Source organism: Microbacterium sp. KR10-403, from assembly GCF_040196215.1.
GTDB lineage: Bacteria > Actinomycetota > Actinomycetes > Actinomycetales > Microbacteriaceae > Microbacterium.
This window is the reverse complement of the sequence record NZ_JBEGDC010000007.1, coordinates 169,328-226,144: the sequence shown is the minus strand read 5'-3', so window position 1 is coordinate 226,144 and position 56,817 is coordinate 169,328. Positions and strand designations below refer to the sequence as shown.

53 protein-coding genes (2 of these 53 only partly in view) are annotated in these 56,817 nt (G+C 70.1%); 20 read left to right on the top strand and 33 right to left on the bottom strand.

Annotated features, from left to right (window positions below):
* Window positions 1–366 carry the beginning of an aminomethyl transferase family protein gene (locus tag ABMQ42_RS16845; RefSeq protein ID WP_349724159.1) on the bottom strand. Its footprint begins 993 nt before the window's first position, so only the first 366 of its 1,359 coding nucleotides appear in the window; it begins with the start codon at window positions 364–366; its stop codon lies off the left edge, out of view.
* A 172-nt stretch (window positions 367–538) separates the two neighbouring features.
* On the opposite strand from ABMQ42_RS16845, the gene ABMQ42_RS16840 reads away from it, so the two are divergent.
* Entirely contained in the window at window positions 539–991 is a 453-nt protein-coding gene (locus tag ABMQ42_RS16840; RefSeq protein ID WP_349724158.1) for a MarR family winged helix-turn-helix transcriptional regulator, read from the top strand.
* Window positions 992–993: 2 nt separating this feature from the next.
* On the opposite strand, the gene ABMQ42_RS16835 is transcribed toward ABMQ42_RS16840, so the two are convergent.
* The 4 genes from ABMQ42_RS16835 to ABMQ42_RS16820 all read right to left on the bottom strand — a co-directional run bounded on the left by ABMQ42_RS16835 (window position 994) and on the right by ABMQ42_RS16820 (window position 5,445).
* Window positions 994–2,337: an aminomethyl transferase family protein gene (locus ABMQ42_RS16835; RefSeq protein WP_349724157.1), complete on the bottom strand. Its 1,344-nt coding sequence runs from the start codon at window positions 2,335–2,337 to the stop codon at window positions 994–996.
* A 36-nt stretch (window positions 2,338–2,373) separates the two neighbouring features.
* Complete coding sequence (locus tag ABMQ42_RS16830) at window positions 2,374–3,219, bottom strand: methylenetetrahydrofolate reductase (protein WP_349724156.1); 846 nt, start codon at window positions 3,217–3,219, stop codon at window positions 2,374–2,376.
* A 19-nt stretch (window positions 3,220–3,238) separates the two neighbouring features.
* Window positions 3,239–4,132: a formyltetrahydrofolate deformylase gene (purU, locus tag ABMQ42_RS16825; RefSeq protein WP_349724155.1), complete on the bottom strand. Its 894-nt coding sequence runs from the start codon at window positions 4,130–4,132 to the stop codon at window positions 3,239–3,241.
* A 137-nt stretch (window positions 4,133–4,269) separates the two neighbouring features.
* The gene (locus tag ABMQ42_RS16820; RefSeq protein ID WP_349724154.1) at window positions 4,270–5,445 is read right to left on the bottom strand and encodes a sugar ABC transporter substrate-binding protein; all 1,176 of its coding nucleotides are present in this window, start codon (window positions 5,443–5,445) and stop codon (window positions 4,270–4,272) included.
* Window positions 5,446–5,718: 273 nt separating this feature from the next.
* Between ABMQ42_RS16820 and ABMQ42_RS16815 the strand changes: the two genes are divergently transcribed.
* Window positions 5,719–6,099 (top strand): YciI family protein, encoded by a 381-nt coding sequence (locus tag ABMQ42_RS16815; protein WP_349724153.1) that lies wholly within the window; start codon window positions 5,719–5,721, stop codon window positions 6,097–6,099.
* A gap of 11 nt (window positions 6,100–6,110) precedes the next feature.
* On the opposite strand, the gene ABMQ42_RS16810 is transcribed toward ABMQ42_RS16815, so the two are convergent.
* The 10 genes from ABMQ42_RS16810 to ABMQ42_RS16765 form a co-directional block, all read right to left on the bottom strand.
* On the bottom strand, window positions 6,111–6,413 hold the full coding sequence (locus ABMQ42_RS16810; RefSeq protein WP_349724152.1) for a hypothetical protein: 303 nt from the start codon (window positions 6,411–6,413) through the stop codon (window positions 6,111–6,113).
* The gene (locus ABMQ42_RS16805; protein ID WP_349724151.1) at window positions 6,397–8,334 is read right to left on the bottom strand and encodes a C1 family peptidase; all 1,938 of its coding nucleotides are present in this window, start codon (window positions 8,332–8,334) and stop codon (window positions 6,397–6,399) included. Before ABMQ42_RS16805 ends, ABMQ42_RS16810 begins: the two co-directional genes overlap by 17 nt.
* 114 nt (window positions 8,335–8,448) lie before the next feature.
* Window positions 8,449–9,465, bottom strand: a complete 1,017-nt coding sequence (locus ABMQ42_RS16800) for a zinc-dependent alcohol dehydrogenase (protein WP_349724150.1) — start codon at window positions 9,463–9,465, stop codon at window positions 8,449–8,451.
* 72 nt (window positions 9,466–9,537) lie between these two features.
* Window positions 9,538–10,710 (bottom strand): ABC transporter permease, encoded by a 1,173-nt coding sequence (locus ABMQ42_RS16795; RefSeq protein WP_349724149.1) that lies wholly within the window; start codon window positions 10,708–10,710, stop codon window positions 9,538–9,540.
* Window positions 10,707–11,408 carry an ABC transporter ATP-binding protein gene (locus ABMQ42_RS16790; RefSeq protein ID WP_349724148.1) on the bottom strand — a complete coding sequence of 234 codons (702 nt, stop codon included), beginning with the start codon at window positions 11,406–11,408 and terminating at the stop codon, window positions 10,707–10,709. Before ABMQ42_RS16790 ends, ABMQ42_RS16795 begins: the two co-directional genes overlap by 4 nt.
* Window positions 11,408–12,463, bottom strand: a complete 1,056-nt coding sequence (locus tag ABMQ42_RS16785; protein WP_349724147.1) for an efflux RND transporter periplasmic adaptor subunit — start codon at window positions 12,461–12,463, stop codon at window positions 11,408–11,410. The genes ABMQ42_RS16790 and ABMQ42_RS16785 overlap by 1 nt, the downstream gene beginning before the upstream one ends.
* Before the next feature lie 127 nt (window positions 12,464–12,590).
* Complete coding sequence (locus ABMQ42_RS16780; RefSeq protein ID WP_349724146.1) at window positions 12,591–13,268, bottom strand: response regulator; 678 nt, start codon at window positions 13,266–13,268, stop codon at window positions 12,591–12,593.
* The gene (locus ABMQ42_RS16775) at window positions 13,265–14,422 is read right to left on the bottom strand and encodes a sensor histidine kinase (RefSeq protein ID WP_349724145.1); all 1,158 of its coding nucleotides are present in this window, start codon (window positions 14,420–14,422) and stop codon (window positions 13,265–13,267) included. The genes ABMQ42_RS16780 and ABMQ42_RS16775 overlap by 4 nt, the downstream gene beginning before the upstream one ends.
* 104 nt (window positions 14,423–14,526) lie before the next feature.
* On the bottom strand, window positions 14,527–15,924 hold the full coding sequence (locus ABMQ42_RS16770; RefSeq protein ID WP_349724232.1) for an MFS transporter: 1,398 nt from the start codon (window positions 15,922–15,924) through the stop codon (window positions 14,527–14,529).
* Window positions 15,925–16,034: 110 nt separating this feature from the next.
* Window positions 16,035–16,379: a DUF7882 family protein gene (locus ABMQ42_RS16765; RefSeq protein WP_349724144.1), complete on the bottom strand. Its 345-nt coding sequence runs from the start codon at window positions 16,377–16,379 to the stop codon at window positions 16,035–16,037.
* Between the two features lie 133 nt (window positions 16,380–16,512).
* Between ABMQ42_RS16765 and ABMQ42_RS16760 the strand changes: the two genes are divergently transcribed.
* Complete coding sequence (locus ABMQ42_RS16760) at window positions 16,513–16,872, top strand: DUF7882 family protein (protein ID WP_349724143.1); 360 nt, start codon at window positions 16,513–16,515, stop codon at window positions 16,870–16,872.
* A gap of 32 nt (window positions 16,873–16,904) precedes the next feature.
* On the opposite strand, the gene ABMQ42_RS16755 is transcribed toward ABMQ42_RS16760, so the two are convergent.
* The 6 genes from ABMQ42_RS16755 to ABMQ42_RS16730 all read right to left on the bottom strand — a co-directional run bounded on the left by ABMQ42_RS16755 (window position 16,905) and on the right by ABMQ42_RS16730 (window position 22,161).
* Window positions 16,905–17,393, bottom strand: coding sequence for a DUF892 family protein (locus tag ABMQ42_RS16755; protein WP_349724142.1), 489 nt, complete (start codon window positions 17,391–17,393; stop codon window positions 16,905–16,907).
* 151 nt (window positions 17,394–17,544) lie between these two features.
* Complete coding sequence (locus ABMQ42_RS16750) at window positions 17,545–18,306, bottom strand: SDR family NAD(P)-dependent oxidoreductase (protein WP_349724141.1); 762 nt, start codon at window positions 18,304–18,306, stop codon at window positions 17,545–17,547.
* A gap of 10 nt (window positions 18,307–18,316) precedes the next feature.
* Complete coding sequence (locus tag ABMQ42_RS16745; protein WP_349724140.1) at window positions 18,317–19,321, bottom strand: DUF2804 domain-containing protein; 1,005 nt, start codon at window positions 19,319–19,321, stop codon at window positions 18,317–18,319.
* Window positions 19,318–20,574, bottom strand: a complete 1,257-nt coding sequence (locus ABMQ42_RS16740; RefSeq protein WP_349724139.1) for an MFS transporter — start codon at window positions 20,572–20,574, stop codon at window positions 19,318–19,320. The genes ABMQ42_RS16745 and ABMQ42_RS16740 overlap by 4 nt, the downstream gene beginning before the upstream one ends.
* Before the next feature lie 106 nt (window positions 20,575–20,680).
* Complete coding sequence (locus ABMQ42_RS16735) at window positions 20,681–21,346, bottom strand: histidine phosphatase family protein (RefSeq protein WP_349724138.1); 666 nt, start codon at window positions 21,344–21,346, stop codon at window positions 20,681–20,683.
* 14 nt (window positions 21,347–21,360) lie between these two features.
* Window positions 21,361–22,161 carry a siderophore-interacting protein gene (locus tag ABMQ42_RS16730; RefSeq protein WP_349724137.1) on the bottom strand — a complete coding sequence of 267 codons (801 nt, stop codon included), beginning with the start codon at window positions 22,159–22,161 and terminating at the stop codon, window positions 21,361–21,363.
* A gap of 72 nt (window positions 22,162–22,233) precedes the next feature.
* On the opposite strand from ABMQ42_RS16730, the gene ABMQ42_RS16725 reads away from it, so the two are divergent.
* The 9 genes from ABMQ42_RS16725 to ABMQ42_RS16685 all read left to right on the top strand — a co-directional run bounded on the left by ABMQ42_RS16725 (window position 22,234) and on the right by ABMQ42_RS16685 (window position 33,259).
* Window positions 22,234–22,653 (top strand): SIP domain-containing protein, encoded by a 420-nt coding sequence (locus ABMQ42_RS16725; RefSeq protein WP_349724136.1) that lies wholly within the window; start codon window positions 22,234–22,236, stop codon window positions 22,651–22,653.
* A 157-nt stretch (window positions 22,654–22,810) separates the two neighbouring features.
* Window positions 22,811–24,250: an MFS transporter gene (locus ABMQ42_RS16720; RefSeq protein ID WP_349724135.1), complete on the top strand. Its 1,440-nt coding sequence runs from the start codon at window positions 22,811–22,813 to the stop codon at window positions 24,248–24,250.
* A gap of 385 nt (window positions 24,251–24,635) precedes the next feature.
* Complete coding sequence (locus ABMQ42_RS16715; protein ID WP_349724134.1) at window positions 24,636–25,622, top strand: ABC transporter substrate-binding protein; 987 nt, start codon at window positions 24,636–24,638, stop codon at window positions 25,620–25,622.
* A 63-nt stretch (window positions 25,623–25,685) separates the two neighbouring features.
* A complete protein-coding gene (locus ABMQ42_RS16710) occupies window positions 25,686–27,218 on the top strand; it encodes a sugar ABC transporter ATP-binding protein (RefSeq protein WP_349724133.1) in 1,533 nt (510 codons plus the stop codon).
* Window positions 27,215–28,291 carry an ABC transporter permease gene (locus ABMQ42_RS16705; protein ID WP_349724132.1) on the top strand — a complete coding sequence of 359 codons (1,077 nt, stop codon included), beginning with the start codon at window positions 27,215–27,217 and terminating at the stop codon, window positions 28,289–28,291. Before ABMQ42_RS16710 ends, ABMQ42_RS16705 begins: the two co-directional genes overlap by 4 nt.
* Window positions 28,288–29,298 (top strand): ABC transporter permease subunit, encoded by a 1,011-nt coding sequence (locus tag ABMQ42_RS16700; RefSeq protein ID WP_349724131.1) that lies wholly within the window; start codon window positions 28,288–28,290, stop codon window positions 29,296–29,298. Before ABMQ42_RS16705 ends, ABMQ42_RS16700 begins: the two co-directional genes overlap by 4 nt.
* A gap of 35 nt (window positions 29,299–29,333) precedes the next feature.
* Window positions 29,334–30,863, top strand: coding sequence for a sugar ABC transporter ATP-binding protein (locus tag ABMQ42_RS16695; RefSeq protein ID WP_349724130.1), 1,530 nt, complete (start codon window positions 29,334–29,336; stop codon window positions 30,861–30,863).
* Entirely contained in the window at window positions 30,856–31,875 is a 1,020-nt protein-coding gene (locus tag ABMQ42_RS16690; RefSeq protein WP_349724129.1) for a LacI family DNA-binding transcriptional regulator, read from the top strand. The genes ABMQ42_RS16695 and ABMQ42_RS16690 overlap by 8 nt, the downstream gene beginning before the upstream one ends.
* A gap of 154 nt (window positions 31,876–32,029) precedes the next feature.
* On the top strand, window positions 32,030–33,259 hold the full coding sequence (locus ABMQ42_RS16685; protein ID WP_349724128.1) for a pyridoxal phosphate-dependent decarboxylase family protein: 1,230 nt from the start codon (window positions 32,030–32,032) through the stop codon (window positions 33,257–33,259).
* Window positions 33,260–33,314: 55 nt separating this feature from the next.
* On the opposite strand, the gene ABMQ42_RS16680 is transcribed toward ABMQ42_RS16685, so the two are convergent.
* Window positions 33,315–34,100 carry an aspartyl protease family protein gene (locus tag ABMQ42_RS16680; protein WP_349724127.1) on the bottom strand — a complete coding sequence of 262 codons (786 nt, stop codon included), beginning with the start codon at window positions 34,098–34,100 and terminating at the stop codon, window positions 33,315–33,317.
* A gap of 100 nt (window positions 34,101–34,200) precedes the next feature.
* Between ABMQ42_RS16680 and ABMQ42_RS16675 the strand changes: the two genes are divergently transcribed.
* Window positions 34,201–35,208 (top strand): LacI family DNA-binding transcriptional regulator, encoded by a 1,008-nt coding sequence (locus ABMQ42_RS16675; protein WP_349724126.1) that lies wholly within the window; start codon window positions 34,201–34,203, stop codon window positions 35,206–35,208.
* 39 nt (window positions 35,209–35,247) lie between these two features.
* Here the strand turns inward: ABMQ42_RS16675 and ABMQ42_RS16670 are convergent, their stop codons facing one another.
* From ABMQ42_RS16670 to ABMQ42_RS16660, 3 genes are read right to left on the bottom strand one after another with little or no spacing between them, the layout of a single operon-like run.
* Window positions 35,248–36,150: a carbohydrate ABC transporter permease gene (locus ABMQ42_RS16670; protein WP_349724125.1), complete on the bottom strand. Its 903-nt coding sequence runs from the start codon at window positions 36,148–36,150 to the stop codon at window positions 35,248–35,250.
* Window position 36,151: 1 nt separating this feature from the next.
* Entirely contained in the window at window positions 36,152–37,093 is a 942-nt protein-coding gene (locus ABMQ42_RS16665; protein WP_349724124.1) for a carbohydrate ABC transporter permease, read from the bottom strand.
* A 23-nt stretch (window positions 37,094–37,116) separates the two neighbouring features.
* Window positions 37,117–38,406, bottom strand: a complete 1,290-nt coding sequence (locus ABMQ42_RS16660; RefSeq protein ID WP_349724123.1) for an extracellular solute-binding protein — start codon at window positions 38,404–38,406, stop codon at window positions 37,117–37,119.
* Between the two features lie 227 nt (window positions 38,407–38,633).
* Between ABMQ42_RS16660 and arfA the strand changes: the two genes are divergently transcribed.
* Entirely contained in the window at window positions 38,634–40,175 is a 1,542-nt protein-coding gene (arfA, locus tag ABMQ42_RS16655) for an arabinosylfuranosidase ArfA (protein ID WP_349724122.1), read from the top strand.
* Window positions 40,176–40,206: 31 nt separating this feature from the next.
* Window positions 40,207–41,448 carry an FAD-binding protein gene (locus ABMQ42_RS16650; RefSeq protein ID WP_349724121.1) on the top strand — a complete coding sequence of 414 codons (1,242 nt, stop codon included), beginning with the start codon at window positions 40,207–40,209 and terminating at the stop codon, window positions 41,446–41,448.
* Between the two features lie 88 nt (window positions 41,449–41,536).
* On the opposite strand, the gene ABMQ42_RS16645 is transcribed toward ABMQ42_RS16650, so the two are convergent.
* The 8 genes from ABMQ42_RS16645 to ABMQ42_RS16610 form a co-directional block, all read right to left on the bottom strand.
* Complete coding sequence (locus tag ABMQ42_RS16645; RefSeq protein ID WP_349724120.1) at window positions 41,537–42,925, bottom strand: FAD-binding oxidoreductase; 1,389 nt, start codon at window positions 42,923–42,925, stop codon at window positions 41,537–41,539.
* Window positions 42,926–42,953: 28 nt separating this feature from the next.
* Entirely contained in the window at window positions 42,954–44,345 is a 1,392-nt protein-coding gene (locus ABMQ42_RS16640; protein ID WP_349724119.1) for an MFS transporter, read from the bottom strand.
* Window positions 44,346–44,500: 155 nt separating this feature from the next.
* Window positions 44,501–46,015, bottom strand: a complete 1,515-nt coding sequence (locus ABMQ42_RS16635; RefSeq protein WP_349724118.1) for a PucR family transcriptional regulator — start codon at window positions 46,013–46,015, stop codon at window positions 44,501–44,503.
* Between the two features lie 82 nt (window positions 46,016–46,097).
* Window positions 46,098–46,964: an NAD-dependent epimerase/dehydratase family protein gene (locus ABMQ42_RS16630; protein ID WP_502884751.1), complete on the bottom strand. Its 867-nt coding sequence runs from the start codon at window positions 46,962–46,964 to the stop codon at window positions 46,098–46,100.
* Window positions 46,965–46,979: 15 nt separating this feature from the next.
* Window positions 46,980–48,857, bottom strand: coding sequence for a glycoside hydrolase family 127 protein (locus tag ABMQ42_RS16625; protein ID WP_502884750.1), 1,878 nt, complete (start codon window positions 48,855–48,857; stop codon window positions 46,980–46,982).
* 2 nt (window positions 48,858–48,859) lie between these two features.
* Window positions 48,860–49,753, bottom strand: a complete 894-nt coding sequence (locus tag ABMQ42_RS16620) for a carbohydrate ABC transporter permease (protein WP_349724116.1) — start codon at window positions 49,751–49,753, stop codon at window positions 48,860–48,862.
* A 3-nt stretch (window positions 49,754–49,756) separates the two neighbouring features.
* Window positions 49,757–50,665: a carbohydrate ABC transporter permease gene (locus ABMQ42_RS16615; RefSeq protein WP_349724115.1), complete on the bottom strand. Its 909-nt coding sequence runs from the start codon at window positions 50,663–50,665 to the stop codon at window positions 49,757–49,759.
* 72 nt (window positions 50,666–50,737) lie between these two features.
* Entirely contained in the window at window positions 50,738–52,027 is a 1,290-nt protein-coding gene (locus tag ABMQ42_RS16610) for an ABC transporter substrate-binding protein (protein ID WP_349724114.1), read from the bottom strand.
* A 172-nt stretch (window positions 52,028–52,199) separates the two neighbouring features.
* On the opposite strand from ABMQ42_RS16610, the gene ABMQ42_RS16605 reads away from it, so the two are divergent.
* The 5 genes from ABMQ42_RS16605 to araA form a co-directional block, all read left to right on the top strand.
* Entirely contained in the window at window positions 52,200–53,222 is a 1,023-nt protein-coding gene (locus ABMQ42_RS16605; protein WP_349724113.1) for a LacI family DNA-binding transcriptional regulator, read from the top strand.
* A 132-nt stretch (window positions 53,223–53,354) separates the two neighbouring features.
* Entirely contained in the window at window positions 53,355–54,332 is a 978-nt protein-coding gene (locus tag ABMQ42_RS16600) for a LacI family DNA-binding transcriptional regulator (protein WP_349724112.1), read from the top strand.
* A 129-nt stretch (window positions 54,333–54,461) separates the two neighbouring features.
* Window positions 54,462–55,178 carry an L-ribulose-5-phosphate 4-epimerase gene (locus tag ABMQ42_RS16595; protein WP_349724111.1) on the top strand — a complete coding sequence of 239 codons (717 nt, stop codon included), beginning with the start codon at window positions 54,462–54,464 and terminating at the stop codon, window positions 55,176–55,178.
* On the top strand, window positions 55,175–56,770 hold the full coding sequence (locus tag ABMQ42_RS16590; RefSeq protein WP_349724110.1) for a xylulokinase: 1,596 nt from the start codon (window positions 55,175–55,177) through the stop codon (window positions 56,768–56,770). The genes ABMQ42_RS16595 and ABMQ42_RS16590 overlap by 4 nt, the downstream gene beginning before the upstream one ends.
* Window positions 56,767–56,817: the beginning of an L-arabinose isomerase gene (gene araA, locus ABMQ42_RS16585; protein ID WP_349724109.1), read on the top strand. It continues 1,452 nt past the right edge of the window; the window shows 51 of its 1,503 coding nt (coding positions 1–51); its start codon is at window positions 56,767–56,769; its stop codon lies off the right edge, out of view. The genes ABMQ42_RS16590 and araA overlap by 4 nt, the downstream gene beginning before the upstream one ends.

Below are 56,817 nucleotides of genomic sequence, written 5' to 3'. Positions count from 1 at the left end.
CAGTGCCGGCGGTCGGCCGACGATGCGTACGAGATCCTCGCCGAGGCAGAACAGGATGGCGTCGCCGATCATGTTGCCGTCTGGCCCCACCGCGACCAGCTGCTTGGCCTTCATCGGCCCGAAGCCGCGGAAGCTGTTCGCCCCCAGATGCTCGAGCAGGCGGAACACGTCCGGCCCCTGCACGACGAGGTCGGGCATGTGCTGCGACAGGTCCATGAGCGCTGCGCTTGAGCGCCACGACTCCTGCTCGTCGCGCCAATTGCTGAACTCGCTGGTCACGGGGAAGATGAACGAGCCGCTCCGGCCGCTGCGCAACAGCGCCAGGGGACCGCCGGCGGCTTCGATCACGTCATTGAGAGTGGGCATGTCGTCCTTTCGGGCCAGGCCGCGGCAGTGCGGGCAGGGCGCTAATATCAGTTATCTGTAACTATGACAGACTTCTGGGACTATCGCTATAGTGGATGATGTTTCCAGAAGACAGGTGACATGACAGGGGCGAAGGATGCCACAGGAAGAGCCATCGGCATGGTTGGGCGGAGTGCCATACCGCATCTGGCGGGCGAACCAGGCGCTGCATCAGCGGATCGTGAACGGGATTCAAGACCTGGGCGTGACCGTCACGCAGCTCGGCATCTGCGTGCACCTGGATGAGCTCGGGCACATGTCGGCATCCGACCTTGCGCGATTGTTCCGGCTCACACCGCAGAGCGTGACGACCGCGCTCAACCATCTCGAGAAGAAGGAATGGGTCGTCCGGGTCCCGCACCCCGTCCACAGACGTGTCATCTGGTATGAGCTGACCGACGCAGGCAGGGCCGGTGCCGACGAAGGACGCACGCGCGTGGCTGCGGTGAACGCCGAGATCGACGCGGTGCTGGACGCGCGACAGCAGGCGGCGCTGCGCGAAGCGCTGACGATCCTCACGACCACATTCGACGGCGTTGAGGTGCCCACCGGCACGATGTGGCCCGTTGCCGGAGAGCGCGCCTGACGCTACACAGTGGCTTCTGCGCGGTAGGCGGTGCGCGCGTACTCGTTGTAGGGCGAGACCTGCACCGTGGCGCGAATGCTCGGCAGGCCGAGATCGGCGTCGGGGGTGGTGCCGTACCCCGGGTGCTCACCCCAGATGACCTCGACTTCTGTGCCTGGGATGGCCGCGGCGCCGTCCACGAGAGCGAGGGACAGGATGCGGCCGACCGGCGCGATCGCGGCGGTCCAGAACGTCATGCCCACGAGAGCTCCGTCTGGCGTCTGGATCCGGTGCCGGTCGTAGGTGCGCACGTACCCGGGATCCTCGCCGAAGACAGCGGCGACGTCGGCAGCGTCGAACTCGAGCGTGACTTTCTTCCTGCTCACGAGATCGCGTGCTCCGGCCAGAGCCTCCCGGCCGATGAAGTCGTGTGCGAGTGAGATGGAACGGCCGTAGCCGAGCTCCCATGGCGACAGGTAGTAATCGGTGATGTCGTCGGAGTAGAAGCTGCCGGCCAACGGCTTCTTGCCCTCGTAGGAGAAGGCGCTGAGCCATTTCCGGTAGTCGGCCAGCCGCGGATCCGTGTAGATCGCCGGTGTCGGCGTGGGGATCCATCCGCTCTCGACGCCGTTCGTGAAGTACGCCATGCCGCCCACCTGCGCCAGTGCCGAAGGCTCACCGGCGCGCAGCAGCGCGTCTTTGACGGCGTCGTAGTCGGCGAAGTCGCCGATGAACTCGTAGCCGGCCTGCCCGGACATGCCGTGGCGCAGAGCCCGCACAGTGCGCCCGTCGAGTTCGACCACGACGGAGTGGAAGAACTTCGTCTCCGGCAGCGGGCCGCCGAACGCCCGCGCGACGATCTCCAGGGCCCGGGGTCCCTGCAGTTGGAACCGGAACAGCCTCGGGTCGCCGTCGGTGCGCACCGAAGAATCGGGGTCAGTGGAGAACGACACGTCGTACCCGCCTGTCTCGGCGTGGAACTTCACCCAGTTCTGCGCGGCGGGCACGCCGGTGAGCGTGTAGCGCTCGGGTCCCTCGCGCAGCAGGATGCCGTCGGTGATGATGTTGCCGTCGTACGCGACCGGAACGAACTGTTTGGCCTGACCGATCTCGAACCGGTCGTAGTCGTTGGCGCTGACATCGCGCAGCAACTGTGTCGCGTCCGTGCCCTCGAAGACCGTGTCGAACATGTGGAACGACAGGTCCGACAGCGCGGCGGACGAACGCCATGACTCCTGCTCGCGCTGCCAGGTCGAGTACTCGGGCGCGACGACGGGGACATCCCAGGGGGCGGCGTCCGGCTGCCACAGCAGCCGCATGGGGGAACCGGCGCGGTCGAGCGCGTCTTGGAGGGTGGGTGCGGTCATGAGGATGCTCTTTCTGAGGGAGGGGGGATGCGGTGGTCAGCGGTCGCGGAAGTCGTGGATCCACTGCGCCGTGGCGTGGAGCCCGCCGAAGGTATAGAAGTGCAGACGCACCTCGCCGTGTCGGGCGGGGTCATAGCCGTCGAAGAGGGCTGCGATCAGCCGGTCGGGTCCGGCGGTCCCGATGAGATTGGCCAGGGAGAATCCGTACTTCTTCACGATCATTGCGTTCGCACCGATCCCGAAGCGTCGGGCGAATCCCAGCAGCCGCTTCACGCCTGCGGGGCCGGGGATGCCGACCCGGATGGGGAGGTGGATGCCGGCATCCCGCACCTGCTCGATCCACCGCAGGACCGGCTCTTCGTCGAAGGTGAACTGCGTGATGATCGATCCCTCCAGCCCCTGCTCGGCCAGTGCCGCGGCCTTGGCACGCAGCGCATTCCAGAGCACGTCGCCGGAGATGTCGGGGTGTCCTTCCGGATATCCCGCGATGCTCACGTGCCGCACGCCGTACTCAGCCAGCACGCCCGTGCGGATGACGGCCTCGGAGTCGGGGTACGGGCCCGCGGGGGTCGCAGGGTCGCCGCCCACGCAGAAGACGGCGGAGGTGGCATCCACGTCCCGCAACGCCGCCAGATAGGTGTCGAGTTCGCCGCGGTCGTGCAGGCGACGGGCGGAGATATGGGGGACGGGGGAGAGCCCGGCCATGCGTACGGCTCGAGCGGCGGTCGTGCGCATGGCGAGGTCTTCGTTGCCGAGGAACGTCACGTTCACGCGGGTTCCCGACGGGAGGACCGGGACCGCGGCCTGCAGATCATCGACATCTTTGCCGGTCATCTCCAGCGAGAAGTCCGTGAGCAGATCGGTGCGGGTGGGAGTGGTCATGAGATGCCTTTCCGAGGGGTCAGAGGATGACGGTCTCTCGACCGTGGCGCATGATGCGGTCTTCGCAGTGCCAGGTGACGGCACGGGCGAGCACGGCACGTTCGACGTCGGCGCCGCGACGTTGCAGGTCGGCGGCGGTGTCCGCGTGGGTAACGCGGACGACGTCCTGCTCGATGATCGGGCCCTCGTCCAAGTCGGTCGTCACGTAGTGGGCCGTGGCGCCGATGAGTTTTACGCCGCGCTCCTTCGCCTTGCGATACGGTCCCGCGCCGATGAAAGCGGGGAGGAAGGAGTGGTGGATGTTGATCACCGGCACCCCGACGCGTTCGAGGAAGTCCGGCGAGAGGATCTGCATGTAGCGCGCGAGCACGATGAGATCGACGTTCCCGGCGAGCAGGTCGACGATGCGGTGCTCGGCGGCCGACTTGTCGGGGCCGGACGAGGGGACGTGGAAGAACGGGATGCCGAAGAATCGCACGTCTTCGGCCGTCGTCGAATGGTTGGAGACGACCATGGAGATCGTCATCGGGATTTCTCCCCGGCGCTGTCGCCAGAGCAGGTCGAGCAGGCAATGGTCGCTGGTCGACGCGAGGATCGCCACGCGCTTGACTGCGGATCGCTCGTGGAGATGCCAGGCCAGCCCGAGCCCGTCGAGTGCGGTGTGCAACGACTGCTCCACCGCCGGACGCTCGGCGGCGAGCTCGTCGAGATGGAAGACGGCGCGTTGGAAGAATCGGTCCGCGACGTGGTCGGTGTACTGGTCGAGCGAGATGATGTTGGCTCCCCTGTCGGTGAGCGCGCCCGATACCGCGTGGACCAGCCCGGGCCGATCGTCGCCTTCCACGAGCAGTACGGCGTCGTCGTGCTGTGGATCCGCCGGCTGCCTCGTCGCTCGCGGTGCAGTGATCGTCATGGACATCGTCGCCTCATCTCCTCATCCTCGAGTTTCAGATGACTGAAAGAATAGCAGACGACTTAGAAAGCGAGAAGACCGCGCATGAAGGACGGGATCGCAGGCGCAGCACCTGCGATCCCGTCCTGTGGAGTCGGTCAGTCGGCCTGCCAGAGCGTCGCGAACCGGTCCGGGAAGTCCGTCGGGCCGAACCACTCACCGGAGGCCTGTGCGTCGTCGGTCAGCGTGATGTCGCCGATGTTGTCACGGGTGAACAGTCGCTCGGGGATGGTGTACTCGGGGATCGCGTCACCCGCGACCATGCGCAGCGCGGCGTCGGCGTCGATCCACCCGTTGAAGGTCGAGGCGTCGGCGACGGCTGCGTACAGGAAGTTCTTCGCCGCCAGCTGCTTCAGGCCACCCAGAGTCGTCGCGCCGGTGAGCCCCTTGGTGTCGGTGGCGCGGCCCGCCTGCTGCGCCCCGGCCTGTGTGACCTGCAGGTACTGCTCGAACTGCGACCAGACGTATCCGGTGTCGGGATTCTTCAGCAGCGCCGAACTCGTCGACGAGGGGATCTGCGAGAAGTTCGACGCGGTGATCTCGTTGATCACCACGGTGCATCCTGGGCATTCCTGACCCAGGAGCTTCTGCCCTCCGGCAAAGTAGCGCTTCGGTGCCGGGCCGTCGACGCTCACGTTCGCGAGGACCGTGCCCTTCCCCTCGGAATCAAGGGCGACCCATGCGGCGAGAGCCGTCGCGCCGCCGTCGCCGGCTTCGACCGCGTAGCTGAGGGTGTCGGATGCAGGGTGGCCGTCGGCGGGTCCCTGGTTCGTGTTCAGTACCGAGATGCCGGCGGCCTGGGCCTTGTCGAAGGCATTCGCGGCGAGGTCGTAGTAGATCGCGTCGGAGACGATCGCGGCGGCATGCGCCGCGACGGCCTGGTTGATGCAGGCGCTGATCGTGGTGGGGGTGCCCCCGCCGTCGCATGCCTGCAGTTTCGCGCCGAGAATGGTCAGCGCGTCCTTGAGGCCCGCCTGGACGATGGCGAATTTCGGCGCCTGTGCCGTGATCGGGATGTAGAAGACGGTCTTCCCCTTCAATGCCGTCGGGTTCGATACGGCCTCAGTGGGTACGGGGTAGGAGTCTCCTGCCTTCATGAAGTCCGCGACCTGCTGTTCGAGGTCGGAGCTGGCGGCGGATGGTGACGTCGCGCCCTTCGTGGGTGACGCCGTGCTTCCTGAAGAGCAGCCGACGAGGAGGAGGGCTGAGACGGTCGCGATGCCCGCCGTCGCCCAGAGCCGCCGTCGGGTGCGGCCTGCGGATGCTGTGTTCACTGGGTTCGCTCCTTTGCGAGAAAGGGGGAGTGACGCACGCGCAGTGCTGCCGTGCCGGTCCGCATCGATGCGGAATCGTCCCCCGGATCGTGCGCGACATCCTATGCGATTGTTTCAGGTGACTGCAATAGTGCTGGCTACTCATTCGAGTGAGATCCGGGTCTAGTGTCGTATCCGAGCATCGCCGTTCGTGGACATGATGAGCGACCCCGTTCGGGTCGCCGCCGCCGGAGGGCCGCGAGCCGGCTCTCGTCCCGATGAGAGGAGACGACAATGCCGAAGTACCTGATCGCATTCAACGACGAGTGGGTGCCGCCGCAGACGCCCGAAGAGCTGCGCCGCAAGAGTGAGACGTCGAACGCGGTGCTCGAGGAGATGAAGGATGCCGGGGTCTTCCTCTTCGCGGACGGCGGCATCGACGCTTCGACCGCGGTCTGCAGCGTCGTGAACAAGGACGGCGCGCCCGTCTTCACCGACGGGCCGTTCGTCGAGACCAAGGAGCACCTCGGCGGGTTCACCGTCATCGAAGTGCCCGACGACGAGACCGCCCGCTACTGGGCCGGGCGGCTGGCCGTCTGTCTGGACTGGCCGCAGGAGATGCACCGGTTCCCATCGGGCGTCACCGAGATCGTCGACCGGCAGGCCGCCGACTGACGCTCACACGGTCAGCCCGCTGCCACGACCCGCACCGTGACCACGTGCCGCTCGCGCACCTCGCCGCCCACCCGGGTGAGAGCGAGGTCGACCACGGCGACTCCGGGTTCGAGCGCGTCGATCTGCAGCTCGCGCGGGTAGCTGCCCTGACCCGGCGACGGGTCGGGCGGCGGCACGCCGACCGTGCGGACGGCGACGGCCGCGGCATCCACTGTCACTTCCACCAGCCAGCGATAGCCCTGACTGCCCGCGCCGGTGATCGGGGCGCGGAAGTGCTCGCCGACCGCCAGCGTGATCTCAGAGGGAAGAGCCAATGACCACTCCGTCGTGCCATCCGGTGCCGTCACGCCAGAAGTGCTGCATCTTTCCATCATGCCGCCGCGCGACCACCTCGAGGTTGAAACCGAAGCTGCCCTGCACCAGCGCGAGCACGCGTTCGATGCCGGTGCCGAACGTCGCCGTCGCACGCCACACGCCGAGCGCGTCGCGCCACCAGTGCTGCATGACGCCCGATGCCAGCGTGACGATCAGTTCATAATTGCCCGAGGCGAACTCGTCTGTACGCCCGAACTGTCCCTCGATCATGACCGGTGCGGTGCGGCATCCACTCGCGAACGTCGCCGTCGCCGACCACGCCCACGTCGTCCCGTCGGCGCGGTGCCAGTGCTGCAGCGTGCCGTCGGCGCGCAGGCAGACGAGCTCGAGGTCGCCCTTCGTCGTCTGGATGAGGCTCGGCCCCGCCTCGCGCACATCGCTGCCGAACACCGGTCCCGCATGCCATCCGCCGCCGTCGCGCCACCAGTGCTGCATGCGGCCCGACGCGAGCCCTGCCACGACCTCGAAGTTCGCGCCGTAGCTGCTCTGCACGAAGCCGGGCGTGCCCAGCGCATCGGTCGGGCCGAACGTGGCCCCGTCGTTCCAGGTGCCGTGCGTCTGATCGAACCACCAGTGCCGCAGGCGCCCCGCGCTCGACGCGTAGATCATCTCGAAGTTGCGGTTGTAGGTGGTGCCAGTGGCGGTGGGCTCTGACGCGGCATCATTCGAGAATCCGGATGCCGCGGCCCACGGCAGCGCGCCGTTGCCGTTGTCGCGCCACCAGTGCGCGATGCCGCCGCCCGGCGCGTGCACGAACAGCTCGAAGTTGTCGTGGTTCGCGCCGTCGCCGCTCTCGAACATGGCGCCATTGTGACCGAACCGCTTCGCCCACGGGTCGGGGTTGGTGCCGCGCAGCCCGTACATCTCGTTGGTGTCGATGCCGATCTGGCCGTACCCGATCCAGCCGTAGCCGTGGTCGCCCCACGAATCGCCCCATGAGTTGCGGATGAGCCATGCCTTCTTGCTGTCGTCGTACCCGACGACGTCGACCACGTGCGTGCCGTTCGATCTCTGGTTGGGTGCTGCCGTGTAGACCGTGGTGATGTCGCTGTAGCCGTAGAAGTCGTCGTAGATCGTGATGGAGCTGGCGACGGTCGGTCCGACCTTCCAGATCCAGTTCTTCATGTCGTCGACGTGGCTGAGCGTCGTGTACGCGGGGATCTTCACCGTCCGTCCGCTGCGGTCGAAGGTCGTCGTGGCGGTCGTGTGCTGGGTCGACCCCGTGCCGCAGTCGGTCGGCGCAGGAACCCAGTACGCGTCATTGTGCGTGGCGGGGAACGGCCACGGGATGCACCCGGGGTCGGCCTGCCCGTTGGTCCCCACCCAGTTGAGGGTGTTGCGCGCGTCGCCGCACTGGCCGACGACGACCGTCAGCCCGCGGACGACGTCGCCCTCCGACCGCGGCGCCCACGTGCAGTGCTCGATGCGCGTCATCGCCTCGATGATGCCGGTGGGGGCGAAGATCCAGCAGTGCTCCGACGCGAACTGGTCGCGCGTGCGCGTGAACATCGGCCAGCCGTTGTACGTGCGCCAGTCGACGGCCGACGGGCGCACCGTCGGTGCCGGCGTGGCCGCGGGCGGTGTCGGCACAGGCCGGGGCGGACGCAGCTCGGCGATCTGCGCGGGTGACAGGTGCAGCGAGAGCTCGCGGGCGCTCGGCCGCTCAGCCACGAGCTTCAGCACATCGATGCGGTGCGCGGGATCCGCGTGCTTCGGCGGCGGTCCGCCGAGCAGCCGGCGCACGAGGGGTCGGTCGTCGGGGATCGCAGGGAGCACCCGCCATCCCAGGTCGTGCTCGGCGATCAGCGCGCGGACGTCACCGTAGGTCTTCAGCCGTGGGCTCGGCGTCTTCTCGGACATGAGGTACTCCCGAGGGTCGGATGCCACACACCGGGCATCGCCCACTGGGAAGAGCAGTCGGCGAGACGGCGTGATACCGGCGCGCCGACCGCTCTCATGCCGTCGCTGACCCGATCACTCGAAGGTGACGACCACCTTGTCGGCGGCACCCGGGGTCTTGGCGAGTTCGAGCGCCTCGAGTGCCCGGTCGAACGGCAGCACGTCGCTGACGATCTGCGCGTACTTGTCGGGGCTGGCGATGATCGCGTCGGTGACCTCGAAGATCTCGGTGGGGTAGCCCATCGACATGCGGATGTCGATCTCGGTCTGCAGCAGCGTGCCGAAGTCGACCTCCACCGGCTTCTTGTGCACGGCGGGGATCGTCAGCACCGCGCGGTTCTTCGCCGCCGCGAAGACCGTCTCGACGACGCTGGCCACGCCGGCCGCGTCGATGTAGACGTCGGTCGCCGCGCGCGTGCCGTGGCCGAGGGCATCGGGCACTCCGCCCTGCAGCTCGATGAGCCGCGCCACGACGTCCTCGTTGCGCGAGTCGATCACCGCGTCGGCGCCGATGGCCAGCGCCTTCTCGAGGCGACCCGGGATGATGTCGACGAGCGTCACGTGGGCGACGCCCTTCGACTTCAGACTGAGCAGGGCGCCGAGGCCGATGGGCCCTGCGCCGAAGACCACGGCCCGGTCACCCGCCTTCGCGCCCGAGCGGTTGACCGCGTGGTGCGCGACGGCCATCGGCTCGTTGAGGGCGGCCACCTGCCACGGGATGTCGTTCGGGATGACGCGCAGCTGGACGCCGGGCTCGAAGTCCTTCACGACCACGAACGGGGTGAGGGCGCCCTGAGCGCCGCCGCTGCCGAGCAGCCCGTCGGTGAAGCGCATGGTGTCGATCACCACGTGGTCGCCGACGGCGATACCGGTGACATCCGCTCCGATCTCGACCACCTCGGCGGCGGGCTCGTGGCCGAGCGGCGTCGCACCCTGGCGGGGCGGGATACCGCCCACGTGCGAGTAGAAGACGTCCGATCCGCAGATGCCGCACGCTCTGATCGCGAGCAGCACGTCGTTCGCGCCGACTGCCGGGGTCTCGACATCCACCCACTCGTTCCGGTCCGGTCCGGTCACCTGCACCGATTTCATGGTCTTCCTCTCGCGAATTACCGATCGGGAATCACGCTAACACCGCCATCGATGAGCGTGATCAGAGATCCGCTACTCGTACCGCAGCGCCTCCACCGGGGCCATCCGTGCCGCGGTCCGGGCCGGGCCCACGCCGAACACGATGCCGACGAGAGCGCTGAACACGAGCCCGACCACGACCACCCACCCGGCGATCGCGAACGTCAGGCCGCCGATCAGCGACACGACCCAGGCGATGAGGGCGCCCAGGCCGATGCCCAGGATTCCGCCGATCACCGACAGCACCACGGCCTCGACGAGGAACTGGGCGAGGATCGTGCGCCGTTTGGCGCCGATCGCCCGGCGCACCCCGATCTCGCGGGTGCGCTCGCGCACCGAGACCAGCATGATGTTCATGATCCCGATGCCGCCCACCAGCAGGCTGATCGAGGCGATGCCGCCCAGCAGCAGCTGCAGGATGCCCATCACCGAGTTCAGCGAGTCGAGGATGTCGGCCTGGTTGGTCACCGTGAAGTCGGCGTCGTCGGCGTCGGAGATGTCGTGCCGCTCAAGCAGCACGCGCGTGACGCTGTCGACGAGCCCGTCGACGTCGGCGTCGGAGGTGGTGACCACCGTGATCGACGAGACGTCGGGCGCCGGGGCGAACATCGTGCGGGCGGCCTCCTGCGTGATGTAGACGCTGCTGCCGCCGAACCCGGCGAAGCCGGTCTGCGCCTGCAGCACCCCGACGACGGTGAACGTGCGCCCTTCGAGGGTGATCGCGGCTCCGACGTCGTTCGCCGACAGGCCGAGCGAATCGGCGGCGTCGGCGTCGAGCACGACGGAGCGCGTGGCGCGCAGCGACGCTCCCTCGGGCAGGAAGCTGCCGGCGGCCAGATCGATCGACGTCGTCGCCGGGTAGTCGGCCGAGACGCCCTGGATCGTGAAGGTCGCCGACGTCGATCCGTGCGTGGCCGTGCCCTGGGTCGTCACCCCGGTGGCGACCGCGGCGACCCCGTCGATGCCCTCGAGGGCCTCGGCGTCGCCGTCGGTGAGCGTGCCGCCGGCGCTCGCCGAGATCGACACGTTGTTGCCGCCGAGCGAGTTCAACGACGACGAGATGCCGGTGCTCGCGCTCTGCACGATCGACACGAGCCCGACGAGCGCGCCCACGCCGATGACGACCCCGAGGATCGTCAGCGCCGACCGCGTCTTGTTCGCCCAGATGCGGCTCAGCGACAGGCGGATGATGCCGGCGAAGTTCATGCGGGCACCTCCGCGACGGCATCCCGCTCGTCTTCGGTGATCAGGCCGTCGTGGACGTGGATGCGGCGCTGGGCCTGGGCCGCCACGTCGAGGTCGTGCGTGATGAGCACGATCGTGCGCCCCTCCTCGTGGATCTCGTGCATGATGCGCATGACCTCGGCGCCGGACGCGCTGTCCAGGGCGCCGGTGGGCTCGTCGGCGAGGATGATGCGCGGGTCGGCGACCAGCGCCCGCGCGATCGCGACGCGCTGCTGCTGCCCGCCCGAGAGCCGGTTCGGTGTGAAGCGGGCGCGCTCGCCGAGGCCGAGCCGCTCAAGCAGCTCGAGTGCCCGCACCCGGGCCTCGGCGGGGCGCGCCCCGGCGTAGAGCAGGGGAGCGGCGACGTTGTCGACGGCCGAGGTCTGCGGCAGCAGGTTGAACTGCTGGAAGACGAAGCCGATCGTGCGCAGCCGCAGCTCGGTGAGCGCGTTGTCGCCGAGCTCGTCGACGTCGTGCCCGTCGATGACGACCGAACCGGTCGTGGGCCGGTCGAGGCAGCCGATCATGTTCATCAGCGTCGACTTGCCCGACCCGCTGGGCCCCACGATCGCGACGAACTCGCCCTCGTCGACGTCGAGATCGACGCCCCCGAGCGCGACGGTGACCTCGTCGCCGGTGAGGTATTCGCGGCGCACGCCGCGCAGGCTGAGAACCGGCATCACTGCCCCGATCCGGGGCCGGGGAAGCCGGGGGTCACCGTGGAGCTGCTGCCGGCGGCCGCGGTGCCGGTGACGACCTCGTCGCCCGCCGACAGGCCGCTCGTGATCTCGGCCGTGCTGTCGCCGATGAGCCCGACGGTGACGTCGACGGTGCGAGTCGTGCCCGCGGCATCCCTCACCGTGACGGTGTACGTGCCGTCGGAGGCCTCGTCGAGCGCCTGCACCGGCACCGCCAGCACGTTCTCGGCGCGCTCGACGTCGATGGTCATCTGCACGCTCATGCCCACGCGCAGGCCCTTGGGCTCGTCGCCGATGGTCGCGACGACGGGGAAGTCGGTGACCGACGACGACACGGCGCCGGTCGCGCCGGCGGATGCGGTGGTGGATGCCGCGGCCCCGATGCTCTGCACGGTGCCGGCGGCTTCGGCCGACAGGCCGTCGAACGAGAACGCCACCTTCTGCTTGGTCGCGACGTGGGCGATGTCGTACTCGGAGATGTCGGCGGCCACGCGCACGCCGTCGGTCGACAGTGTGAACAGCGTGCCGCTCGCGGTCGCGCCCTTGTAGGCGTCGACCGTGCGGACGACGCCGTCGCGGGGCGCGGTGATCGTCGTGCTCTCGCCGGAGGCGTCTTCGACGACGGCGAGGTGATCGCCCTTGTCGACGCTGTCGCCGACGGCGACCTCGACGCTCTTCACGGTCACGGCGGCGCCGGTCGTCGGCGTCTGCGTCTGCGATGCGGTGACACCGTCGACGCTCGCGACGCTCCAGCTGTCGTCGGCGCCGATCGCGAGCACACGGGCGTCGACGACGCTGCCGGTGCCCTGCGCCGTGCGGGTCACCGTCTGCACCTCGGCCTTCGCGGTGAGGTAACCGGCGCTCGCGTCGCGCGGGGCGAACAGGGCCGGCAGGGCGAGGGCCGCGACGACCACGACGACGAGTGCGCCGACGATCCACGGCCAGACGCGGCGGCGCTTCTTCACGGCGCGCGGCGCCGGCGGGGCCGCGGCGGGCTCGGCGGGGGTCAATGTCGAAGGGGCGGGTGACGGGTCCACGGGGGTCCTCTCTGAGAGCGTGCTTCCAGCCTCGCGAACAGGGCCGCGCCGCACATCCGGCACCGGGTTGATCTTCGCCTGCCGCGATCGCGGTATGCGCGATGCCCTCGGGGGCGGGATGTCGCGGTCAGTCCGCGGCGCCGGGGGTGACCAGCCCCGACTCGTACGCCCAGACCACGAGCTGCGCCCGGTCGTGGGCCGTGAGCTTGGCCATGATCCGGTTGACATGCGTCTTCGCTGTGGCGGGGGAGATGAACAGGAGCCCGGCGATGTCGTCGTTCGACAGGCCCCGCGCGACGAGGGTGAGGATCTCGGCCTCGCGCGGGGTGAGCGCGTCGAGCAGCAGGCGGTCGGCCGCGCTCAGCGCCACGGTGCGCGGGCCGTCGAGATACCGGGTGATCAGCGCGCGGGTCGCGTTCGGCGACAGCAGCGCCTCGCCGGCGTGCACGCAGCGGATCGCATGGGTGATCTCGTCGGGCTCGGCGCCCTTGCCGATGAACCCGCTCGCACCGGCCCGGAGGGCCGCGAGCACGTTGTCGTCCTCTTCGAACGTCGTGAGGATCAGCACCCGCGTCTGCTCCAGCGCGGGGTCGGCACAGATGCGCTGCGTCGCGGCGATGCCGTCGAGCCGCGGCATCCGGATGTCCATCAGCACGACGTCGGGGCGCAGCTCGGTAGCCTGGCGGACGGCGCCTTCGCCGTCGGCGGCCTCGCCCACGACCTCGAGGTCGTCTTCGGCGCGGAGGATCTCGCGCACCGCCCCTCGGATGAGCACCTGGTCGTCGGCCAGCAGCACGCGGATCATGCCGGATGCCGCTTCGTCGGCGTGATCGGCAGGTCGGTCTGCAGGAGGAACCGGCCGTGCTCATGTGCGGTGCGCATGGTGCCGCGCACGCTGTCGACGCGTTCGCGCATGCCGATGAGGCCGTGACCGGAGGTCGTCGGGTCGGGCGCTGCGGCGGGGTTCACGACCTCGATGCGCAGGCCGCGGTCGTGGCGTTCGATCGTGAGCTCGGCGCGCGGCGCCGACCCGTGCTTGAGGGCGTTCGTGAGGGCCTCCTGCACGACGCGGTAGGCGACGACGCCCACGGCCGGCGGCACGTCGGCGATGTCGCCGGTGCGGTGCAACGCGACCTCGAGCCCCGACGAGCGGAAGCTGTCGGCGAGCCCCTCGACGTCGGCCAGACCCACGGTGGGCGCGTCGTGCAGGCCGTCGTCGGGCATGCGCAGCGTGGCGAGCAGGTCGCCGATCTCGCCGAGCACGGTCCGCGACGCGGTGCGGATGGTGGCCAGTGCGTCGCGCGCGACCTCGGGCCGGGTATCGAGCGCCGAGGTCGCCACGCCCGCGTTGAGGCTGATCACCGAGATCTGGTGGGCCACCGTGTCGTGCAGGTCGCGGGCGATGCGCAGCCGGTCTTCGGCGACGCGGCGGGATGCCTCGGCCTCGCGCGTCTGCTCGGCACGGATCGCGCGCTGCATGATCTCCTCGATGTACGCGCGGCGGGTGCGGACGGCGTCGCCCAGCGCGTCGGCGAACCCGAGGAAGACGACGACGAGCACCACGCCCGGGCCGAGCAGGTCCTGGTGCGAGAGTGCGACGCTCACCAGCAGGATGACCGCCGTCGCCGCCGAGATCCACATCGATCGGCGCCGGTCGGTGCCCACGACCACCGTGTAGAGGGCGATCGTGACGGCGACCGGCGCTCCGGGGACGAGCGGGAAGGTGAACAGGGCGACCGCGAAGCACACCACGCAGGCGATCAGCACGGAGCGCGGAAAGCGCCGGCGCACGAACATGAAGGCGACCGGTAGGAGGGCTGCGACCCAGCCGAGTGGCGTGCGCATCCCCGCGGGTTCGCGCATCGCCGGGATCGTCGAGAGCAGCACGAGGAAGGCCGCGCCCACGTCCCACGCCCACGCGGGGATCCGCGGGCGGGGTGGAGCACTCTCCCAGGTCACGCTTACAGCATGCCCGCGCACCGGCGCGATGTCATCCGCCGCGGGGCGCAGATGGGCATACCGCGGGTGCGGTACGCCTCGGTCGCCTGCGGACGTCCCTGCGCTCAGGCGGTCTTCGAGAGCGGGTCGGCGATGTCTTCCAGCGACTTGCGCTCGGCGTCCACGCCGAGGAAGACCTCGACGAGACCGGCCGCGATCATCAGGCCCGCACCGATGAAGTAGCCGACGGCGACCGCCGAGATCCCCTCCTCGACGAGAACGCCGAACAGCAGCGGGCCGATGATGCCGCCCAGACCCGTGCCGACCGCGTAGAAGAAGGCGATGGCCATGGCGCGGGTCTCCATCGGGAAGATCTCGCTGACGGTGAGATAGGCCGAACTCGCGCCCGCCGAGGCGAAGAAGAAGACGATGACCCAGCAGACGGTCAGCCACGTGGCATCCAGCACCCGCAGATCGAAGAGGATGCCGGTGGCCACCAGCAGAACGCCGCTGCCGATGTACGTCAGCGAGATCATGAAGCGACGACCGATGGAATCGAAGAAGCGGCCCAGCAGCAGCGGCCCCAGGAAATTGCCGATCGCGATCGGCACGAGCGACCAAGGGGCGATGTCGTCGGGCACCTTGAGCAGCTTCGTCAGGACGAGCGCATAGGTGAAGAAGACGGCGTTGTAGAGGAACGCCTGCCCGATGAACAGCGACAGCCCCAGCACGAAGCGCTTCGGGTACTTCGTGACCGCGACCCGGACGATCTCGCCGAAACCCGTCGAGCGGCGCTGATGGATCTCGATGGCCTTGTCATCGGGAACAGGGTCGAGGTCCTTCCCGGTCTGGTCTTCGACGGCCTTCTCGATGTCGGCGACTTCGGCTTCGGCATCCTCATCCCGACCGTGGATGAACATCCAGCGCGGCGACTCGGGGACATTGCGCCGAACGAGAAGGATCGTCAGCCCCAGCACCGCGCCGAGCCCGAAGGCGAGCCGCCAGCCGAGTTCGGCCGGGAAGATCGCGGTGTTCAGCAGGAAGACGGTGAGCACCGCACCGAAGGCCGTGCCCAGCCAGTACGACCCGTTGATCGCCAGATCGACGACGCCCCGCCGTCGGGCGGGGATCAACTCGTCGATCGCCGAGTTGATGGCGGCGTACTCGCCGCCGATGCCCGAGCCGGTGAAGAACCGGCAGATGAAGAAATACAGGGGCGAGAACGAGAACGCCGTGGCGACGGTGGCCGCCAGATACAGCCCCAGCGTGATCATGAAGAGCTTCTTGCGGCCGAAGCGGTCGGTCAGATAGCCGAAGAAGAGGGCGCCGACGCAGGCACCCGCGACATAGATCGCCGCGGCTTGGCCGACCTGCCCACTGCTCAGGCCGAGACCGCTGGACTTCTCGGTGAGGCGCCCGGCGATGGCGCCGACGATCGTGACCTCCAGCCCGTCGAGGATCCAGACGGTGCCCAGCCCCACGACCACGAGCCAGTGCCATCGGGCCCAGGGGAGCCGGTCCATGCGTGCCGGGATGGTCGTCGAGATCGTCCGCAACTCTGTCTGCGACATGACGTCAGAGTGCTCCACCCCGGCATGCACGGGAACGGCCTTGACAAGCGGCCGCCGACCGATCAGTGGTCGTCGCGGAGGTTCTCCTTGACGTCGTTCTTCGCGTGGACCGCGTCGGGCTCGGGCACGAGATGCAGTCCGGCTGTGCTGTTCGCGACCGTGGCAAGTGCCTCGAGCCATTCCTGGGAGAGCTGCGGCGACCGGCTGCCGTGGTACTTGAAGACGAGGGATGACGCGGCGTTCACCCAGACCGTGGTGCGCCCGTCGCCGACCGAGGCGACGTCACGCCAGGTGAAGGCGAACGACTCGTTGCGCCGCAGCTTGTCGAGGACCACGACCTGCAGATGGGCGAGTGCCCTGTCCTCGATCTCGACGCTCACGGACCCTTGATAGGTGAACCGGCCCACGGTGACCCCCTCTGCTCGGCCCCACGTCTGACGATATCGGGGACTGCGCCGCCGGAGAGGCAGGCGGACCCGGGCGGACCCGGAACAGGTCTGACGAGAGCTTCTGGCCTCTGGCGCGCATAGTGTTGGCCGCATGGGCACCATGTATTACGGCGGGCCGAGCACGCCCATCCACATCGAAGACAGAGCGCTCGCGCACCTGAAGGTCGTCATCGCCACCAAGCTGAGGCGCGGTGAGAGCTTCACGCTGTCGTGGCAGCATCCCGATGACGAGCCGCGCGGTCGCTCGACGATCTGGCTGCATGCGTCGATCCCCCTGCGCTTCGTGTTCGACGATCCCGAGCCCCCCGAGCTGAGTCGGGAATGGATCCATGATCTGGCGAACTCGGCGAACACCTCGGGCGGCATCCAACTCGTCGCGGAGCATCTCCACTCCGGGCCGGCGGCCGGCGAGGCGACCACGTCGGGGGGAAGCGTCGCGGACGACGCCTGAGCGGTGAGTCGCGGGATGTCGCGGTCGCGGCGTCACGCTCTCGCGTCGGCGAGCTCCTTGGCCTTGGCGACGAGCTCTTCGGTGGTGTGCTGCTCCTGATCGAGGTTCGCCGTCAGCAGGTGCACGACCCGCGGCGCCTCCAGGGTGCGGGCTGTGGCGACGAGGCTCTGGTAGACGGAGATCTCGTGGTGCTCGGTGTCGAGCGCGACCGAGACCGCGACGTCATCGCGCAGGACCGGATCCGCCCTTCGCAGGAGCGCGTGGCCCTCTGTGACCAGCCCCTTCGTCGCGAGCGAAGGCTCGTCGGTGAGCTCGAGACTCAGAGCGCGGGCGACCTCCTCCAGATTCTCGATCTGCTGCCGGGTCTCGCCGGCGTGATGCCGGAAGATCTCCTTGACGTCCTCCGAAGACGCCGCCTGCTCCAGGTCGGCCAGCATCTGGAGCGAATCGTTCTCCATGGTCATCGCCGATCCGAGTCGGTACGCGAACAAGTCCTGCGGCTTCTCGAAGCGATCGAACATCGCTGTTCCCTTCCGTCGACCGGTCGCGCACCACAGTGTCACGGCCGCTCGGCTCGTGCCTCCCCCTTGACAAGCGGGCGTGCGCGGCGGGCTTCTCCGCTGCGGGCGCCGCCGAGCCGAGCGCGGGTGCTCCGTCCGGAAGTCGCCGTCGTCAGCTGCGCAGGTACGACGCGCCGTTCAGATCGAGGATCGCCCCCGACGCCCATTGCGCTTCGGCGGAGGTGAGGTACACGATCGCCGCGGCGACCTCGTCGGGGGTGCCGACGCGGCCGAACGGGCTCTGCGCGCGCACGGCGTCACCGCCGTCACCGTCGAGCTTCGCCTGCTGCCGCTCGGTGCCGACGAAGCCGGGCGCGACGGTGGCCACCGCGATCTTGTGCGGTGCGAGCGCGACGGCCAGCGACTGTCCGAGCGCGTGCAGCCCCGCCTTGGCTGCGCCATAGGCAGGGAAGTCGGGCTCGCCGCGGAACGCCCCGCGCGAGCCCACATTGACGATGACGCCGGGTGCATCCCGGGCGATCAACGACCGGGCGAAGAGGTAGCTGAGGTTCGCCGGCGCGATGAGGTCGACGTCGACCATCTGCCGCCATGCGCCCTGCCACGCGTCGTAGTCGACGTCGGCGATGCGATGCTCGGTCGCCGCGCTCGGAGCCACGCCCGCATTGTTGACGAGCACATCGAGGTCGCCGAGCGCGGCCTCGGCCTCGGCGACGATGCGTTCGGCCTCGGCGGGGTCGGCCAGGTCTCCGCCGACGATCACATGCCCCTCGCCCGAGAGCAGGTGGAGAGTGGATGCCGCAGCCGCGGCATCCCGCCCGTAATGAACCGCGACCCGGTCACCGCGTCTGCTCAGCGCGATCGCGGTGGCCCGGCCGATGCCGCGCGAGGCGCCGGTGACGAGTGCGTGTGCCATGAAGACCCCCTCACCACCGATTGTGGACGTCTTCGGCCCAGCCCTCCAAGCCGGTCAGGTCGATCCATTCGCCGTCGTCGGCCTGCACGCGACCCGCGAACGTACCGAAGCAGTGGTTCGTGGTCGACCGGATGACGACGAAGTTCGTGTGCGCGTAGCGGTGGAAGAAGGGCGTGAACGTCAGATCGACGCGCTCGTTCGACAGGTGCCAGGGGGCGCTCCAGTCCGACGGGTCGAACTCCCAGCGCAGCGCGGTCGGGATCTTGTGCACCCGGCCGTCGACGGTCAGTCCGGTGTGCGAGATGCCGTTGCGCAGCCCCTCGGGACCGGATCCGCCCAGGTTGATGCCCAGGCGCCGACCCGCGGCATCCCTCCCGATCGCGCAGCCCCAGTTCCAGTCGGTGCGGTACGGGCCGCGGGAGCGGGCGTGGTCGAGGGCCGCGAATCCGGTCGCGTCGTGGACGACGCCGTCGACGGTGATCGTGCCCGTGACCGGGCGGTCGACGTCCTTCACCGTGTAGTCGACGAGCCTCCTACTGTGGGGCGACGCCAGCCCCATCGCCTCGTGCCCCGGCGGGATCTCGGCGGTCAGGTCGACCTGCACCCGATCGGTGCGCGCCTGCAGACGGGTGCCGGCATCCCCGTCCTCGAAGCGCAGCCACAGGCCTCGGCCGTGCGACTCGTTCACCCCGGTGCCGTGCGTGCCGGTCATCGAGACGCCGCGGCTGAGCGGTGAGATCTCGAAGCGGTCGATCTCGGTCATCGTCGCGCGCTCGAGCACCCAGAGCTGGCGCACCGTGGCGAAGTCGAGCGCCGCGATCGTCAGCCCGATGATGTGCGTCGGGGTGATGACGGCCCAGTACTCCCACCGCTTGTTGCGGCCCCATCCGTACCAGCCGTGGCCGATGCGGTCGGTGTCGTGCAGCTGGTGGCGCGTCCAGCCGATGGATGCCGCATCCAGCCGCCCGTTCGGGTGGACGAGCCGCACCCGGGTCGTGATCTCGTGATCGCTCATCGCACCGACTTGATCGGCAGCACCGACAGGGCGCCCAGCAGCGCGAAGACGATGCCGGCGGTGAACACGGCCACATAGCTGCCGGTCATCGCGATCAGCGCCCACACCACGAGCGGGGTGAGGGCCTGCGGCAGGGTCGTGGCGACGTTGAGGATGCCGAGGTCTTTCGCCGCGGCCGTCGCGGTGTCGCCCGAGCGGGGGAGCACCTCGGTCATGAGCGCCGCGTCGACGCTCAGGTAGATGCCGTAGCCGAGGCCGAACACGCCCGCGAGCGCGAACATGCCGCCCACCGTCGGGAAGATCAGCGGGATGACCAGGGCCGCCCCCATGATGACCGACGCGATGATGACGAACAGCTTGCGGCGGTCCAGCCGGTCGCTCATCTTGCCGGTGACGAACGCGGTGACCAGCGCACCGACGAGCATCACGGCCGTCAGGGGCGTGCTCAGCGCCGTCGAGGCGGCGTCGGAGACGCCGATGTAGTCGCGCAGGATGTAGAGGAGGTACGACTGCACGCTCTGGTACGCCAGGATCAGCAGGAACCGCCCGGCGAAAGCCCACCAGAAGTCGGGGTGCCGGCGCGGGCTCACCCAGAATCCGGAGAGGAACTCCTTCCACCGGAACGGCGGCACCGCCAGCTCGCGCGACGAGAAGTCGCGGTTGAACACCACGAACAGGATCGCGGCGACGAGGATGAACGCCCCGAACACCGGGTAGCCGACGCCGATGCTGTTCGCGAAGAACCCGGCGCCGGCAACGCCCAGGCCCATGCCGATGAACGCGCCCATCGCGAGCATGCCCGACGCCGCGCCGAAGCGCTCGCGCGGCAGACGGTCGGGCACGACCGCGGACTGGGCGGTGGCCAGGGCGTTGAGGGCCAGCGAGACGAGCAGGTAGAACAGCGTGATCGTCCACAGCTGTGTGGACGCCGACAGCATCACCATGAACACGGCGGCGGTGCCGGCGCCGAGGACGAGCCACGGTGTGCGTCGGCCGAAGCGGCTGCGGGTGCGGTCGGACAGCGCGCCGATCACGGGATGGATGATGATCGCGCCGATCGACGACACCGTCGAGACGATGGCGAGGTTGCCGACCTTGTGCGCAGCGTCGAGCTGCTGGATCTGGTCGGGGATGAAGATGACGATGAACCCCGCGTAGCAGGTCATCAGGGCGCCGTTCAGGATGAACAGCCAGGTCATCAGCCGTCGGTCGGCGGTGCGGGGCAGCGTCGGGGTGCCGGCGAGCGCGCTCATCGAGCTCCTTCTGCGCGGCAGCGTCGCCGCGATCGAACCTAGCGCCGTTCGGGTTTCGGCGTCGGGGACACTCTAGCCGGTCGGGCGATGAGCCGCGCCCATGGGTTCAGGCGTCGTCGACCGGCTCGCCGGTCGGGTCCTCCTCGTGCGCGGCGATCAGCTGCGGTCCGCCGGCGGGGTCGGGCGACCACTGCACGAGCTCCCAGCCGTGCTCGTCGCCCTCCAGCTCGACGACGGCGGTGTTGTGCAGCGGGGAGTGCTGCAGCACCGCGGGGTCGAGTCCGTGCACGCGCGCGGCGGACCACACGCGGATCGCCGCGCCGTGCGAGAACACGGCGACGCTCTCTCGGGCCAGCGTGGTGGCCTGCGCGATGCCGCGGTCGAAGCGGGTGAAGAAGGCCGTGCCGTCGAGCTCGGCCCCCGGCATCCGCACCGCCGTGTCTCCGCGCGCCCACGAGAACGCGGTCGAGACGTAGGCGTGCACCGCGTCCATGTCGTTGCGCATCTCCAACTCGGCCGCCTCGATCTCCTGCAGGCCGTCGATCACGACCGGCTGCAGGCCGCGCGCGGCGGCCAACGGCGCCGCGGTCTCACTCGTGCGGACCAGAGTCGACACCGCGACGGCATCCACCTCCCGATCACGCAGCGCCACGGGAACCGCCGCCGCCTGCCGGCGCCCCAGCGCAGTCAGCCCCGGGCCCGGTGCGTCGGTGTCGAGCCGCCCCGCGACGTTCGAAGGGGTCTGACCGTGGCGGATGAGGAAGAGGCGCATGCCTCCATCCTCGCCTACCCCGCGCGACCGACCTTCCAGTAGCCGGTGAACGAGATGCGCGACTTCGGCACGCCGGCCGCGACGAGGTGACGCCGGCTCTCGGCGACGAGGTGCTGCTCGCCGGCGAGGTAGGCGTGCAGCGTGTCGGCGTCGTCGGGGGTGTAACCCTGCACCTCTTCGAGCGCGAGCACGCCCGGTTGGTCGTGCGGATCGGAGCGGGGCAGCCAACGCACCTGCACGCCGACGGGGGCCTCGAGCTGCTGCTGATCGGCGGCGTCGGGCACCTCGATGATCGCCACGCCGGTGGTGTGGGGCGCCAGATCGCGCAGGATGCCGGCGATGGCGGGCAGCGCGGCCTCGTCGCCGACGAGGAACACCGACTCGGTGCCCTCCTTGGGGTCGAAGCCGCGGCCCTGGTCGATGAACACGACCTGCTCGCCGGGCTGTGCGCGCTGCGCCCAGGGACCCGCGATGCCGGTGTCGCCGTGAGCGACGAAGTCGATGTCGAGTTCGCCCGCGTCGGGCCGGTGCGCCCGGATGGTGTAGTTGCGGAACGGCGGTCGGGTGCCCGACTTGCTCGTCAGGTACTTCAGATAGCTGCCGAACGTGAAGTGCTCGGGCACCGCGTCGAAGTTCGTCTCGCCCTCGCTGCGCGGCAGGAAGAGCCGGAACCAGTGGTCGTATCCGCGTTGGGGGAGGCGGGTGAGGTCGTCGCCGCGCAGCGTCACACGCACCATGTGCGGGGTGATGCGCTCGGTACGGGCGACCTCGGCGCGGTAGAGGCCGGTGATCTTGCGGCCGTCGGCGAATCCCATTCGGCACCCTTCCGTCGTGGATATGGTTAGGCTAACCTATCTTTCACCGCGTGTGCACCCCCGGGAGACGTCATGACCGTTCCGATGACCGCCGTCGCGCCGCACTATCTTCTGGTCGGCGAGACGAGCGACATCCCGCTGCTGCGCACGATCGTCGAGCGTCTCCCCTTGGACGCCTACGGGCAGATCTTCGTCGAGGTGATCGGACATGGGCAGATCCAGGACTGGGATGTGCCCGAGAACATGACGCTCACCTGGCTGCGCCGCGACCTGAGCTCCCGTGCGTACGGCGGGGTGGCACTGCGCGGCGAGGTCGCCAGTCGTGCGGTCATGGCCTGGGTGTCGGAGTGGATCCCCGAGCGGAAGTCCGCACGCGATCTGCCGTACATCCTCTGGATCGGCTGCAGCGCGAACGATGAGGTCGACCGGCTCTACCACCACCTGCTCCATCGCTTCGAGAGGCTGCACCTGCATCACCCCGACTTCGGGTGAGGCGGATGCCGCGGGCTCACGCCGCGCCCTGGTCCGGCATCTCGATAGACTGGAGGTTCGCTCGGCGCAGTCAGCCGAGGCGGTCGGCAGCCGTCGCGCTCCCGGTCCGAGGCTCGAAACCTCCGGCATCCTTCATCAGACACCGGGGGTCTTCTCTTTGTCTTTCCGCACGTCCTCGTCCACCCGCTGGTGGGCTCTCATCGTCCTCGCCCTTACGCAGCTGGTCGTCGTTCTCGACGGCACCATCGTGAACATCGCCCTGCCGCAGGCGCAGACCGAGCTCGGCCTGTCTGACTCGCAGCGCCAATGGGTCGTCACCGCCTACGCGCTCGCGTTCGGCGCGCTGCTGCTGCTCGGCGGCCGCATCGCCGACTACTGGGGGCGCAAGCGCACCTACGTCGTCGGCATGATCGGCTTCGGCGCGGCATCCGCCTTCGGCGGGCTCGCACAGACCGGCGCCGAGCTCATCATCGCCCGCGGGCTGCAGGGCGCCTTCGCCGCGCTCCTGGCACCCGCCGCCCTCGCCCTGCTGACGGTGACGTTCCCGTCGGGCCGCGACCGCAACACCGCGTTCGCCGTGTTCGGCACCGTCGCGGGAGCAGGCGCCGCCGTCGGGCTCGTGCTCGGCGGCGTGCTCACCGAGTTCGCCGACTGGCGCTGGTGCCTGCTGGTCAACCTGTTCTTCGTCGCGGTCGGCCTCGTGGGCGCCTGGCTGTTCCTCACCGAGAGCCGAGCGCCCGGTGACAACAGGTACGACTGGCCGGGCGTCGTCACGGTGACGCTGGGCCTGGGCGGTCTCGTCTACGGGTTCAGTCTCGCCGAGAACGGCTGGGGTGACCCGCTGACGATCGGCTTCCTGGCCGTGGGCGTCGTGCTGCTGGCGCTGTTCGTCTGGATCGAGTCGCGCGTCGCCCAGCCGCTGCTGCCGCTGCGCATCGTCACCCACTCCGCCCGCGGCGGAGCGTTCCTCATCCAGGCCGTCGCCGGCAGCGTCATGATCGGCGCCACCCTGTACCTGACGTTCCACCTGCAGATCGTGCTCGGCATGTCGGCGCTGTGGGCGGGCGTGGCCAGCCTGCCGTTGCCGCTGGCCACGATGGTGACGGCCCCGTTCGCGACGAAGATGCTCGCGAAGACCGGGCCTCGCCCGCTGCTGATCGCCGGCCCCCTGATCGTGGCGGCCGCGCTGCTGTACCTGTCGCGCATCACGGCCGACGGGGCGTACGCCGTCGAGGTGCTGCCGGCCCTCGTCGTGATGGGTGCGGGCATGGGCTTCATCTTCGTGCCGTTGCAGAATCTCGCCCTGCTCGGCGTCGCGCCGCACGACGCGGGAGCGGCCTCTGCGACGGCGAACTCGGCGATGCAGATCGGCGGATCCATCGGCCTCTCGGTCTTCACCGCCGTGTACGCCGCCTCGCTGGGCGGCATCGACCATGGAGCAGTGGATGCCGCAGCCCTGACCTCGGCCTACGGTGCCACGTTCGTCGCGGCTGCCGTCGGCATGGTCGTCGCCGCGGCCATCGCGATCGGGCTGGTGCGAGGCCGCAAGACCGAGCTGATGCCGACGGGGGATGCCGCGGCCGTGCACGTCGGCTGAGGCGCGGCCGCCGCGGGCGGGGGATGGCGACGGCCGCATCGCTGTCGCCGTGTCCCTGCATCGCTGCCGCGCGGCACGGCCGCCCGCGCGGTTCAGAACTCAACACGGCGGCCCGCACGGAGGCCGGGAGGCGCGTGATGTGAACCGTGTGATGAATCACATCCCCGCAACATGGTCTGCGAAGACCACGCAAGGCGGCATCCTTGGTGCCGGTAAAAGCCCGGATCAGCGCAGATAAGCTGGCGCGATTGTCTTTCGCGTTATCTGATTGTTACCGGTCACATCTTGTGACGAGAATTGTGAGCGCTAACATTCTGAACACCGGCATGGGGCCGGATACGCTGACGGGCTGGACGCTCAGCCCCTCGACAAGGGAGTCAATGCAATGAAGAAAGGCATCTTCGCGGCCGTGGCCGCGGTCGGACTCGCCGCGATCGCCCTCACCGGGTGCTCTTCGGCGTCGGGCGCATCGAGCGCCGGCGGCAGCGGCGGCGGCGACACCATCAAGGTCGGCTTCTCGCAGGAGGGCGCCGAGAGCGGGTGGCGCACCGCGAACACGAAGTCGCTGCAGGAGTCGCTCTCGGCCGACAACGGCTTCAAGCTGACGTTCTCCGACGCGCAGCAGAAGCAGGAGAACCAGATCGCCGCGATCCGCAGCTTCATCACCCAGGGCGTCGACGCGATCGTGTTCGCCCCGGTCGTGGAGACAGGCTGGACCGACGTGCTCAAGCAGGCGAAGCAGGCGGGCATCCCGGTCATCCTCGAAGACCGCGACGTCGACGCCGACGACCAGCAGTACATCACCTCGCGGGTCGGCGACGACTTCGAGAAGGAGGGTGAGACCGCCTGCACCTGGATCACCGACAACTTCAACGGCAAGGGCGCGAACATGGTCGTGCTCGAGGGCACCGCCGGTTCGAGCGCGGCCAACGACCGCACCACCGGCTGCGCGAAGGCCATGCAGGGGTCTGACATCAACATCCTCGACCAGCAGGACGGCAACTTCACGCGTGCGCAGGGCAAGACCGTGATGGAGGGCTTCCTGCAGAAGTACGGCAACAAGATCAACATCCTGTTCGCGCAGAACGATGACATGGGCCTGGGCGCGCTCGACGCGATCAAGGCCGCCGGCCTGACGCCGGGCAAGGACATCCAGATCGTCACGGTCGACGGCACGCACGACGGCCTGACCGCGGTGGCCAACGGCGAGTTCAACTACGTCGTGGAGTGCAACCCGCTGCTGGGCGACCAGGTGGCACAGGTCGTGAAGGACGTCGTCGCCGGCAAGTCGGTCGACAAGCTCTACCTCGCCAAGGACGAGGCCTTCGACCAGGCCGCCGCCAAGGCGGCCCTGCCCGACCGCAAGTACTGACGGCTCGGGGCGCCGGGTGCGGCACAGCCGCCCCGGCGCCCCCGTCACGGCAGAGGAGCCGCATTGAGCAACGACATCGTCGCCGAACTGCGCGACATCTCCATCTCCTTCCCCGGGGTGAAGGCGCTCGACGGCGTGGACCTGGTGCTGCGCGCCGGTGAGATCCACGCCCTGATGGGCGAGAACGGCGCCGGCAAGTCCACCCTGATCAAGGCGCTGACCGGCGTGTACGCGATCGACGCGGGCACCGTGACGGTCGACGGTGCAGCCCGCCGCTTCACCGGCACCGCCGACGCGCAGGACGCCGGGATCGCCACCGTGTACCAAGAGGTCAACCTCTGCGAGAACCTCACGGTCGGCGAGAACGTCATGCTGGGCCGTGAGGCGCGCGGCCCGTTCGGCATCAGCTGGCGGGCGACGCACGCGCGTGCCGCCGAGGCGCTCGCCGGACTCGGCCTGCGCATCGATCCCCGCTCGCTGCTCGCGTCGCACTCGCTCGCCGTGCAGCAGCTCGTCGCGATCGCCCGCGCCACGGTGCTCGATTCCCGGGTGCTCGTGCTCGACGAGCCGACCTCGAGCCTCGACCGGGGCGAGGTCGAGCAGCTGTTCGCCGTCGTGCGGCGCATGCGCGAGCGCGGGGTGGCCGTGCTGTTCGTCTCGCACTTCCTCGACCAGATCTACGAGCTGTGCGACCGCATCACGGTGCTGCGCAACGGGCGCCTGGTCGGCGAGTACCCGACCGAGGACCTGCCGCGGCACGAGCTCATCGCGAAGATGCTCGGGCGCGAGGTCGAGCATCTCGACGAGATCGGCGAACGCGCCGAGCGCGCGGCGCTGCCCGCTGCCGGCGTGCCGGTGCTGCGCACCGAGAACCTGGCGCGCAAGGGCGCCGTCGAACCGTTCGACATCACGATCCTGCCGGGCGAGATCGTCGGGTTCGCAGGCCTGCTCGGATCGGGCCGCACCGAGTCGGCGCGGCTCGTCTACGGCGCCGACCGCGCCGACGGCGGCACCATCCGCCTCGGCGACCGGATCACGAAGGTGACGAGCCCCCGCACGGCCCTCGCGCACCGGCTCGCGTTCTCGTCGGAGGATCGCCGCAGCGAGGGCATCATCGCCGACCTGACCGTGCGCGAGAATCTCGTGCTGGCGGTGCAGGCCAAGCGCGGCTGGTGGCGACGCGTCCCCAAGGCGCAGCAGGACGCCATCGTCGAGCGGTACATGACCGCGCTCGGCGTGCGTCCGGCCGACCCCGACGCGCTGATCCGCAACCTGTCGGGCGGCAACCAGCAGAAGGTGTTGCTCGGGCGGTGGCTGGCCACCGAGCCCGAGCTGCTCATCCTCGACGAGCCGACCCGCGGCATCGACGTGGGCGCCAAGGCCGAGATCCAGACCGTCATCGCCGACCTCGCCGCCGACGGCCTGGCCGTGCTGTTCATCTCGTCGGAGCTCGAAGAGGTCGTGCGCCTGTCGCACCGCATCTACGTGCTGCGCGACCGGCGTATCATCGGCGAGATCGCCGACGGCGCCGACATCGATGTCGATCGCATCGTCGCCCTCATCGCGGACGACAGGAGTGGGGAGAAGGCGGCATGACCATGCTCAGACGGATCACGCGGCATCCCCTCTTCTGGCCGGTGCTCGCGCTCGTGGTGCTCATCGTCGTGAACACGATCTCGCGCCCGAGCTTCCTCAGCATCACGGTGAAGGACGGCGGCCTCTACGGTTCGCTCATCGACATCCTCCGCAACAGCTCGCAGCTCATGCTGGTGTCGCTGGGAATGACCCTGGTCATCGCCACCCGCGGCATCGACCTGTCGGTCGGCGCGGTGCTCGCGGTGTCGGGGGCGGTGTCGCTCACGATCATCGGCTCGTCGGACACACCGGGCGACCTGGGCACCGTGACCGTGGCCATCCTCACCGGCCTGCTGGTGACCCTGGTGCTCGGCATCTGGAACGGGTTCCTCGTCTCGGTGGTGAAGATCCAGCCGATCATCGCGACGCTGCTGCTCATGTTCGCCGGCCGCGGCATTGCGATGCTCATCACTAAGGGCCAGATCACCACGATCACCAGCGACCCCTACCGCTACCTGGCCTCGGGGCACCTGCTCGGCCTGCCCGTGGCGTTCCTCATCGCGATCGTCGTGGTCGTGCTGGTCTCGCTCGTGGTGCGCCGGACGGCGCTCGGGATGCTGCTGGAAGCGGTCGGCATCAACCCCGAGGCGAGCCGGCTCGCCGGCGTCCAGTCGCGCGGCATCATCTGGATGGTCTACGCGCTGTCGGGCGTGCTGGCCGGTCTTGCCGGCATCCTCTACAGCTCCAACATCATGGCGGCCGACGCCAACAACGCGGGTCTGAACATCGAGCTCGACGCGATCCTCGCGGTCGTGATCGGCGGCACCTCGCTGATGGGCGGCAAGTTCTCGATCTCGGGGACGGTCGTCGGCGTGCTCGTCATCCAGACCCTGACCACCTCGATCACCTTCCTCGGCGTGCCGCCGGCGGTCACCCCGCTGTTCAAGGCGCTCGTCGTCATCGTGATCTGCCTCGTCCAATCCCAGAAAGCGCGTGACATGCTGTTCTCCCGACGTCGCCGTCGCACCGCGGCCCCGGCCGCGGCCCCGGCCGCGGTCGTGGCAGAGGCCGAGACCGAGGCGGTGGCCCGATGAGCGTGCAGACCGCCCCCGCCCTGCCGTTCGAAGACCGCAGCGTGCTCACGCGCGTGAAGTCGGCGGCCAGCGCCTGGCTGCCCGTGCTGGCGGCCCTGGCCATCCTCATCCTGATGCTCGTGGCCGGGCAGCTGTACTTCGGCGACTTCGTCTCGCCGCGGCTCATCTCGGCACTGTTCGACAACAACCCGTACCTGATCGTGCTCGCCATCGGCATGACGTTCGTGATCATCACGGGCGGCATCGACCTGTCGGTCGGCTCGGTGATCGCCTTCAGCGGCCTGCTCGGGGCGCAGCTGTTCGCCGCGGGCCTGCCGGCGGTGATCGTCCTGCCGATCATGGTGCTCTCGGGCACCGTGATCGGCGTCATCATCGGCGTGATGGTCGCCGTGTTCGACATCCAGCCGTTCATCGCGTCGCTCGCAGGCATGTTCCTCGCCCGCGGGCTCGCGTACGTCACGAGCCTGAAGTCGCTGCCCATCAAGGACGACGCGCTGAACTGGCTGCTCGGCGAGAGCTGGGGAGCGGGCGGCTGGTACGTCACGCCGGGCGTCGTGCTGGCGCTCGTGATGGTGGCGGTGGCGACGTGGATGCTGCACTACACCCGCTTCGGACGCACGGTGTACGCGGTGGGCGGCGGTGAGCAGTCGGCGCGGCTGATGGGGCTCGCCGTCGACCGCACGAAGTTCCTCGTCTACGTGATCAGCGGCACCTGCGCCGGCATCGGCGGCGTGCTGTTCGCCTCGTACACGCAGTCGGGCAACCCGCTGGCGGGCCTGGGTATGGAGCTGCAGGCGATCGCCGCGGTCGTCATCGGCGGCACGATCCTCACCGGCGGCAGCGGCTACATGATCGGTTCGCTGGTCGGCGTGCTCGTGTATGGTCTCATCCAGATCGCGATCACCTACATGAGCGTGGACTCGTGGTGGACCTACATCGTGATCGGGATCATGCTTCTCGTGTTCGTGGTGTTCCAGCGCGCGCTGTCGGCCCGCCGAGGCGGGTGAGCGCGGGGCACGACCCCAGTGGAGGACGGCCGACGGTGACCAGCGAGGACGTGCCCGTACTCGAGGCGAGCGGCATCCGCGTGCAGTACGCGGGCCAGGTGGCGCTCGACGACGTGCGGCTGCGGCTGTTCCCCGGCGAGGTGCACTCGATCATGGGCGAGAACGGCGCCGGCAAGTCGACGCTGATCAAGGCCCTGACCGGTGTGCTGCAGCCCGACGCCGGCGAGCTGCGGCTGCGCGGCGCCCCCGTCTCGTTCGCGGGACCGGGGGATGCCGCGCGGCACGGCGTGAGCGCGGTCTACCAGGAGATCGAGCTGCTGCCGAACCTCTCGGTGGCCGAGAACATCATGCTGGGCGCCGAGCCGCGTCGCTTCGGCGGCATCGACTGGAAGCGCACCCGGCACGAGGCCGCCCACGCCCTGGGTCGTCTCGGGATCCGGCTGGACGTGGCATCCCCCCTCCGCCGTCACCCGCCCGCGGTGCAGCAGCTCGTCGCGATCGCCCGGGCCGTGCGGGCCGAGCCCACCGTGCTCGTGCTCGACGAGCCGACGTCGAGCCTCGATCAGGACGAGGTCGCCGAGCTCTTCCGCGTGGTGCGGAAGCTGCGCAAGGCCGGCGTGGCCATCGTGTTCATCTCGCACTTCCTCGAACAGGTGTATGAGATCGCCGACCGCATCACGGTGCTGCGCAACGGGCGGCTCGTGGGCGAATACCTCACCACCGATCTGCTGCGCATCGAGCTCGTCGAGAAGATGCTCGGGCGCGAGGTGTCGTCGCTGGGGCAGATCGCCGAGCGGGCGAGCCAGATCGAACCGGCGGTGGATGCCGCGCCCGTGCTCGACGCGCGGGGAGTGGGGCGGTCGCGGGCCATCGCTCCGTTCGACCTGCGCATCGACGAGGGCGAGGTGATTGGCTTCGCGGGCCTGCTCGGGTCGGGACGGACCGATGCCGCGCGGGTGCTCTCGGGCGTCGACCGCGCCGACACCGGCAGCATCGACATCGAGGGCCGGCGCGCTGCGCTGAGCTCGCCGCGCCGGGCGATCCGGCGCGGCGTCGTCTACTCGTCGGAGGACCGCAAGTCAGAGGGCATCATCGGCGAGCTGACGGTGCGCGAGAACATCCTGATCGGTCTGCAGGCCGACAACGGGTGGTTCCGGCCGCTGTCGCGAGCGCGTCAGACGGAGCTCGCCGAGAGCTACATCGACGCGCTGCACATCGTGCCCGCCGATCCCGAGGCCAAGGCCGGCACGCTCTCGGGCGGCAACCAGCAGAAGGTGCTGCTGGCGCGGTGGCTGGCGCTGGCGCCGCGGCTGCTGATCCTCGACGAGCCCACGCGGGGCATCGACGTCGGGGCCAAGGTCGACGTGCAGCGGCTCGTCGTGTCGTTCGCCGAGAACGGCATGTCGGTGGTCTTCATCTCGGGCGAGCTCGACGAAGTGCTGCGCCTGTCGGATCGGATCGTGGTGCTGCGCGACCGGGAAGTCGTCGCGGTACTGGAGAATGCTGGTATGAGCGACGAGCAGCTGCTGGCGCTCATCGCTCAAGGATCCGAGAACGATGACTGACACGCGGGCGCCGCGCAACGCGAACATCTTCGACGTCGCCCGGCTGGCGGGGGTGTCGCACCAGACGGTGTCGCGCGTCATCAACAACCATCCGAGCGTGAAGCCGGCCACCCGCGAGCGGGTGCAGGAGGCCATCCGCCAGCTGCGCTACCGCCCGTCGCAGGCCGCGCGGGCACTTGTCACGAAGCGGTCGCGCACGATCGGGCTGATCACGCCGGCCACCGCCGACTTCGGCCCGACGACGCTGGCGATCAGCGTGAACGACGCGGCACGCGACGCGCGCTACGCCGTGGTCAGCGTCAACCTGCCCGACGTGCAGGCGGCATCGGTGCGCAACGCGATCGAGGCGATGCTGCGGCAGAACGTCGAGGCCATCGTCGTGATCGCGAACGACGTCGCCGTCGCCGAGTTCGCCCGCGGCACCGACGCGACGACCCCGGTCGTCGTGGTGGCCGCGGGCGCCGAGCCGCAGCCCCTGTCGCTGTCGATCGACCAGTACGCCGGGGCGCGGCTGGCGACGCGGCACCTGCTCGGGCTCGGCTACGAGACCGTCGCGCACATCGCCGGGCCCGCGCGCAACCCCGACGCCGCCGAGCGCGTGCGCGGGTGGATGGCCGAGCTGCGCACGGCCGACGCCCCGCCCGGGCTGCGGCTGGACGGCGACTGGTCGCCGCGCAGCGGACACGCGGCGGGGATGCGGCTGACCGTGGCCCCCGGAGCGACCGCGGTCTTCGCCGCGAACGACCAGATGGCGCTCGGTCTCATCGCGGCGCTGACCAGTCGCGGCCTGCGCGTGCCCGAAGACGTCAGCGTGGTCGGCTTCGACGACATCCCCGAGGCGGAGTTCATGTCGCCGCCGCTGACCACGCTGCGGCAGGACTTCGCGCTGCTCGGCGCGCAGACGATGGAACGCGTGCTCGCGACGCTGGAGAGCCCGACCCCCCTGGAACCCGCGGAACCGCTGGCGACGAAGCTCATCATCCGCGAGTCGACGCGCCCACGCCGAGAGTGAGGGCGCCGCGGCCCGCGCGGGTGCTGCTGCGACTCGTTCGGCGTTCAGAACTCCGCAGATCTGGGCCGAGATCGGCCGTATGCGCCCCGCTGACGGCTTAAGGCCACGAAAGCGCTGAGCTCTGAACGCGCGGCCGGTGGGCTTTACTGAACACATGCCCCTGGAGACCGACTTCGACCCCGACGACGAGGGCCTGGCGCACGCACTGCGCCTGCTGATCGATGCGAAGCGGGAGCCCGGGACCCCGCACGGCGATCCGGTGGCGCCCCTCGACCTGCCCGAGCGCTGGCCCGACGCCGGCGTCGGAGGGAGCGCGGCCCTCGATGTGCTCGCCGCGACCGCTCTGCGCCGGCCGACCCGGCTGGACCACCCCGGCTTCTTCGCGCACATGGACCCGCCGACGCCCTGGATGACGTGGGCGGCGACGGCGTGGGCGGCGGCCATGAACCAGAACCTGCTGCATCCCGACAGCGCCCCGGCCGCGCGGCTGCTCGAACGCCGGGTGATCGAATGGCTGGCGCCTTCGTTCGGAATGGACGGCGGCCACCTCGTGCCCGGGTCGACGGTGGCCAATCTCACCGCGCTGTGGGCGGCGCGCGAGCTGACCGGTGCGCGTCGGGTGGTCGCCTCGGCCGTGTCGCATCTGAGCGTGGCGAAGGCCGCCGCCATCCTCGGCCTCGAGTACGTCGCCGTGCCGGTCGACGAGCGCGAGCGGATGCGCGTCGACGCATTGCCCGACGACCTCTCCGACGCGATCGTCGTGCTCACCGCGGGCACGACGGCTGCGGGGGCCGTCGATCCGCTGGATGCGGCATCCACCGCCGCCTGGCGGCACGTCGACGCGGCGTGGGCGGGTCCGCTGCGCCTGTCGTCGCATGCAGCGGTGCTCGACGGCATCGAGCGGGCCGATTCGGTCGCCGTCTCGGCGCACAAGTGGTTCTACCAGCCCAAGGAGAGCGCCCTCGTGCTGTTCGCCGACGCCGAGCGCGCCCATGCCGCGATCAGCATCGGCGGGGGATACCTGGTCGCCCCGAACGTCGGGCTGCTCGGGTCGCACGGGGCCGCGGCGCTGCCCCTGGCGGCGACGCTGCTGGCCTGGGGGCGCGACGGCCTGCGTGCACGCATCGATGCCGACATGGCGCTGGCGGAGCGGCTGGCCGCCCGCATCGCCGCCGAACCCGCGCTCGAGCTGTTCGCACCGCCCGAGACCGGCGTCGTCGTGTGGCGCGTGCGCGGTGTCGACAATGCGGCGGTGCGCGACGGGGTCGACGGCGCATGGGTCAGCACGACGACTGTGCACGATGAAGTGTGGCTGCGGTCGGTGGCGGCCAATCCGCACGCCGACCCCGACCTCGTCGTCGACGCGGTGCTGGCCGCGCGCTGAGCGGGCCGGGCGCGATCAGGCCCGGCCGGGCAGGGCCAGACACAGTCAGACCCGGTCAGACCCGGTCGAGATAGCCCCACATCCGCGCGCGGAGGTCGAACACCCAGTCGGCCTGGGTGATGAGCGGGTACCCGATGATCATCGTGAAGGCGGGGTCGCCCTCGCGGGCGAGTCCCGCGAGCGGCACGGTGGCCGCCGTCGAGACGGCGAAGCCGCGCTCGCCGATGCGGCACGGTGAGACACGCGCCGTGCCGGCCGACCCCTCGCGGCCGTTCGCGTCGACGCCGCTCGTCGTGCCGGTGACCGGGAACACACCAGGGAAGGCGCGGGCGAAGTCGGCGTCGATCACGGTGGTGGAGGAACCGGTGTCCCAGACGGCGACGGCGGTCGCGGCATCCCACATCACCTCCAGCAGGGGATGCCCGCGCGACGAGCGCCGCAGCGGACGCCACCGGTCGATCGCCGCCCGCTCGTCGATCTGCAGGGCACGTGCCGACAGGCGCACGCCGATGCGGTGCCCGGCCAGCACGTCGAGCCCGAGGATCGCGGGACCGTCGTCGGCGACGTCGACCACCACGTCGTGCGCGACGATCGGGCCGAGGGCGATCTCGGGCACGCGCGCCTGCGGCCCGGTCGCCGTCGACCCGAACACGCCGCGCGACTCGGGGTCGGGCGCGTCGACCGCCCAGCGCTCGGTCTGCGCGCTGCGGAGCAGACGACTGCGCGACGCGCCGGTGTCGAGCAGGAACTCGTGCTCGACGCCGTCGACCGCTGCAGTGACGTACAGCAGTGCCGTGCCGGGGTCGTCGTCGGCCCGGATCGTCAGCGGAACGGATGCCACGACGCCCACCCTAGAGCGGAATCGCACCGGGGGCGATGGGGTGTTCCGTGCGATGTGCGGCCACGGTCGCGCGACTAGGCTGAACGCGGCAGGGGGTGGGATGCGCGCAACGCTCAAGGATGTCGCGGCGAAGGCCGGCGTGTCGGCGAAGACCGTCTCGAACGTGATCAACGGCAGCGCGGTGGTCCGTCCGGAGACCCGCGCGCGCGTCGAGGCGGCCCTCGCCGAGCTCGACTACGTGCCGAACCTGAGCGCGCGCGGACTGCGCAACGGCCGCTCGGGCGTGATCGCGCTGGCCCTGCCCGACCTGGCGACCGCGTACTCGGCCGAGACGGCCCACGCGTTCGTCGAGGCCGCGCACGAGCACGGGTGGGCGGTGCAGATCGAAGAGACCGGCGCACGCCCCGAGCGCGAGGCGACGCTGCTCTCGCGCGCCCGCGCGCGCATGGTCGACGGCGTCGTGCTCAACCCGACCGTCGCCGACGAGTTCGAGCTGCCGCGCGATCCGCGCCAGACTCCGGCCGCGGTGCTCATCGGCGAGGTGCCGCAGAATCGCCTCGACCAGGTCGCGGTGGACCCTGACGCCGCGGCGTACGACATGACCACGCTGCTCGCGCAGACCGGTCACCGGCGCATCGCGGTCGTCGGCGCGGCGCTGCAGACCAACACCTTCACCTCGATTCTCCGCACGCGGGGGTATCGGCGCGCCCTCGCCGACGCGGGGCTCACCGCCGACCCGGTGCTCGAGATCGCCTGCGACGACTGGACGGCGCGCGGCGGCGCGGCGGCCGTCGCGGCGTTCCTCGATCGCGAGCCGCTGCCCGACGCATTCTTCTGCTTCACCGACACGCTCGCCATCGGTGTGATGAGCGAGCTGTGGCGCCGCGGCATCCGCGTCCCCGACGACGTCTCGATCGCGGGCTTCGACGATGTCGCACACGGCGAGTTCGCCGCTCCGCCGCTGACCACGGTCTCGTTCGACAAGCTCGAGTTCGCCGCGCAGGCCCTCGAGATGCTCTCCGCGCGCATCGCCGAGCGCACCGCACCCGCGCGGGTCGTGACGGTGCCGTACCGCATCGTGCAACGCGAGAGCACGCGGCAGCGCTGACGGATCAGGCTGCCGCGTGCTCTCGCGGGGCGGGCGGTCTCAGCCCTTCAGGCCGCTGCCGGTGACGCCCTCCACGATCTGCCGCTGGAAGATCAGGTAGAGGATCACGAGCGGCAGCGCCGCAAGGATCGCGCCGGCCTGGATGTCGGCGTACCTCTGCCCGAAGCTGCCCTGGACGGTCGCGAGTCCCACCGGGATCGTCATCAGATCGGGGTTCGACAGCACGAACAGGGGCAGCAGCAGGTTGTTCCAGACGCCCACGAACGTGAGGATCGTGACCGCCGCGATCACCGGCCGCGACAGCGGCATGATCACCGACCAGTAGATGCGCCACTGGCTGGCGCCGTCGATGCGCGCGGCCTCTTCGAGTTCGCGGGGGATGCCGTCGAAGAACTGCTTGAAGATGAACACCGCGATCACCGCGGGCACCTGCGGGAAGATCACCGACCAGTAGGTGTTCAGCAGGTTCATCCAGTTCAGCAGCTGGAAGATCGGCACGATGAGCACCTGCGTCGGGATCATGATGCCCAGGATGATCAGCAGCAGCACGAGGTTCGATCCGCGGAACCGCAGGCGCGAGAGCGCGAAGGCGGCCATCGAGGCGAACAGCACCGTGAGCGCCGCCGTGATCACCGAGGTGATCGCGCTGGCCGTGTACCAGTTCCAGATGTCGTTCTGCCCGAGCAGGGTCGAGTAGGAGTAGAGCGTCAGGTTCCAGTTCTTCAGGATCTCGCTCGCACCGGTGGCCGCGACGCCGTTGTCGGTGAGCGACGTCTTCAGCGCGAACAGGCTGGGGATCAGCCAGATGATCGCGAAGACCACCAGCACGATCGCCGCGACGATGTTGAAGGTGCGTGAGTCGACGGGGCGGTGCGGACGCCGGGACGGCGCCGCGGAGGAGACAGGGGACGCCGTGCGGCGCCGTGCGGTGACCGTGGTCATCTCAGAACTCCTTCCGTGCGGCGGCGCGATCGGCGACCTGCCGGATCACCGCGATCACGATGATGACGATGAACAGCAGCACGCTGGCGGCACTGGCCGCACCGACCCGGTTGTCGGTGAACGCCGTGCCGGTGATCAGCTGCAGCGAGACCTGCGTCGAGATGCCCGGCCCGCCGCCGGTCATCAGGTAGACCTGGTCGAAGATCTTCAGGCTCGCGATGATCTGCAGCAGCAGGACGAGCGTCGTCGTGCGGCTCAGCATGGGGACCGTGACGCTCCAGATCTGCTGCCACGGGGTCGCGCCGTCCACGGCCGCCGCCTCGTACAGCTCACGCGGGATCTCCTGGAGGCCGGCGAGATACAGCACGTAGTTGAAGCCGAGGGTCCACCAGAGCGTGGCGATCGCGATGCCGATCATCGCGGTGTTCGGGCTGGAGAGGACGCCGGAGCCCGGTGTCATCCCGAGGGCCTCCTGTGCGAGGGCCCACAGACCCGTCGACGGGGTGAAGATGAACACCCAGATCAGCGAGATGGTCGCCGACGGCAGGATGAACGGCAGGAAGAACGCGAGGCGGTAGAACCACTGCGCGTGCCGCATCCGGTTCGTGAGCACCGCGAACACGAAGGCGATGATCACGAGCGGCGGCGTCGTGTAGATCGTGAACTGCAGCGTGTGCCACAGCGAGCTCCAGAAGTCGGCGCGGGTGAGCATCTCGGCGTAGTTCGCGAACCCCGCGAACGAGCCGAGGCCGGTGCGCACCGTCGACGTGTTGAAGAAGCTCATGATGAACATGTAGATCGTCGGGCCCAGCAGGAACGCCAGGTAGAAGATCCCGAACGGGGCGATGAACAGCCAGGCCGATCGTGTATCGCGGATCGCACGGGGATGCGCGGTGAGGCGACTGCGCCCGCTGCGCGGCACGGTGAGAGTTGTGGTGGTCACGTCGTTGTCCCTCCGGAGTCGATTCAGAGCGGGCTCGGGGTGTTCAGGTACACCCGCAGCTGGGTCTTGATGGCGGACAGGGCCTGCTTCGGGGTGCTGGCGAGCTGCTGGATCAGGCCCAGCTGCGCGCCGACGATGCCCTCGAAGGTCGACCCCGAGCCGCCGTACCAGGCGGCGTCGTCGTAGACGGCGTGCTCGGCCGCCGACGCGTACCGCGACTGCGGCTCGAGCGCCTTGTACTCGGCGCTCTCGGCCACCGGCAGATATGCCGGCACGTGGCCGCCCTTGGCCCAGGTCATCGACTGGTCGAGCATCGCCTTGATGAACTTCATCGCCTGCAGGCGCTGCTCATCGGTGCGGTTCTTGCGCGGCAGGATGAACGTGTGCGAGTCGGCCTGCGAAGCCGGCGTGTCGTACAGCGTGGGCAGCGGGACGATGCCGAACTCGAAGCCCTTGACCGACTGCGCGGTGGTGATCTCCCATTCGCCCTCGAGGTAGAGGCCCGCTTTTCCGGTGAAGAGGTACGACTCGGCGGTCGCATAGTCGAGCGCCTTGTTCACCCACCCCTGCTTCACCCACTTCTGCAGGCGGTCGTTGACGTCCATGAAGATGTCTTCGTCGACGGTCAGCCGCGAGCCGTTGTCGGAGAGGAACGGCGAGGCGCCCTTGTGCTGGTTGTAGAACGTCCAGAACACGCGCCACGGCGTCGCCGTCTCGCCGCCGACGTTGGCGATGGTCATCGCCGGGCCCCCGGTCACCTTGCTGATGGCGGCCAGGGCGGCCTCGAACGTGTCCATGTCGTCGAGCGGCACCAGATTGCCCGACCCGTCGAGCAGGCCGGCCTTCTTGCAGACGTCGGTGTTGAAGAACATGACGAGCGGGTGGGTGTCCAGCGGCACCGCGATGTTCTTGCCGTCGGTGATCTGCGCCTGCCACGGGCGCGGGTTGAAGTCGGAGGTGCTCAGGCCCACGGCGGCGAGGTCCGCCTCGGTGATCGCCTCGAGCAGTCCGCCGTCCCAGAGCGGCTTCGCGCGGGTGAGGTGCGCGACGGCGACGTCAGGCGGCCGGTTGCCGACGGTGGCCAGCGTCACCTTCGTGTAGTACGGGTTGCCCCAGGCGAAGGTCGTCGCCTGCAGCGAGTTCGCACCGTAGATCTTGCGATAGCCGTCTTCCATCGCCTCCATGCGGGTGCCGTCGCCACCGCCGAAGAGGTTCCAGTAGACGAGCGTCTCGGGTGAGAGCCGGGTGCCGAACAGCCCGGCGCTCACCGGCGACGAGCAGCCGGCGAGCAGCGGGACGGCAGCGGCTCCCATGGCCGCGGTCAGGAAACCGCGGCGGGAGAGTGTTGCTGGTCTTTGGTCCATGGTGATCGATGACCTCCTCGTCGACGATGAGCGGGGCATTTCAACGTGGTAAAGCTAGCACCCGGTCCGGCGCGATGTAAACGTTGAAACCGAATCGTGTCTTCGGGTGCGTCGTGCGCGGTCTCTTCGCAGTGCCCCTTGCGTACTGTCAGTTCAACGATGTAATAATGTCTGCCATGACTCGCGCAACCGTCACCCTCGACCGTGACTTCACCGTCGGCCCCGTGCCCCGTCGCCTGTTCGGCTCGTTCGTCGAGCACATGGGTCGATGCGTGTACACGGGCATCTACGAGCCCGGACACCCCACCGCCGACGAGAACGGCTACCGCCAGGACGTGCTCGATCTCACTGCTGAGATGGGCGTGAGCGTCGTCCGGTATCCCGGCGGAAACTTCGTCTCGGGCTATGACTGGGAGGACGGCGTCGGGCCCGCGGCATCCCGCCCCCGCCGTCTCGACGGCGCGTGGCACACCGTCGAGACGAACGCGTTCGGGCTGCACGAGTTCGTCGGCTGGGCGCGCAAGGCCGACGTGGAGATCATGGAGGCCGTGAACCTCGGCACCCGTGGCGTGGATGCCGCGCGACAGCTCGTCGAGTACGCGAACCACCCCGGGGGCACCGGCCTCAGCGACCTGCGCCGCGCCAACGGGGCGGAAGAGCCCTTCGACATCAAGCTCTGGTGCCTGGGCAACGAGATGGACGGTCCCTGGCAGATCGGCCACAAGACCGCCGACGAGTACGGGCGGCTCGCCCAGGAGGCCGGCAAGGCCATGCGCCTGGTCGACCCCTCGATCGAGCTCGTCGTGTGCGGCAGCTCGAGCAGCTCGATGCCGACGTTCGGCGAGTGGGAGCGGACGGTTCTCGAGCACACCTACGACGTCGCCGACTACATCTCGCTGCACGCGTACTACGAGGAGAAGGACGGGGATGCCGCGAGCTTCCTCGCCTCGGCGGTCGACATGGACCACTTCATCGAGTCGGTCGTGGCCACCGCCGACGCCGTGCGCGCGCAGCGCAAGGCGACCAAGCGCATCAACCTCTCGTTCGACGAGTGGAACGTCTGGTACCAGTCGGCGCGCGAGGGCGACGACATGCCCGCCACCATCGAGGCGAAGGGCGTGTGGCAGGAGCACCCGCGCATCATCGAGGATGAGTACAACGTCACCGACGCCGTGGTCGTCGGCACGCTGCTGAACTCGCTGCTGCGGCACGGCGACCGGGTCGCGATCGCCAACCAGGCGCAGCTCGTGAACGTGATCGCCCCGATCCGCAGCGAAGAGGGCGGGCCCGCGTGGCGGCAGTCGATCTTCTGGCCGTTCGCCCGCATGTCGCAGTTCGCGCGCGGCGAGATCCTCTCGGCGCGCACGAGTTCCGACACCTATGAGACCGCGCGGTTCGGTGACGTCGACGTCGTGGACACGAGTGCGACGTGGGATGCCGAGACCGGCCGCATCGCCGTGTTCGCCGCCAACCGCGGGCTCGACGAGGAAGCCTCGGTCGCCGTGAACCTGCACGGATTCGCGCCGACCGGCGTCGCGCAGGCGGAGGTGCTGACCATCCCGGAGGGTGCCGACCGCTTCGCCAGCAACACCGAGGACGCCGCCGATCGCGTCGGCCTGGCGGCCTTGGACGGTGCGGCGCTCGACGGCGACGTGCTGACGTTCACGCTGCCGCCGCTGTCGTGGGGCTGGGTGCTCGTCGAGGCCTCGGCCTGCTGAGTGCCGATCGACGCGATGGGAAGATGAGGGCGTGCACGAGCAGACGAACTGGGCCGGCAACCACCGCTATCGCGCAGCGCGCATCGTCGAACCGGGGGGCCTCGACGAACTGGCGGCGCTGGTCACCGGTTCGTCTGCGGTGCGCGTCATCGGCAGCCGGCACTCGTTCAACGACATCGCCGACACCGACGACCTCCTGATCAGCACGGCCGGGCTGCCGACGTCGATCGAGGTCGACGCCGACGCACGGACGGTGACCGTCGGCGGGGGAGTGCGCTACGGCGACCTCGCCCTCGCGCTGCAGGAGCAGGGCTGGGCGCTGCACAACCTCGCATCGCTGCCGCACATCTCGGTGGCCGGGGCCGTCGCCACGGCCACGCACGGGTCGGGCGACCGCAACGGGAACCTCGCGACCGCGGTTCGCGGCATCCGTCTCCTGACCGGCACCGGCGAGACCGTCGAGCTGCGCCGGGGCGACCCCGGGTTCGACGGCGCCGTGGTCGCGATCGGGGCGCTCGGCGTGGTGGTCTCGCTCACCCTCGACATCGTCCCGACCTTCGCGGTGCGGCAGCGTCTGTTCGCAGGACTGGGGTGGGATGCCGCGGCAGCCCGCCTCGACGAGATCTTCGCGTCCGCGTACAGCGTGTCGCTGTTCACGCTCTGGGACGAGCCGACGGTGTCGCTCGCGTGGATCAAGGAGCGTGTCGATGAGCCCGCGCGGGTGGGCGACGACTTCTTCGGCGCGGTCGCCGAGACCGCCCCGCGACACATGATCGCGGGCATGGACGTGCGCAACGTCACCGAGCAGGTGGGCGTCGAGGGCCCGTGGAGCGAGCGGCTCGCGCACTTCCGCTACGCGTTCACGCCGTCCGCCGGCGCCGAGATCCAGTCGGAGTACCTCGTGCCCCGTGCGCGGGCCGTCGCGGCGATCGAGGCCGTACGCGGGCTCGGCCCGCGGCTGCGCGGCCTGCTGCAGATCACCGAGATCCGCTCGGTGGCAGCCGACGACCTGTGGCTGTCGACCGCGTACGCGACCGACGTGATCGGCCTGCATTTCACCTGGGTGCGCGACAACGAGGGCGTGGCGGCCGTGCTGCCGGCGCTCGAGGAGGTGCTGTATCCGCTGGGCGCCCGGCCGCACTGGGGCAAGGTGTTCTCCGGTCTTGATGCGCAGGCGATGTATCCGCGGCTGGGCGACTTCCGCGCGCTCGCCGATCGATACGACCCCGAGGGGCGCTTCCGCAACGACTTCGTGCGGCGCGTGATCGGCTGACTTCTACCGTCGGCGCGGCGCCCGCGCACACGCGCGAGATCGGGGCGGAGCGCAAGCTCACGGCCACTCCCGTGCTCTCCGGTGCGGGTCAGATCGCGCGGCCCGGCGTGAGGATGCCGTGCGGGTCGAGTGCGGCCTTGAGGGTGCGGTGAACGTCGAGGGATGCCGCATCCAGTTGCCAGCCGAGCTCGTGACGCTTCACCGAGCCGATGCCGTGCTCGCCGGTGATCGTGCCCCGGTGTGCGAGGGCGAGGCGGGTGATGTCGTCGATGACGGCTTCGGCGGCCCGGTGCTCGTCGGGGGTGTCTCCGGCCTCGACCGTGGGGTGCAGGTTGCCGTCGCCGGCATGGGCGACCGTGCTGATGCGCCGACCGTGGCGCCGCCCGATCTCGCTGATCCCCGCGAACACCGCCGCGAGCTCGCCGATCGGGACGCCCACGTCGCACGATACGCGCAGACCTCGCGCGGTGAGCGCGGGGTTCGCCAGGCGCCGCGCCTCGAGCAGCTCGTCCCCGTCGGTCGCGACGGCCTCGACGGCACCGTGGGATCGGCAGATGCCCAGCAGTCGCTCGGCCTGGGCCGCGGCATCCTCTCCCACCGTCTGCCCGACCAGCAGCGCCGCACGCGGCAGCGGGAGACCGCTCGGATGGAACTGCTCGATGATCTCGACGCTGGCCGCGTCGAGCAGCTCGAGCACCTCCGGCCTCGTCGCGGAGGAGACGATGTCGGTCACCGCCTGCCCGGCGGCGACGAGGTCGTCGAAGCTGGCGCGGAAGGTGCGCGGGATGCCGGGTGCGACCGGTTCGAGGATGACCGTCGCACGGGTGATGACGCCGAGCGTGCCCTCCGACCCCACGAACAGTCCGGTCAGGTCGTAGCCGGCGACGTTCTTGCGCGTCCGCGCACCGGTCTGGATGACCCGGCCGTCGGCGAGGACCACCTCGAGGGCCGCGACGGCGTCGCGGGTCACACCGTGGGAGATGCAGCGCAGACCCCCGGCGTTCGTCGCGATGTTGCCGCCGATCGTTGACTGGCGGGCGCTCGCCGGGTCGGGGGCGAAGAAGAGCCCGTGCTCGCGCGCGGCGGCGTCGAGCTCTGCCGTGACCACGCCCGGCTCTACGTCGGCGAGGCGGTTGACGGGGTCGATGGCCAGGATCCGATCCATCCCGTCCAATGAGATCACCAGGCCGCGGTCGTAGGCGACCGCGCCTCCGGAGAGCCCCGTGCCCGCACCGCGCACGGACACGGGGACCCGATGTCTGCTCGCCCAGGCGAGTGCGGCCGACACATCCGCCGTGGAACCCGCCCGCACGACGGCGACGGGGAGGCCCGCAGGCTCTGCCCGCGAGGCATCGGCGACGTAGGGGAGGATCGCCTCCGTCTCGTCGATCAGTCGCTCTCCGAGCGTCGCTCGCAGGTCATCGATCGCCGCGATGCGGGTTCCGTTGTCGTCGCTCGTGTGCAGAGGCCGGTTCACAGGCATCCTTCCGTCGTCCTTCACTCGTTCATCGCTGCCAGATGTAGATGCCGCGCTCCTGCTCCGCCTCGTTGGCGGGGCTCAGATCGATGCCCTTGCGCTCGCGCAGCAGCAGTGTGACGACGAGGGAGACGGCGGTGACCATCAGGAGATACCACATGACGTTCGTGGAGTCGCCCGTGGTCGTCTGGATCCACTGCGCGATCGTCGGGGCGAAGGCGCCGCCGAGGATCGACCCGATCGCGTACGCGATCGACACGCCCGAGTAGCGGACCGAGGCGGGGAACAGCTCCGCATACCAGGAGGACTGCGCGCCGTAGGTGAGGCCGAGACCGAGAGCGAGGAGGACGAGACCGAGCGTGAGCAGCGCGAGGCTGCCGGAGTTCACGAGCGGGAACAGTACGGCGATGAACACGCCCTGGACGATCCACCCGATGATGAAGGTGGTGCGCCGACCAATCAGGTCGGAGAGCACGCCGGCGCCGAAGGTCGCGACCAGCCAGCTGATCGCCGAGGCGGCGACCGCCCACAGGACCGGTCCGCGGTCGAAGCCCAGCGGGCCGTCGGGGTTCGTCGCGTAGCCCTGGATGTAGCCGCCCGTGGTCATGTAGCCGACGGCGTTGTTGCCGACGAAGACCAGCGCCGCCAGGAACACGAGGGGAGTGAAGCGCGCGAACAGGCGGGCGACGGGCACCGACACCTGCTCCTTGCGCTGGGCGATCTCCTCGAAGACAGGGCTCTCCTCGACGCGACGGCGGACCCAGTACCCGACGATCACCAGCACGATGCTGAAGAAGAACGGAATACGCCAGCCCCATGAGAGGAAGGCATCACCGGGGGCGACGAGGGCCATGATGGCGTTCACGCCGCTGGCCAGCAGCAGTCCGATCGGCACGCCGATCTGGGGCATGGCGCCGAAGAGTCCACGGCGCTTCTTCGGTGCGTGCTCGACGGCCATGAGCACGGCACCGCCCCACTCGCCGCCCGCCGAGATGCCCTGGAGCACACGGAGCAGGATCAGCAGGATGGGGGCCGCCACGCCGATCTTCGCGTACGTGGGCAGAGCGCCGACGAGCGTGGTCGCGATGCCCATGAGGATCAGCGTGAGCACGAGCATCGGGCGGCGCCCGATCCGGTCGCCGAAGTGTCCCGCGAGGAAGGCGCCGAGTGGTCGGAAGAGGAAGCTGATGCCGACGGTGACGAACGAGATGATCTGCGCGAGGCCGGGGAAGTCCTTGTCGAGGGGCCCGAAGAAGACCGTCGCGAAGACGAGGCCGGCGGCCTGTGCGTAGATGAAGAAGTCGTACCACTCCACCGTGGTGCCGACGACGGTGGCGAAGGCGACGCGGCGGCGATCCTTCGGTGTCGAGATGGTGCCCGTCGGCGTGAGCGCGCCGGGTGTGGTCTGGCTGGACGACATGTGATCTCCCTTGATCGGGTCATCGGGTGCGCGGCATCGCGCATCCGGGCTTCGGGCTGGTCGTCCACGAGTCTGCGGTCCGGGCAGTGGGTCGCTCAACGTCAGGATGTGAGGAAAACCCGGTCTCCGGCCTCACATCCCGACAAGAGCGAGTGTCACCGGCGGTGGAGGCGCAGGGAGAGCCAGGCCGCGAGGCGACCGTCGGGTCGGGTGAGGTCGATGTCGAAGAGCTCGGTCGCGCGCCGCAGGCGATAGCGCAGCGAGTTCGGGTGCAGGCGCAGCTCTGCCGCGGCGGCGGCCACGTTCTCGCTGTGCTCGAGATACGAGAGCACGCTGGCGGCGTACTCGGTGCCGTGCTCGGCGTCGTACGCGGTGAGCTCGGCGCCGATCGACGGCGACGCGCCCGCGGCCGACATCGCGGCGCCCACGCCGTCGAGCCAGAGCTCCGTCTGCACCTTCGGGAAGTCGGCGCGGCCCGCGCCCCGCGCCCGCTGCCATCCCGCGGCCGCGAGGCTCTGTTCTCGCGCCGTGGGGGCGTCGTCGACGGGCGCGCTGAGCCCGATCGCGACATCCTGATGCAGACTCTCCTGCGCACGTCGGATGACCGCATCGGCCAGAGATCCGGCGTCGACGGGAGATGCCGCATCGACCGGAAGAAGCGCGTACACGACATCGTCGATGATCGTGCAGCCGCCGCCCTCCCAGCCGGCGACCGTCAGGCTCACGATCGACGCGAGCTGCTCGCGCAGCAGCTCCTCCTCGGCGGCCATGTCCCCGCAGGGCAGGGCGGCGAGCACGATGACGGAAGGCCGGGCGCCTGCCGTGTGCGCGGGCAGACCGAGCAGGCGGCCCCGGATGAACGACTGGTTGACCCGCCACGCGCCCGACGACCGGGTCGACGAGTACCGCATCAGGTGGACGGCCGCGACCCGGGCGGAGGCGGCCAGCGCCGATCGCATGTCATCGGTGATCTCGTCGGACGGCAGGATCACCCAGATGGACCCCAGGTACTTGTCGCCGACCCGCACGGGCGCGACGAGCCGGGGGAGATTGCCCGGCGTCTTGTCACGGCGCACCGTGCCCGCCGGCCAGGTTCGCACCGCGATGTGCGACGACACCATGGCGGCCGGCACCCGGCGGCCCAGGATGCCGTCGCGTCGGGTCTGATCCGTGGGCTGGCCGGGCTGAGACGAGTACGCGACGATCTGCATGTAGTCGTTCATGATCGCGACGGCGCCGCGGAGCGCCATCGACGTCGCCTCGGCGAGAGCGAAGAGGTCGCCGACGAAGTCGTCGCCGGCCCCGGCTCCGCCACCGTCGAACGCGGTCGAGATGCGCTGGAACGCGGCCTGCCAGGCGGCGTCCCGGCTCAGGACGAGCACCGCGACGTCGTCGCCGATCTCGACGGACGTGAGGGATCGGGCGACGGACGGCGTGCCTTTCACGACCACCGCGGCCGCCCCCTGCGCGGCGAGGGCACGGATCTCATCGATGCGCGGGCTCGCCGCATCGCCGGGCAACGGGGGGAGGACGGCGAGGTCTCCGTCGAGCACGTCGGACGGGTCCTCCGGCACGACGATGCGCAGCGGTTCGCGGTCGAGCGCGGCAGCCGACGCGACCGTCGCCTCGAGCAGGTCGCCGAGCGTGTCGATCAGCTCGCGGATCCGCATCCCTCGCCCTCCGTCGGTCGATGTCGCGCCCGAGCGCGTCCACGCGAAAGACTATCGGCGAGCCCGCTCGGCGCGGTGCGGGTCAGCCCACGGCATCCCGCCACGAGAAGCGCGGCGCGTAGCCCAGCAGCCGGCGCGCCTTGTCGATCGACAGCAGGGTGTCGTGGTCGCCGATCGGCTCGTGCCGCGGCACGTCGGGGAAGACGGCGTCGAGCAGCTCGGCGTTCGTGCGCGACATGACGGTGTCGGCGGCGGCCACGATGAACCGGTCGAAGCCCGGCGCGGCCTTCGCGAGCGCGCACTGCACGGCCTGCGCCCCGTCGCGTGCGTCGACGTAGCCCCACAGGTTCCACTTGCGCAGCAGCGGGTCGTCGTCGAACGACGGGAAGGCCGCATAGTCCTCGGGCCACATCACGTTCGAGAAGCGCAGCGCCGTGATCGACAGCTCGGGGCCCTCGCCACGCTCGCGCGACCACCGCACGAGCTCGGTCGCCATCCGCTCCTCGAGCACCTTCACCAGCGAGTACACCGACTCGGGCCGCGGCGGATACTCCTCGTCGACCGGCACGTACGGCGGCGGAACGTCGAACGGCAGCCCGAGCACGGTCTCGCTCGATGCGTACACGATGCGGCGGATACCGAGCCGGGTCGCCGCCCAGAACGCGTTGAACGTCGCGATCATGTTGTTGTGGAACGTCGCGACGTCGCTGCGGATCCCGGGTGCCGGGATCGCCGCCAGATGCACCAGCGCATCGACGCCGTCGTGCCGGTCGCCGACGGCGGTGAGTGCGTCGACGACCTGCCCGTAGTCGGTGAGCTGCACCTCGACGAAGTCGGGGCCGCGGGTGCCCGCGGCATCCAGCCCGATCACCCGGTGGCCTGCCGCGCGCAGCTCGCGCGCGACGACCGAACCCAGCTTGCCCGATGAACCCGTGACGGCGATGCGCATGATGTCAGTCTCCTCTCACGCCGTCGGGATCCACACCCGCATCGTCGACGGTCCACGGTTGCCCCACGAGTGATAGGGCACGAGCGGCGTCTCGACGGGGGCGGGGGATGCCGCGCCCGCCGTGCGCGCGTACGGCCATCCGTCGCCGCGCTCGGCGCGTCGGGCGATCGGCAGCCACACGCGTCCGTCGTGCTCGACCGGGCTCGCGCCGGCCACGGCGTCGGCGACGTCGTCGAACCCGGCGAGGTCGACCGATTCGAGCGCGAAGACCTCGGGCCCGCGCTCGACGGCGATGCAGCCGCGGGCGGCGTCGATGCGCGGATCGGGCCGGGTGACACGGGGAGCCACCGGCAGGGTCAGCTCGACGACGTCGCCGCGGCGGAACACGCGCCGGACCCGGTGCACGCCGGGGGCCGCGGCATCCACCACTCCCGCCACCTGCACGCTCGCGCCCTCGGCCCATGCGGGCACCCGCAGCGACAGGTCGAACTCGGCGTCGGCCCCGATCTCGATGCGCACCCGTCCGTCGGCGGGGTAGTCGGTCTGCACGTCGAGCGCGATCTCGGCGCCCGTGGGCAGCGTCGTGCGGATCGTGCACGGCGCGTACTGATGGAGCTGGATGCCGTCATCCGTGGCCGTCGCGACGTACGCGTCGAGGCTGGCCAGGGTACGGGCGACGTTCGGCGGGCAGCAGGAGACCTCGAACCAGGGCGCCCGCAGCGACGACGACGCGCGCGCCGAGGTCTCGTCGGGGTCGGGTACGGCTCCGGGCACGCGCTGGTGCAGGGGGTTCGCGTAGAAGAAGGCGCAGCCGTCGTCGGACGGCGAGGTGGCCACGACGTTGTAGAGCGTGCGCTCGACGAGATCGGCGTAGCGGGCGTCGGCGGTGGCCAGCAGCATCCGCCACGAAAACATGATCGAGCCCACGCCCGCGCACGTCTCGGAGTAGGCGCGGTCGTTCGGCAGCTCCCAGTCCTCGCCGAACGCCTCGTCCTGGTGGTGCGAGCCCTGCCCGCCGGTGAGGTAGGTGCGGCGGGCGATCGTGGTCTCCCACTGCGTGCGCAGGGCGTCGAGAAGCTCCGCGTCGCCGCGTTCGGCGGCGACGTCGGCGGCACCCGCGGCCAGATAGTTCGCGCGCACCGCGTGGCCGCGCAGCACGGTCGCGTCGCGGACCGGCACGTCGTCCTGGAAATAGCCGCGACCCCATTCGATGTCGCCGAGCCCGCCGTGCCCGCGGCGCTCGACGAAGAGCGCTGCCTGATCGATGTAGGCGGGCACGTCGAGGGCCCGGCCGAGCTCGACGAGGGCGACTTCGACCTCCGGGTGTCCGCACACGCCCTGGTCGCCGTCGGCTCCGAACGTCGCGCAGACCAGATCGGCGGCGCGACGGGCGATCTCGACGAGGCCATCGTCGGCGCCCGGCGCGGTGCGGTGTCGGGCCACCGCCGCCTGGAACAGATGGCCGAGGCAGTACAGCTCGTGCCCCCAGGCCAGGTCCGACCAGCGAGGCCTCTGCCCGGGGCGGCCGAACTCCGTGCTGAGGTAGCCGTCGGGTTCCTGCGCGGCCGCGACGCGCGCGATGGTGGCACGGAAGCGCTGTTCGAGGGCGGCGTCGCCGGTGCGCCCGAGCTCCCACGCGAGCGCCTCGAGGTACTTGTAGACCTCGGAGTCGGCGAACTCGCGACCGCGGCGCCCCTCGGGCAGACGGCCCTGCGCGGCGAGGTCGAAGTTGGGCAGCCAGCCCTCGGACTCGAGGCGTGCGCCGATGTGCGCGAGCGTGCCGCGCGCGTTGACCTGCTGGCGCTGCGCCCAGAAGCCGCCGGTGATGCGCACCTCGCTCTGGCCGAGCGGGCGCAGGGTGCTGACGGAGGGAACGACGGGGGAAGCAGGCATGGTCATCCTTTGAAGGCGCCCGACATGAAGCCGCGCACGTAGTGACGTTGGAGGAGGAGGAAGAGCAGGATGCACGGCAGGGCGAGCACGACCACGCCGGCCTCGGTGGCGCCGTAGTCGATCACGCCCTGCACCTGCACGCGCAGGTTCGCGACCGCCAGCGGCAGCGTCATCCGGTTCGTGTCGGTGATGAGGATCAGCGGGGCCATGAAGTCGTTCCACGCGGCCAGGAACGCGAACAGGCCGACGGTGACCAGGCCCGGCTTGACCGCCGGCAGCAGCACCCGCCGCAGGGCGCCGAAGGTCGAGCAGCCGTCGACCATCGCGGCCTCGTCGAGCTCGCGCGGGATCGACTCGAACGAGATGCGCATCATGAACGTCGAGAACGGCAGCTGGAACATCGTCAGCACGATCGCGACGCCCACGAGCGAGTTCGACAGGCCCCCCGCGTTGAGGATCACGTACAGCGGGATCAGCAGCGTCGCGTACGGCACCATGAGGATCGCGAGCGTCACCAGGAACAGCATGTTCTTGCCGGGGAAGGCGAAGCGCGCGAACGCGTAGCCGCCCAGGAGCGAGACCACGAGCGTGAGCAGCACCGTCAGCAGCGACACGAACAGCGAGTTGAACAGGTATACCCAGATGCCGGCCTGGTAGTGCGCGAGCGCGGCATAGTTGCCCAGCCCCCAGCCGTCGACCTGGCTGGTGCCGGCCTTGGGAGCGACCGACGAGACGGCGGTCCAGATGAGCGGGTACAGGAAGATGATCGCCAGCGCCGTGGTCAGCACCCAGAAGGGAATGCCGGCGGCGATGCGGGCGCCGGCCGAGCGTGTCGGGCGCTGGTGCGGCGCCTCGACGCGCAGCACGTCGGTGGCGGTGAAGGTCTGCGTGGCCATGGCTCAGCTCTCGTCGGGGCGCCGGAACGCGCGCAGCTGGAAGATGTTGATCACGATCAGGGCGGCCAGCACGATCACCGAGAGGGCCGCCGCGACGCCGAGGTCGTTCTGCCCCTGGAAGGCCACGTTGTAGATGAGCTGCACCACCGTCATCGTGCTGTTGTCGGGGCCGCCCTTGGTGAGGATGTAGAACTGCTCGAACGCCAGCAGCGACCCGGTGACGCACATCACGGTGGTCAGCGCGAAGGTCGGGCGCAGCAGCGGCACGGTGATGTCACGGAAGGTCTGCCACCTGCTCGCACCGTCGATGCGGGCCGCCTCGTAGACGTCGTCGGGAATGCCCTGCAGGCCCACGAGCATGAGCAGCATGTAGAAGCCCGCGTAGCGCCAGACGATGAGGAACACCGTCGAGAACAGGGCGCCCTGCGGACTGCCGAGGAACGTGAAGCCCCAGTCCTTCATGAGGTCGGCGAACGGGCCCGCGTACGGCGAGTAGATGACATAGAAGAGGAGGGATGCCGAAGCCAGGCCCAATGCGCTCGGAATGAGGAATGCGGTGCGCAGCAGCGACTTCCACCGGGTCGATTCCTGCACGAGCAGGGCGAGCCCGAGCCCCAGTCCGATCAGCAGCACGGTCGTGATGACGGTGTAGACGAGCGTGAAGCCGATCGAGTTCCAGAACAGGCGGTGCGTGGCCGCATCGACGAAGTTGTCGGGCACGTTCCAGCCCTGATTGCCGCCGAGCAGCGGCCAGTCCGACCCCGACATCTGCAGAACGAGCAGCAGCGGCAGGATGAACACGAACAGGACGAATGCGGCGGTCGGGGCGGCGTAGCCCCAGCCGCGCCAGGCGTCGCGCCGTGCGCGCGGTGATCGTCGCGCGCGCCGCGGCGGTGATGCGGTGATGGTCATGGGAGTCCTCGGGGTCGACGGGGCGGGGCGGATGAGGGGGTGGGATGCCGCGGCATCCCACCCCCTCACCTCTCACTGCTGCAGGATCTGCGTGATCGCGTCGTTGTCGGCGTCGACGGTGTCCTTGCCGTTCAGCACCGCGTTGCGCACGAGCGTGACCCACGGGCTGCCGGGTGCGTTGAACGCCTGCTGGAAGTTCAGGGCCACCGGGGTGTCGCCCTGGCTCGCGACCTTGTTGATCGTCACCAGGCGCGGGTCCTTCGCGGCGTACTCGTTCTCGGCGAGGTCCGAGCGCGAGACGACGTCCTGGTCCTTGGCGAGCACGCCGACCTGGGCGTCCTCCGACATCATCCAGCTGAGGAAGTTCCACGCCTGCGCGGCCTTCTTCGAGTCCTTCGAGATGCCGATGCCGTCACCGCCGACGAAGGTCGAGGCACCGCCGCTCGGCCCCGGGATGCCGGCGACACCGGCGTCGAACGGCGTCGACGAGAGGAGTGTCGCCGGGTAGAACATGAGCCCGACCTTGCCCTCGGTGAACGCGGCGGTCCACGTGGCGCCCGACTCGTCCTTCGAGCTGGGCAGCACCGCGCCCGACTGCCACAGATCGGCCCAGGTCGAGTAGATCGTCTTGGCCGTGTCGCTGTTCATGAGCGATGTCGTGCCGTCGTCGCCCATGACCTGCTGGTCGTCGGCCCACACGCTCGGGAACCACGTGAACACGAGGCATCCACCGCAGTTCAGACCCGTCGCGGTGCCGTACACCCCGTCCTTGTCGAGGGCCTGGATCTTCTTGGCGTCGGCGGCGAACTCGGCGAGGTTCGCCGGAGCGGTGTCGGGGTCGAGGCCGGCTTCGGTGAAGAGCTCCTTGTTCCAGAACATCATCGACAGGTCGAGCACGAAGGGCAGCACGTGCTCCTTGCCCTCGTAGGTGCCGGCGGCGAGATGCCCCTTGTTGATGCTGTCCTTGTACGACAGGCCGTCGATCTGCTTCGAGATGTCCTGGAAGAGCCCCTGCTTCACCCAGTTCGGCACGTAGACGATGTCGGCGGCGAACAGGTCGGGGAGCCCGCCCGAGCCCGCTGCGGCGCCGACCTTGGCGACGTAGTCGTCGTTGGGCACGACGGTGAGCTCGACCTGGTTCTTGTGGGTCTTGTTGTACTCGGCGACCAGCAGCTTCGCCTGCTTCTCCAGGGGCGCGCGCGTCCACAGCGTGAGGCTCGCGCCGTCGTCGGTCCCGTCGGCGGGGATCGACGCGGCCGGAGCCGCCGAACCGCCGCCGGAGCAGGCGGCGAGGCTCACCATGAGCGCGCCGGCCGCCAGCACGGCGATCGCGGAGCGCCGGTGGCGTCCGATTCGGGTCATTGCTTTCTCCTCTTGCTCGACAGTGAGCGGAAGCAGACCGGTCTCATCGACGTCCGGTGCTGACCGCGGGGGAGGATTCCGAAATTACCGAAACCCATTTCGAGAAGGTATCGTCGGCCGAGTCGGGCTGTCAAGAGGATCGTCCGATAACGTTTCCGTAACCGGAGGTGACATGCGGACAGAGACGGGATCGCGGGCGGCCACGCTCAGCGACGTCGCGCAGCGCGCGGGGGTGTCGATCGCCACGGCCTCGAAGGCCATGAACGACCGCAGCGACGTGGCCGCGACCACGCGCACCCGGGTGCTGGCCGCCGCCGAAGAGCTGAGCTTCACCCCCAATGCGATGGCGCGCGGGCTGCTGGCCGGGCGCACCGGCACCGTGGGCCTGCTCACCAGCGACCTCGAGGGACGCTTCGTCATCCCGATCCTGATGGGCGCCGAAGACGCGTTCGGCGCGGGGCAGGTCAACGTCTTCCTCTGCGACGCGCGCGGCGACGCGATTCGCGAGCAGCACCACCTCAAGGCGCTGCTGAGCCGCCGCGTCGACGGCATCATCGTCGTGGGACGACAGACCGACCCGCGGCCGTCGCTCGGCGACGAGGTGCCCGTGCCCGTCGTCTACGCGTACGCGCCGTCGGACGACCCGGGCGACGTCTCGCTCACCCCCGACAACGTCGCGGGCGGCCGGATGGCCGTCGAGCATCTCATCGCGTGCGGGCGCTCGCGCATCGCGCACATCAGTGGCGACCCCTCGTACGCGGCCGCGCAGGACCGCCTGACCGGCGCACGCGAGGCGCTGCGCGACGCCGGGCTCGAGCTCGTAGGCGAGCCCCTGTTCTCGGCGTGGACGGAGCACTGGGGGCGGGATGCCGCGGCTCTGGCCCTGCAGCGGCACCCTGACATCGACGCGGTCTTCTGCGGATCCGACCAGATCGCCCGCGGCGTGCTCGACACCGCGCGCGAGCTGGGGCGACGGGTGCCCGAGGATCTCGCGGTCATCGGGTACGACAACTGGACGGTGCTCGCCGAGAACACCCGGCCGGAGCTCACGAGCATCGACGCCGGACTGCAGCAGCTGGGACGCCGCGCGGCCCGCTGCCTGTTCGACGCGATCGGCGGCGACGCGCCCGCGCCGGGCGTGCGGCACCTGCCCGTCAAGCTCGTGATCCGCGGCTCGACGATCGAGCGCCGCTGACGGGGCCCGCGCGATGAGGGGGAGTGGTCGTGACCGCGCGCCGGGACCGGCCGCGGGGCGAATCCGCGTCCACTCCGGCCGCTCGCGCGGTGGCGGCCGCGTCGGCGCGCCCGCCACGGATACGCTGAGCACGTGAGCGACGCGCGACGGGTGGGCATGCGGGATGTCGCGCGGGCCGCGGGCGTCTCGGCGCAGACGGTGTCGCGCGTCATCAACGACCACTCGAGCATCCGCCCCGAGACGCGGCAGCGCGTGCTCGAAGCCATGGAGACCCTGGGCTATCGCGTCAACAACGCCGCGCGGGCGCTGGGCACCGATCGCTCCCACGTGCTCGGCGTGCTGGCGTCGGACGCGACGCTGTTCGGCCCGGGCGCGGGCATCGCGGCCCTCGAGCGCGCCGCGCGCGAGGCCGGGCGATGGGTCACCACGGCCTACGCGGACGCCGCAGACCCGGCATCGGTCGACGCCGCCGTGCGGCATCTTCTCGATCAGGGCGTCGACGGCATCCTGCTCGTCGCGCAGCGCATCGACACGGTCGCCCGTCTGGAGAGCCACGCGACCGTCCCCGTGCTCGCGCTGCACCAGGGCACCGCGCTGCAGGCCGACGCCGCGGCGCTCGTCGTCGCGCACCTCGCCGACCTCGGCCACCGGCGCATCGCCCGCATCGGCGGCCCCGACGGCTGGATCGAAGAGGCCGCCCGCGCCGAAGGGTTCGATACCGCCGTCGGCGCACACGGCATGACGGTCACCGATCGCTGGGCGGGCGACTGGTCGGCGGCGTCGGGGGCGGCGGCGGCCCCGGCAGTGCTCGCGGCGATCGCGCGCGCGGACGGGCCCACCGCGGTCGTCGTCGCGAACGACCAGATGGCGCTCGGACTGATGTCGGCGCTCGCCGACGCGGGCCGCGGCATCCCCTCCGACATCAGCGTCGTGGGGTTCGACGACAATCCCGACGCGGCACACTATCGCCCCGCGCTCAGCAGCGTGCGCCTGGACATCGCCGGCGAGGCCCGGCGGTGCGTGGCGGCGGTGCTGGATGCCGCGGCCCCGCCCTCGATCGACGCACCGGTGCTGGCGGCACGGGCGTCGACCGCGCCGCCGACGCGCTGACGCCCGATCGATACCGCGCTCGCGCGGCCGCCGCGTGGCAGGCTGTGGGAAAGGTCTGGCGACAGAGCGATGTTACCGGTAACATCTTTCACAGACGCCTCGCGTGCAGACGATCCCGATGGAGGAACCGTGACCGACTTCGATGAGCCCACCGCCGCAGCCATCGCCACCACCCGCGCCGACGTCGCTCGGCTGCACGGCGAACTCGTGCGCTACGGGCTCGTGGTGTGGACCGGCGGCAACGTGTCGGGGCGCGTCCCGGGCACCGATCTGTTCGTCATCAAGCCCTCGGGGGTGAGCTACGACGACCTCGCGCCCGAGAACATGATCCTCTGCGATCTCGACGGGCACGTCATCCCCGACACGGCCGGCAGCGACCGCAGCCCGTCCAGCGACACCGCGGCGCACGCCTACGTCTACCGCCACATGCCCGAGGTCGGGGGCGTCGTGCACACGCACTCGACCTATGCGGTCGCGTGGGCGGCGCGCGGTGAGGAGATCCCCTGCGTCATCACCGCGATGGCCGACGAGTTCGGCGGACCCGTGCCGGTGGGGCCGTTCGCGATCATCGGCGACGACTCGATCGGCCGCGGCATCGTCGACACGCTCACCGGTCACCGCTCGCGCGCCGTGCTCATGCAGAACCACGGTCCATTCACGATCGGAGCGACGGCGAAGGATGCCGTCAAGGCGGCGGTCATGCTCGAAGACGTGGCCCGCACCGTGCACATCGCCCGCCAAGGCGGCGAGCTGCTGCCGATTCCGCAGCAGGCGATCGACAGCCTCTTCGACCGGTACCAGAACGTCTACGGCCAGAGCGGCGACGACCGGCGGAGCGCCTCGTGACGGCCGCGGAGATCATCGCCGACGGCCGGGCGGTGCTCGGCATCGAGCTCGGCTCGACGCGCATCAAGGCGTGCCTGATCGGCGACGACGTCAACGACATCCTCGCCACCGGCGCGCACGCCTGGGAGAACTCCTACGTCGACGGCCGCTGGACCTACGACCTCGACGAGGTCTGGACCGGCCTGCAGGCCGCCTTCGCCGACCTCGCCGCCCAGGTGCGCACCCGTCACGGGGTGCCGATCGAGCACCTGCGCGCCATCGGCGTCTCGGCGATGATGCACGGGTACCTCGCGTTCGACGCGGCAGGCGACCTGCTCGTGCCGTTCCGCACCTGGCGCAACACCTCGACGGGGCCTGCGGCCACCGAGCTCACCGCGCTGTTCGGGCAGAACATCCCGCTGCGGTGGTCGATCGCGCATCTGCACCAGGCCGTGCTCGACGACGAGCCCCACCTCGAGCGGGTCCGCGCGCTGACGACGCTGGCCGGGTACGTGCACGAGCGGCTGACCGGGCGCGCGGTGCTGGGCGTGGGAGACGCCTCGGGCATGTTCCCCATCGACCCGGCGACCGGCGATTACGACGACGCGCTCGTGGCACGGTACGACGAGCGCGCCGCCGGCCGCGTGCCGGGGCTGCGCACGCTGCTGCCCGAGGTGCTGCGTGCGGGCGAGCCGGCCGGCGCACTGACCGCGGCCGGCGCCGCGCTGCTCGACGCGAGCGGCACGCTGCAGCCGGGCGCGGCACTCTGCCCGCCGGAGGGGGATGCCGGAACCGGCATGGTCGCCACGAACGCCGTCGCACCCCGCACCGGCAACGTGAGCGCCGGCACGAGCATCTTCGCGATGGTCGTGCTCGAGCGGGCCCTGACCGCGCTGCACCACGAGATCGACCTCGTCACCACGCCCGCCGGGGACCCGGTCGCGATGGTGCACTGCAACAACGGTGCCAGCGAGCTGGCGGCCTGGGCGGGCCTGTTCGAGCGGTTCGCCGCGGCATCCGGCACCCCGCTCGCCTCCGACGCGGTGTTCGACGTGCTGTTCCGCGAAGCGCTGGCGGGCGACGCCGACGCCGGCGGGCTGCTCGCCTACAACCACCTCGCGGGTGAGCCCATCGCGGGCACCGACGCCGGCCGTCCGCTGTTCGTGCGCACCCCGGGCAGCGACCTGTCGCTGGCCAACGTCATGCGCGCGCAGCTCTACGGCGTGTTCGGCACGCTGGCCCTCGGCATGCGCATCCTCGCCGACGAGCAGGTCGCGCTCGACCAGATGTATGCCCACGGCGGAATGTTCCGCACGGCGGGGGTCGCCCAGCGCTTCCTCGCCGCGGCGCTCGGCGCGCCCGTGGCCGTCGGCGAGACCGCGTCGGAGGGCGGCGCGTGGGGCAGCGCCGTGCTCGCCGCGTATCTGGATGCGGCATCCGCCCTCGACCTGACCGCCTACCTGCGGGGCCGCGTCTTCGCCCACGCGCAGGTCGAGGTCGCAGCCCCCGACCCGGCCGACGTCGCCGGATTCACCGCTTATCTCGATCGCTACCGCGCGGGGCTCGCCGTCGAGCGCGCCGCCGTCGCCGCCCTCCCGGAAGGAACAGCATGACCCTGAACACCACACTCGACGGATACGAGGTCTGGTTCGCCACCGGC

Excerpts from the sequence above, each read along its gene's own strand:
- ABMQ42_RS16690 (WP_349724129.1), top strand. The coding sequence starts at position 30,856 with ATGACTGACACGCGGGCGCCGCGCAACGCGAACATCTTCGACGTCGCC.
- ABMQ42_RS16805 (WP_349724151.1), bottom strand. The coding sequence starts at position 8,334 with ATGTCCGAGAAGACGCCGAGCCCACGGCTGAAGACCTACGGTGACGTC.
- ABMQ42_RS16835 (WP_349724157.1), bottom strand. The coding sequence starts at position 2,337 with ATGACCGCACCCACCCTCCAAGACGCGCTCGACCGCGCCGGTTCCCCC.
- ABMQ42_RS16750 (WP_349724141.1), bottom strand. The coding sequence starts at position 18,306 with ATGGCACACGCACTCGTCACCGGCGCCTCGCGCGGCATCGGCCGGGCC.
- ABMQ42_RS16815 (WP_349724153.1), top strand. The coding sequence starts at position 5,719 with ATGCCGAAGTACCTGATCGCATTCAACGACGAGTGGGTGCCGCCGCAG.
- ABMQ42_RS16625 (WP_502884750.1), bottom strand. The coding sequence starts at position 48,857 with ATGCCTGCTTCCCCCGTCGTTCCCTCCGTCAGCACCCTGCGCCCGCTC.
- ABMQ42_RS16605 (WP_349724113.1), top strand. The coding sequence starts at position 52,200 with ATGCGGACAGAGACGGGATCGCGGGCGGCCACGCTCAGCGACGTCGCG.
- ABMQ42_RS16635 (WP_349724118.1), bottom strand. The coding sequence starts at position 46,015 with ATGCGGATCCGCGAGCTGATCGACACGCTCGGCGACCTGCTCGAGGCG.
- ABMQ42_RS16640 (WP_349724119.1), bottom strand. The coding sequence starts at position 44,345 with ATGTCGTCCAGCCAGACCACACCCGGCGCGCTCACGCCGACGGGCACC.
- ABMQ42_RS16780 (WP_349724146.1), bottom strand. The coding sequence starts at position 13,268 with ATGATCCGCGTGCTGCTGGCCGACGACCAGGTGCTCATCCGAGGGGCG.
- ABMQ42_RS16660 (WP_349724123.1), bottom strand. The coding sequence starts at position 38,406 with ATGGGAGCCGCTGCCGTCCCGCTGCTCGCCGGCTGCTCGTCGCCGGTG.
- ABMQ42_RS16755 (WP_349724142.1), bottom strand. The coding sequence starts at position 17,393 with ATGTTCGATCGCTTCGAGAAGCCGCAGGACTTGTTCGCGTACCGACTC.
- ABMQ42_RS16830 (WP_349724156.1), bottom strand. The coding sequence starts at position 3,219 with ATGACCACTCCCACCCGCACCGATCTGCTCACGGACTTCTCGCTGGAG.
- ABMQ42_RS16620 (WP_349724116.1), bottom strand. The coding sequence starts at position 49,753 with ATGGCCACGCAGACCTTCACCGCCACCGACGTGCTGCGCGTCGAGGCG.
- ABMQ42_RS16675 (WP_349724126.1), top strand. The coding sequence starts at position 34,201 with ATGCGCGCAACGCTCAAGGATGTCGCGGCGAAGGCCGGCGTGTCGGCG.
- ABMQ42_RS16615 (WP_349724115.1), bottom strand. The coding sequence starts at position 50,665 with ATGACCATCACCGCATCACCGCCGCGGCGCGCGCGACGATCACCGCGC.
- ABMQ42_RS16790 (WP_349724148.1), bottom strand. The coding sequence starts at position 11,408 with ATGCCGGTTCTCAGCCTGCGCGGCGTGCGCCGCGAATACCTCACCGGC.
- ABMQ42_RS16745 (WP_349724140.1), bottom strand. The coding sequence starts at position 19,321 with ATGAGCGATCACGAGATCACGACCCGGGTGCGGCTCGTCCACCCGAAC.
- ABMQ42_RS16725 (WP_349724136.1), top strand. The coding sequence starts at position 22,234 with ATGACCGTTCCGATGACCGCCGTCGCGCCGCACTATCTTCTGGTCGGC.
- ABMQ42_RS16740 (WP_349724139.1), bottom strand. The coding sequence starts at position 20,574 with ATGAGCGCGCTCGCCGGCACCCCGACGCTGCCCCGCACCGCCGACCGA.
- ABMQ42_RS16730 (WP_349724137.1), bottom strand. The coding sequence starts at position 22,161 with ATGGGATTCGCCGACGGCCGCAAGATCACCGGCCTCTACCGCGCCGAG.
- ABMQ42_RS16715 (WP_349724134.1), top strand. The coding sequence starts at position 24,636 with ATGAAGAAAGGCATCTTCGCGGCCGTGGCCGCGGTCGGACTCGCCGCG.
- ABMQ42_RS16735 (WP_349724138.1), bottom strand. The coding sequence starts at position 21,346 with ATGCGCCTCTTCCTCATCCGCCACGGTCAGACCCCTTCGAACGTCGCG.
- arfA (WP_349724122.1), top strand. The coding sequence starts at position 38,634 with ATGACTCGCGCAACCGTCACCCTCGACCGTGACTTCACCGTCGGCCCC.
- ABMQ42_RS16800 (WP_349724150.1), bottom strand. The coding sequence starts at position 9,465 with ATGAAATCGGTGCAGGTGACCGGACCGGACCGGAACGAGTGGGTGGAT.
- ABMQ42_RS16770 (WP_349724232.1), bottom strand. The coding sequence starts at position 15,924 with ATGGACCGGCTCCCCTGGGCCCGATGGCACTGGCTCGTGGTCGTGGGG.
- ABMQ42_RS16670 (WP_349724125.1), bottom strand. The coding sequence starts at position 36,150 with ATGACCACGGTCACCGCACGGCGCCGCACGGCGTCCCCTGTCTCCTCC.
- ABMQ42_RS16760 (WP_349724143.1), top strand. The coding sequence starts at position 16,513 with ATGGGCACCATGTATTACGGCGGGCCGAGCACGCCCATCCACATCGAA.
- ABMQ42_RS16630 (WP_502884751.1), bottom strand. The coding sequence starts at position 46,964 with ATGCGCATCGCCGTCACGGGTTCATCGGGCAAGCTGGGTTCGGTCGTC.
- ABMQ42_RS16700 (WP_349724131.1), top strand. The coding sequence starts at position 28,288 with ATGAGCGTGCAGACCGCCCCCGCCCTGCCGTTCGAAGACCGCAGCGTG.
- ABMQ42_RS16610 (WP_349724114.1), bottom strand. The coding sequence starts at position 52,027 with ATGACCCGAATCGGACGCCACCGGCGCTCCGCGATCGCCGTGCTGGCG.
- ABMQ42_RS16685 (WP_349724128.1), top strand. The coding sequence starts at position 32,030 with ATGCCCCTGGAGACCGACTTCGACCCCGACGACGAGGGCCTGGCGCAC.
- purU (WP_349724155.1), bottom strand. The coding sequence starts at position 4,132 with ATGACGATCACTGCACCGCGAGCGACGAGGCAGCCGGCGGATCCACAG.
- ABMQ42_RS16795 (WP_349724149.1), bottom strand. The coding sequence starts at position 10,710 with ATGAACTTCGCCGGCATCATCCGCCTGTCGCTGAGCCGCATCTGGGCG.
- ABMQ42_RS16705 (WP_349724132.1), top strand. The coding sequence starts at position 27,215 with ATGACCATGCTCAGACGGATCACGCGGCATCCCCTCTTCTGGCCGGTG.